We start from the raw sequence: 56,377 nt of genomic DNA, 5'->3' as shown, positions 1-56,377 counted from the left end.
GCCATGAACGTCGCATAGATGCCATGTTTCAGGGCCGCCTCGCGGATGGTGCGCTTGAACATGAACACCTGGTCGGCGAGTTCGATCGGATCGCCATGGCGCAGGTTGATCTCGAGCTGAGCCGGGCCTTCCTCGTGGATCAGCGTATCGATCTCGAGGCCCTGCTTTTCGGAAAAATGGTAGATGTCGTCGATCAGCTCGTCGAATTCGTTGATGCCGGCGATCGAATAGCCCTGGCCGCCGAGGATGGACCGGCCGGACCGGCCTTTCGGCGGGTGCAGCGGATAGTCCGGGTCATCGTTCTTGGCGACGAGGTAGAATTCGATCTCCGGCGCCACGACCGGTTTCCAGCCGCGCTCCTCATAGAGCTTGAGGATATTCTTCAGCACGTTGCGCGGCGTATAGGGAACCGCCTTGCCTTCGGTATCGACGATGTCGCAGATCACCTGCGCCGTCGGGTCTGTCTCCCAGGGCACCACCGCCAGGGTCGAAAGATCCGGCACCAACTTCAGGTCGCTGTCGCGGGGTTCGTAGCGGAAGGTGCCGGTTTCTTCGGGGTATTCGCCGGAAATGGTGTGGCGGTAGAGGGCGGACGGCAGCGCCAGCGACGTATTCGAGGTGAACTTCGACGAAGGCATCATCTTGCCGCGCGGCACGCCGGCGAGATCGGGCGTGATGCACTCGATATCCTCTATCCCTCGAGCCCGAAGCCACGCGGCGGCCTCCCGCCAGTCCGCGACGCCTCTGAGTGAAGTGAGCGTCGGCTGGGCAGTCGCGGCTTTCGCCACGGTGCCGGTTGCGAGAGCAGGAGCGGTTTTTTTGCGCGGCATGACACATCTGGGTGAGGTTGATCGGATGTTCCATCATAACCACGGATTGGCGAATGGCGAGGGGCAGACGCCATTGACTTTGAGTTACCGATCGAAAAGAGCAGATATTGAAACAAGGAGCATGCGGTGACGCGGAAATTCGATGTCGTGGTTTTGGGCGCCGGCGGCGCAGGCATGATGTGCGCCATCCGTGCGGGCGGCCGCGGCCGTTCGGTGCTTGTCCTCGATCACGCCAAGGCTCCGGGCGAGAAGATCCGCATTTCCGGCGGCGGTCGCTGCAATTTCACCAATATCCACGCAGCTGCGAAAAACTATCTCTCCGCCAATCCGCATTTCGCCAAGTCGGCGCTCGCGCGTTACACGCCACGCGATTTCCTGGACATGGTGGAGCGCCACGGCATTCCTTGGCACGAAAAGACGCTCGGCCAGCTCTTCTGCGACGACAGCGCCAAGGACATCATCCGCATGCTGCTGTCGGAGATGAAGGCGGCGAACGTCTTGCTCGAACTGCAGAAACAGGTCACGTCGATCGAAAAGACACCCGGCGGCTTCCGCATCGGCACCTCCGACGGGTTGGTGGAGGCCGGGTCCCTGGTGGTTGCGACTGGCGGCAAATCGATCCCCAAGATGGGAGCCACCGGCTTCGCCTACGACATTGCCAAACAATTCGGCCTGCAGATCGTCGAGACGCGCCCGGCGCTCGTGCCGCTGACGCTCGATCCGAACCTGCTCGAAAAGCTGTCGCCGCTTTCCGGCATTGCGGTGCCGGCCGAAGTCCGTCACGGCAGGACCGTCTTCCGCGAGGCGTTGCTCTTTACGCATCGTGGTTTGAGCGGCCCGTCGATCCTGCAGATCTCCTCCTATTGGCGGGAAGGCGATGACGTGACGCTGGTCATCGAGCCAGACCTCGATATCGCAGCGGTTCTCAAGGCGGCCCGCAAGGCAAATGGGAGGCAGGCGGCGCAGACGGTATTGGCGGAGGTGCTGCCGAAACGGCTGGCGCAGTTCTTCGTCGAAAACCGCGGCCTCACCGGGCATCTCGCCGATCTTCCCGACAAGGCGATCGAGGGGCTGGCCGCCTCCATCCAGACCTGGGCCATCCGGCCCGCCGGCTCGGAAGGTTACCGGACGGCCGAGGTAACGCTCGGCGGCATCGATACTTCGGAACTGGACTCGAAGACGATGCAGGCAAAGGCGGTGCCCGGCCTTTATTTCATCGGCGAATGCGTGGATGTGACCGGCTGGCTCGGCGGTTACAATTTCCAATGGGCCTGGGCGTCGGGCCATGTTTGTGGGGAGGCATTGTAGTACAGGTTGATTCAGCACTTGTTAATGTGAGCAGGCGATCCTGCCTTAATGCCAGCCAAATCCTGTGATTTAAGGCGGGCATGCGCTTCCTGCCGGTGGCGGCTGGAGCGCCCGAGCAACTTGCCTTGGAGTGCCGTTTCCATGCAGAGACCCAGCCGTGCCCGCGCAATCGCAATCGCCAAGGTTCAGGACAACCCGAAGCTCATTCGCCTCCGCTTTCTCGCGATCGCCATCGGTGCAACGGCCGCGCTCCTCGCGCTTCCGACGCTCTTCTTCTAAGGGCTTCCGCTCTCCGATTTCACCGCGCGCCTGAACGGCGGCGGTCTTCAGCCACGCTCGCGGAGCGCTGGCCTGTTTATTTTCGAGCATTTCCAAACCCAGGTTTGCGTCAGTTCCCCGCCTCTAGGGCGTCTTTACCCGACTACATTCAAATTTAGTAAATTTTCACTTCCGCCGGCGATACTGGTTCAGTTCATAGTTTTGCGGGGAAGCTGGCCTAAATGATCAAAATCCTGCCGTCGTCCGTGGTATCTCGGATCGTTCTTCTTTGCCTCTTCATGATCTTCGTTGCGGTGATAGCGGTGGGGGGCCTCACCTATACCTACCTGCGCGGCGATATCATGGATACGGCGAAGGACGATGCCCGCAAGGCGATACGCACCATGAGCCTGCTTTACGACCTGGAGCTGGATGGCGCCAAGACCGAGATCCGTGACGGCGCGGTCATCCGTGTCAGTCAGGCCGAGGGGGCGGTGAAAGATCATGATATGGTCGATCGCACGGCGTCCGCCATCGGCGGTGTCGCGACCCTGTTCGAAAAGAAGGGCACCGACTATGTCCGGGTATCGACCAATGTGAAGACGGAAAAGGGTGAGCGGGCAGTCGGCACCAAGCTTGCAGCGGAGCACCCGGCACAGCCGTTCCTGGCGCGTGGGGAAGCTTATTTCGGGCCGGCTGTCTTGTTTGGCAAGGATTTCATGACGGGGTACTTCCCCATCACCAATGCCTCGAACGGCGTCACCGGTCTGCTTTTCATCGGCATTCCGATGGAAGTCTATTTCGCCCATATCGCCACCGCGGGTTATATCGTCATAGGCACGTCGTTTGGCGCCCTTCTCGCCGTCGGCATCGCAAGCCTGTTCGCGCTTCGTATGCTGCTCCGGCCGCTCGGCGTGCTGACCGGCGTCGTGCATGCGCTTGCCCAAGGCAATGACGCAACCGAAATCCCCTATGTCGAACGCCGCAACGAATTCGGCAATATCGCTCGCGCCCTGGAAGTCTTCCGGGAAGCGGCGCACGAGAAACAACGGCTCGAGAGCCGCAGCGCCGAAGATCGGGCCGAAACGGAGGCCGAACGCCGTCGCAACGACGCCGAAAAGCAACGCGTCGACCGCGAGATTGATACCGCCGTCAGTGAACTGGGTGCGGCTTTGGCCCGCTTGGCTCAAGGCGACCTGTCGAGCACGATCGAGACACGGTATTCCGGCCGGTTGGAACAGCTCCGCACCGACTTCAACGGCTCCATCGTCCGGCTGCGGGACACGCTTTCCCATATCCGCGAAAGCACGCTCTCCATCCAGAAAAGCAGTGCCGACCTCAGCCATTCCTCGACCGAACTTTCGCGCCGTACCGAAACCCAGGCAGCTTCTCTCGAGGAGACGGCCGCCGCGGTCGACGAGATTACCGCGACGGTCCGTTCTTCGGCCGAGCGCGCCCGCGAGGCGGACCTGGCGGTCGCCGTCACCAAGAAGAGTGCCGACAGCTCCGGTACCGTGGTGAGCAACGCGGTCGCTGCCATGGGACGTATCGAAGAGGCTTCCGGCAAGATCGAGCTGATCATCGAGGTCATCGACGATATCGCTTTCCAGACCAACCTTCTGGCGCTCAACGCAGGCATCGAGGCTGCCCGTGCCGGTGAGGCCGGCAAGGGTTTTGCGGTCGTAGCGCAGGAAGTTCGCGAACTGGCGCAGCGTTCCGCCGGTGCCGCCAAGGAGATCAAGGATCTGATCACCCAGTCGAGCCAGGAAGTCAGCTCCGGTGCCGGCCTGGTGCAGCAGGCGGGCGAAGTGCTGGCGGCGATCAGCCAACAGATCACCGGCGTCAGCCAGCATGTGGAAATGATCGCGACGGCCAGCCGCGATCAATCGGCCGCGTTGCAGGACATCAACAACTCCGTCAACCGCATGGACCAGATGACACAGCAGAACGGCGCGATGGTCGGCGAGACGACGGAGGCAAGCCGACGTCTCGCAAGCGAGGCGGATGCCCTGCTTGAACTGGTAGAGCAGTTCCGCATCGACACGAACAGTCGCCGCTCGGGTTATTCCCGCGCCGCATAATATCTGCCGATCTCAAAGCGACGGCGAGCCGGGCGGCGCGGAAAATCGGCTGCCGCACCGCTCCGGCATTGCCCAGTAAATTTGCCTGGCGCGGCAGCGGTCGGAGTTCTGGTCTTCGCCTGCGCCACCGGATAGACTGGAACCGATCTCCGGGGCGGCAGCGATGCCGCCCTTTGACATTTTATGCCTATCCGTGACCCGCCGAAGGCTGACGAACCAGCGCGGGTAGGGGTGGGCGTAACGTTCGTAGAAATCGTTCTCCGCAGCGATATCGCGGCGGATGGGATGTGTTCGGGAGAGGTGCGAAAAGGCGGCTGCGACGATATTCTCATACATCGGAATTCCTCCGTTTGTGGAAATCGTCTCCTTTATTAAACCTCAAAAACTGCTTCTTGTACCGCCAGATTCCCGCTATGTCTTTCACCCATGAAAAACATCAACTGGGATGCCTACGAGCTTTTCATGCAGGTCGCCCGGCTTGGCGGGCTGTCAGGTGCCGCTGGCATGACCGGATTGAGCCCCGCCACGATCGGCCGGCGGATGCTCGATCTGGAAGAAGCCGTCGGGCGTCCGTTGTTTTTACGCAGCCGTACCGGCTATCAGCTGACCGCCGACGGGTCTGCCTTGTTTGCCCAGATCCTGGAAATGGAAGGCGCTGCCCGCCGCATCGAGAGCTGGAAACGGGAGGGCGCCGGTTCGACGCTGGTGCGCGTTGCCTGTGGTACCTGGCTTGCCTGGATGTTCACCCGCAATCTCTCACTGATCCGCACCGAGCGCGATGACTTCCGCCTCGATTTCCATGTCGCCGAACGGCGGGCGAGCCTGACGCACCGGGAAAGCGATATCGGCATTCGTGCCTTCGAGCCGGAAGAGCCGAACCTTGCCGCAACCCGGCTCGGCGAGGTCGCCTATGCGGCCTATCGTGCCCGCAACGCCCACCCCTCGGTTGCCGAGCGCTGGCTTGCGGTCTCGGAGGAGGACGCGATCTCCGCCTATCTGCGCTGGCCGCATCAGGAACGGGCAGCGCAAGTGGCGGTTACCGTCAACCGTCCGCGCTCCCTGCGCGACTTGGCGCTGGGCGGTGCCGGCACGGCGGTCCTTCCCTGTTTCGTCGGCGACCAGGACATGCGGCTGGAGCGGGTCGGCGGCGAGATCGAGAGCCTTCGGCACAGCCAGTGGATCGTCATGAACAACGACGATCGCCACCGCCGGGATATCCGCACGGTGGTCGATCGGATGGTGAAGTTCGTCCGGGCTCACGGCCCGCTATTTGCGGGCCGCCAGCCTTAGAGCCGTCTTCCGGTCACTGCACCCGGTTGGTGACGATGACCGGGATCATCAGGTCGCCCCAGTGGCCGTCGCCGCCGTGGTGCCGGGCGGAACGGACGAGCTCCACCGAAACCCCGGCCTCGACCGCCTTCATGATCGCATGGTTGAGGCGATGCAGGTCGTTGGCAAGCGTGCGGATCGCCGCCTGCTGGTCAGGCGTCATGGCGCTTGACTGCTCTTCTGCGCGTTCCTTGACGTGGGTCTGGATGTTCATGTCGGTTCTCCTCTTGGTGATGAGCTCTTGGGGCTATTCCGCAGCCGGCCTGAACTGGTCGTGCTCGGTGGATTCCTTCATTGCGGTGGTGGACGAAAGTCCGCCGGTGATGGCGACGGAGACGGCGTCGAAATAGCCGGTGCCGACCTCGCGCTGATGTTTGGTGGCCGTATAGCCGTTGATCTCGGCGGCGAATTCCGCTTCCTGCAGCTCCGAATAGGCAGCCATCTGGCGGTCCTTGTAGCCACGGGCGAGCTCGAACATGCCGAAATTCAGCTGGTGGAAGCCGGCGAGCGTGATGAACTGGAACTTGTAGCCCATTGCACCCAGCTCCCGCTGGAACTTGGCGATCGTCGCGTCGTCGAGGTTCTTTTTCCAGTTGAACGACGGCGAGCAGTTATAGGCGAGCATCTTGCCCGGATGCATCTTGTGGACCCCTTCGGCGAACCGGCGGGCCTGTTCGAGATCCGGTTTGGACGTCTCGCACCAGATGAGGTCGCAATAGGGTGCATAGGCGACGGCGCGGGCGATGCAGGGTTCGAGCCCGTTCTTCACCTGATAGAAACCCTCGACCGTGCGCCCCGCGTCGTAGTCGACGAAGGGCCGGTCGCGCTCGTCGATATCCGAGGTGAGCAGCTTTGCCGCTTCCGCATCGGTGCGGGCGATGACCAGCGTCGGCGTTCCCATGACGTCGGCGGCAAGGCGCGCGGCTGTCAGGTTGCGGATATGTGCGGCGGTCGGGATCAGGACCTTGCCGCCGAGATGGCCGCACTTCTTTTCCGATGCCAGCTGGTCCTCGTAGTGGACGCCGGCTGCACCCGCCTCGATGAAGGCCTTCATGATCTCGAAGGCGTTGAGCGGCCCGCCGAACCCGGCTTCCGCATCCGCAACGATCGGCGCAAACCAGGTCTCGACCGAAAGGCCCTTGCCTTCCGCGGTTTCGATCTGGTCCGCACGCTGCAGGGTGCGGTTGATGCGCCGCGCCAGTTCCGGCGCCGCATTGGCCGGATAGAGCGACTGGTCGGGATACATGGCGGACGCGGTATTGGCATCGGCCGCGACCTGCCAGCCGGAAAGGTAGATTGCCTTCAGCCCGGCCCGGACCTGCTGCATGGCCTGATTACCGGTCATCGCGCCGAGCGCGTTGACGAAGTCCTCGCTGTGCAGCAGCGACCACAGCCGGTTGGCACCCATTTCGGCGAGCGAATAACGGATCTCGGCCGAGCCGCGCAGCCGCTTGACGTCGTCTGCGGAATAGGGGCGTTCGATCCCCTCGAAACGACCTTTTTGAGCGCCTGGAACCAGCGTGTAAAAATCTGTCATCGTCATCCTCCTATGTAAATGTGTCAGCCGCTCGATGCGGGTTTGATGTGACTATATTTACAGAACAGAATGCTGCACTGCCAGAAAAGATGCGGAATTGCTGCTGGCAAAGGGGTTAGGATGTCTTGTCTTTCACAAGCGCTTCTGTGAAGATGTCAAAATAGTAAAAGAGACTGAGCGGCAACTTTGTAAAAACGGTGACAAATGGCAGAGCGAAAGATTTTTGCCGGCCCGCGGGTGCGGCGGGTGCGATTGGGGCTTGGGCTCACCCAGACGGCCATGGCCGAGGCGCTTGGCATTTCGCCTTCCTATCTCAATCTCATCGAGCGCAACCAGCGGCCTCTGACCGTCCAGCTCCTCTTGAAGCTCGCCTCCGTCTACAAAGTCGATCTCGACGCGCTGCAGGGCGAGGGCGGTGGTCTTGCGGGGCGGCTACGCGAGGTGTTCGCCGATCCGCTGCTGGCGGGTGAAATCCCCGGGGACCAGGAAATCATCGAGGTGGCGGAGGCGGCTCCCAATGCGGCGCTCGGGCTGATGAAGCTTTATCGCGCCTATCGAGAGCAGGCAGCAAGGCTTTCCGATCTCGCCGAGCTTCTCGCTCGCGAAGGTCACGAAACCTCGATTGCCGGCACGCGCCTGCCGATCGACGAGGTGCGCGAGAAGCTGGAGCGTCGCCCCAACTTCTTCGCGCGCATCGAGGATGCCGCGGAAACTTTTGCGGCCAGGCTCGGGACCGGCGACGAACTGCCGGGCGCCTTGAAGGCCTGGGCGAAGAACGAGCACGGCATCGTGGTGCGCACCCTTCCGGTCCACGCGATGCCGAACCTGCGCCGGCGCTATGACCGCCATTCCATGCGGCTCTTCCTGTCGGAACGGCTGTCGCCCTTCGACCGGACCCGTGAGCTTGCCATGGAAGTGGCGCTGCTGGCGCTGGGCCAGGAGATCGCCACCGAACTCGAAGACCTCAACCTCTCCACCAACGAGGCGCGGCGCATCGGCCGCTTCGAACTCGCCCGCTATGCGGCCCATGCACTGATGATGCCGTATGGGGCCTTTCTCGCGGCGGCCCAGCGCGCCCGATATGATCTCGACGTGTTGCGCTCGCGCTTCGATGTGTCGTTCGAGCAGGCCGCCAATCGCCTGACGTCGCTCGCGCGGCCCGGTGCGCCGGGCATTCCGTTTTTTCTGATGGAACTCGACCACGCCGGCAACACGATCCGCCGCGCCGGTGCTCAAGGGTTCCCGCAGGCCCGTTTCGGTGGGCTCTGTCCGAAGCTTGGGCTCCATTCCGCTTTCCTCCAGCCGGGCCAGGTCCTTGTCGATCGGGTAGAAATGCCGGATGGGGGCATGTTCCTGACATTGTCGAGGACGCTCGAAGGCCCCCAGGCGGGGTTCGGAGAGCGGATCCGGCGCACCGCGATCCTTCTCGGCTGCGATCTCTCGAGCGTGGGAGACGCCGTCTACGGCGAGGCCCTGCCGGGGAGTGCGGCCACGGTGCTTGTCGGCACCGCCTGCCGGCTTTGCGAAAGGCAGGGTTGCCTCTCCCGTGCCGAACCGCCGGTGACTAGACCGCTCGGCCTAGATGAAATGGTGACCGGCCTCAGCGCCTTCGATTTCCAGTGAGTTTTGCGGCGGCGCACATTCCCCCTTGTGGGGTGGAAAATTACTTTTTACTCTCGCGAAAAATATAAGGGAATTAGGCGTGATTTGACGATTGCGCTGAAAAAACTGGAACAGGAGAGATCATGAAAAGTCATTTGCTCAGTCTTGCTGCCGCAGTTGCCGCCACGGCCTTCGCCGCGACGGCTGCCTTGGCCCAGGAGCGCGAAGTTCGCGTCTACAACTGGTCGGACTATATCGATGAGACGATCCTGACGGATTTCACCAAGGAGACCGGCATCAAGGTCATCTACGATGTGTTCGACAGCAACGAGATGCTGGAGACCAAGCTTCTCGCCGGCGGCTCCGGTTATGATGTCGTCGTGCCGACCGGCCCGTTCCTCGCCCGCCAGATCCAGGCCAAGGTTTTCCAGAAGCTCGACAAGTCGAAGCTGCGGAACCTCTCCAACGTGTGGCCGGTGGTTTCCGAGCGCCTGGCGAAATACGACCCCGGCAATCAATATGCCGTCAACTACATGTGGGGCACGACCGGCATCGGTTATAACGTCGACAAGGTGAAGGCGGCCCTCGGCGATGTTCCGATCGACAGCTGGAATGTTCTCTTCAAGCCGGAGAACGCGGCCAAGCTGAAGTCCTGCGGCATCAACATCCTCGATGCGTCCGACGAGACCTTCGCAATCGCGCTGAACTATCTTGGCAAGAATCCTGACAGCAAGGACACCAAGGACCTCGAAGCCGGCGGCGCCGTCTACTCGAAAATTCGCAAGTCGGTGAAGACCTTCAATTCGTCCGCCTATATCGATGACCTTGCCAATGGCGACAGCTGCATCACGATCGGCTGGTCGGGCGACGTGCTGCAGGCCAAGACCCGCGCCGAGGAAGCCAAGAACGGCGTCAACATCGAGTTCATCATCCCCAAGGAAGGCACATATATGTGGTTCGACAACCTCGCGATCCCCGCGGACGCGAAGCATGTCGACGAGGCGCATGCCTTCATCAACTACCTGATGAAACCGGAAGTCATCGCCAAGGCTTCGAACTTCGTTCAATACGCCAACGGCAACCTGGCTTCGCAGAAGTTCATCGACAAGGAAGTCCTGGAAAACCCTTCCGTCTATCCGCCGGAAGACGTGGTCAAGAAACTCTTCACCATTTCGCCATACGGACCGCGCGAGCAGCGGGTCCTGAACCGGGTCTGGACGCAGATCAAGACCGGTAGCTGATCAAGGGCGGGGCAGGCGGAAACGTCTGCCCCGATTACTTTTGGGGCAGCAGCAATCGGGCGAAATGGGGTAAGGGCATGGCGAAATCTCTCGGGCCGGTTAAGCGTAAATTTTCTCCCTGGACCGACCCGTCGGCGGTTCCGTTCATTCGTTTCGAAAACATCACCAAACGGTTCGGCGATTTCACCGCCGTCGATAACCTGACGCTCGATATCTACGAGCGGGAGTTCTTTTCGCTGCTCGGGCCCTCCGGTTGCGGCAAGACGACGCTGATGCGCATGCTCGCCGGTTTCGAGGAGCCGACCGAAGGCCGCATCCTGCTGCAGGGCAAGGATATTTCCGGCGTGCCGCCCTACCGCCGGCCGACCAACATGATGTTCCAGTCCTACGCGCTCTTCCCCCATATGACGGTCGAAAAGAACATCGCCTTCGGGTTGGAGCAGGACAATCTGCCGAAGGGCGAGATCGCCACCCGCGTCGAGGAAATGCTGAAGCTCGTCAAGCTGGAGCAGTTCGCCAAACGCAAGCCGAACCAGCTGTCCGGCGGCCAGCGCCAGCGCGTGGCGCTCGCCCGTTCCCTCGCCAAGCGCCCCAAGGTGCTGCTGCTCGACGAACCGCTCGGGGCGCTCGACAAGAAGCTGCGCGAAGAGACGCAGTTCGAACTGATGGACCTCCAGACCAAGCTCGGCCTGACATTCCTGATCGTCACCCACGACCAGGAAGAGGCGATGACCGTGTCCGACCGCATCGCGGTCATGGACAAGGGCCTGATCATGCAGGTGGCGACGCCGGCCGAGATCTACGAAGCGCCGAACAGCCGCTACGTCGCGGATTTCATCGGCGACATCAATATTCTCGAAGGCACAGTCGCTTCGACCGACAGCGCGCTCGGCGCGCCGGGCACGGTCAGGATCGATTGCGACGGCATCGCGGTATCGGTGGAGCAGGAATGCCAGGCGGTCGTGGGCGACAAGGTCGCCTTCGCGGTGCGGCCGGAAAAGGTCCGCATCTCGCCCGACCAGCCGGCGGATACCTCGGTCAATGCGGTCTACGGCGAAGTCTGGGACATCGGTTATCTGGGCGACTTTTCGGTTTTCCTGGTGAAGCTCGCGGATGGCCGGGTGGTGCGTGCGGCGCAAGCCAACGTTTCCCGCCTTGTCGATCGGCCGATCACGTTCGGTGATATGGTCTGGCTCACCTGGCCGCTCGATGCCGGCCTCGTGTTGACGCGTTGAGCGGGGGAGTGGAGATGGCAAGCGTTTCCGAAACCCATCTCGCGAACAAACCCAGCCCCGCCCGCTGGCTGGTGGTCGCGGTGCCCTATCTGTGGCTGCTGCTGTTCTTTGTCGCCCCTTTCCTGATCATCTTCAAGATCTCGCTCTCCGAGACGGCGATTGCCATGCCGCCCTATACGCCGCTCTTTGACGGGTTCGGCGCGATCGGTGATTTCGTCTCGGAACTCGACTTCGACAATTACCTCTTCCTGACCGACGACCCGCTCTACATCGAAGCCTACCTGTCTTCGCTGCGCATCGCCGTGATCTCGACCTTCCTTCTGCTGCTGATCGGTTATCCGATGGCGCTCGCCATGGCCCGCGCACCGACGATGCTGCGGCCGACGCTGGTCATGCTGGTCATCCTGCCGTTCTGGACCTCGTTCCTGATCCGCGTCTATGCCTGGATCGGCATCCTGAAGCCCGACGGTCTGCTGACGCTGCTGTTCCAGTCGGTTGGCCTTTTCGGGGCCGAGGATCAGGTGCAGATCTTCCGCACCGACACCGCGGTCTTCATCGGCATCGTCTATTCCTACCTGCCCTTCATGGTCCTGCCCCTCTATTCCGCGCTGGAAAAGATGGACAATACGCTGCTGGAGGCCGCGAGCGATCTTGGCTGCCCGCCCTGGAAGGCGTTCTGGAAGATCACCTTCCCTCTGTCGTTGCCGGGCGTCATCGCCGGTTCGATGATCTGCTTCATTCCGATCACCGGAGAGTTCGTCATTCCTGACCTGCTCGGCGGGGCCGACACGCTGATGATCGGGAAGACGCTGTGGACGGAATTTTTCGGCAACCGCGACTGGCCGCTGGCCTCCGCCGTGGCGGTCATCCTGCTGATCATGCTGGTCGTGCCGATCATGATTTTCCAGAACCAGCAGAAGAAGGTGGCGTGAGATGAAATCGTCCCGCTTCGACGCCACCGTCCTGACCCTCGGCTTCGCCTTCCTTTACATCCCGATCATCATCCTGGTGATCTATTCGTTCAATGCCTCCAAGCTGGTCACGGTCTGGGGCGGTTTTTCGCTGCAATGGTACCGCACCATGTGGTCGAACCAGGGTCTTATGGACGCCGCCTGGATAACGGCACGCGTCGGCGTGATCAGCGCCACCATCGGTACGGTACTCGGCACGCTCGCGGCCCTTTCCCTCGTGCGCTTCACGCGCTTTCCCGGCCGGATGCTGTTTTCCGGCATGATCTATGCGCCGCTGGTCATGCCGGAAGTGATCACCGGCCTGTCGATGTTGCTGTTGTTCGTCGCGGTCGGCATCGATCGCGGTTTCTGGACGGTCATCATCGCGCATACGACCTTCACGATGTGCTACGTGGCGATCGTCGTGCAGTCGCGGCTGCTGACCTTCGACCGCAGCCTGGAGGAGGCGGCCCTCGACCTCGGCTGCCCCCCGGTCAAGACCTTCTTCAAGATCACCCTGCCGCTGATCTTTCCGGCGGTCATCGCCGGCTGGATGCTGGCCTTCACCCTGTCGCTGGACGATCTGGTGATTGCGAGCTTCACCACGGGGCCTGGCGCCACCACACTGCCGATCAAGATCTACAGCCAGGTTCGCCTGGGCGTCACGCCGGAAATCAACGCGATCTGCACCATCCTGATCGGGCTGGTCACGATCGGCGTCATCATCACCTCGATCACCACCAAGCAGGCCGAGATGCGGCGTATCCGCGACGAACACGTCGCAGCCCGTGGTACGACCTGACGCTCACGCGCCTCCACGCGGCGGCAATAAGATGTAGATGAGCAGCCAGGCCGGCAACACGATGACGGCGCCGAGCACGATGCGCGGCACCGACCAGACATAGGCGTTCTCGATCCCGACACGGATATCCTCCGGCGTCAGGTGCAGGAGCGCCAGCAGCGACGGCATGGTGATGCCGAAGAAGCTCAAGACGGCGCCCATGATGAGACAGGCGAGCAGCGCCTTGCATAGATTGATCAGGAATGGCGCCACCAGATTACCCCCATCCGGTTGATTCGGCTTATTGTAGGGGTTTCGCCGGAGTTTGCGAAACAGGCCAGATGACCGGGTTGGGCCAGGACCCGCCGATGAAGACCATCAGCGGCTCGGTATTCGTACCCTGCGGGATCGGTTCGACGACCACCGAAAGCGCGAGGCTGTTGTTGATATAGGGAATGACGCCCGAAAGCGTCAGCGTTTCCGCGGCCCCGGTTATCTTCCCCTCACGGATATCGGCCGAACCGTCCGCAAGACTGGCGGATATGTCGATATGGTCGAATTCCAGGCTGCCGGTGCCGGCATCGCTCAGGGGGAAATAGGGCTTTTGTGCCGCGAGCTGCCGGATGCCGGCAATATTGACGCCTGAAAACGAACCGCGGTCCGCACGGAAGCGTAAGCTACCCTTGGCGTTGCGCCAGGCTTCCGGCTCCAGCGGCCGATCGACGTCGAGCGCCAGGTCCAACGATCCGCGCGCCGCCGGAAGTGGCCCGGCGAGGCCGAGTTCCCTGACGATATTCCCGAAATCGGCGTCCTGGACAGCAAGGCGCAAGGCGACAGCTCCGGCCACGCCGCCTTTCACCGTAGCGACCCTGCCGGTCAGCCGGCCCGTCTCGAAATCGCTGTCGGCAATGTCGATACGGGACTGCTCGCCGGTGTTCATCACGCTCACGGCCGCCTCCGAAAGCTGGAATGGTCCGAGTGTCGCCTGTTGGGCGGAAAGCCTCAGGTCGAGTTCGAGATCGGCGAACCGGCCATCGCCCCGGCTGGCGTCTCCCATGGTGCGGGGCGCAATGGCGGCAAGTGCCGCGGAAAAATCCATTCGGTCGAAGGCGAGCGTGCCGGTAAGTCTCGGCGGTTTGTCTGCGGGCAGCAGCAGATCGAGTATGCCGGCCGCCTTGGCCTCGTTCAGGTTGAGGGAAAGGTTGTCGAAGCGCAGGACGTTGTCGTTGGTGACGAGGTGGGTAGTCAAAGAGAAGCTTTTCACGCGTTCCGCGCCGGAAAAGTTCAGGCCGGCCCAGCCCATCGCCGCCGCGAGGTCGGGGACAGCCAGTTCGGCATCGCCGGAAAGAAACGCTTGCGCAGCTAGGTTGGCAACGCCTCGGAACTGGCCCCGGAAGAGGGTGGACGCCATCGTGCCAGAGATATCGCCACTCTTGCCCGAGAGGAGCAGCAGGGGTTGGGTCGAACTTATGTCCAGCGTCAGCGCCTGGCCATTGAGCTCGGCATCCGCCTTCAGCTCCAGGCTGCGAGAAAGCCAGGGCCAGTCGAGCGTACCGTCGATCGACTGGAACCGTGTGACGCGGCCGCTGGCGACATCGGAGATTTCGAGTGTTCCGTTGGTGATGCCGACATCGCCCATTCGCGCGTCGTCATCCGCCGTCAGCGTCTGGCCGCTGCCGTCCGGCCGTACCTCGCGCGCTGCGCGGCTGAGCAACCCGTCATTCGCCCAGTCGAGCCTGCCGTCGGCCTCCCTGAGGACGTAGATTTCCGGATCCGTAAGCCGAAAGTCCTTGAACTCGGGCTGGCCGACCAGGGCCTGCGTGAGATCGAACGAGGCCGAAAGCCGCGAGACCCGGCCGAGCACGCGCTCGCCGTTTTCCGCCCGCTTGCGGATGGTGATGTCCCTCAGCGTGACCCGCGGTTCGGGCCAGAAGCGGATATCGGGTGTTCCCCCGATCTCCACGTCATGGCCGGTCCATTCTGCAACCGCCCGCTCCATGCTTTCGCGCACGACGGCCGACGAAATGAGGAACGGTGCGACGACCTGGAAAAGCGCGAACAGGCAGAGGGCGACGATAGCGCCGATCAGAACGCCGCGCGACCGCCGGCCCAGCGGGCGCCCCAGGTTCTTCCGCAGATTTCCGATCGGATTGGTGAGCATGATCACCACGCGCATATAGGAAATACCGGCCCCGCGCAAATCCGTGACGCGTCCCGGCTGTCCTCTTTATCATGCGGTGCAACATGCTATACAGGCCGATACGTCCGGCCTTGAGGCCCGGGCGCGGATGGAGATAGGACGGGACCCTGGTTTCCGATATCGGGGCAGGGTTTTCCCGGGGGGTGGAGGAATGGGAATGGGCAACGAACAGCCGCTGTGGAGTCCTTCGAAGGAAGCGCAGCAGAAAACCCCGCTTTATCATTTCATCGGCTGGTGCGCGGAGCGCCATGGCAAAAGCTTTCCCGACTACGATGCATTCTACGCATGGTCGATCGTCGAGCGCGCCGAATTCTGGTCGGCGGTCTGGGATTTCTGCGGCGTCAAGGGCGAGCGCGGCGAACGCGCGCTGATCAACGGCGAAGACATGCTCGCCGCCCGCTTTTTCCCCGATGCGACACTGAATTTTGCGGAAAACCTCCTCGCGGAAACGGGCGCCGGTGACGCGCTGATCTTCCGCGGCGAGGACAAGGTGAGCTATCGCTGGTCCTGGGACAAGCTCCGCTCCGAGGTTTCACGCCTGCAGCAGGCCTTCCGAGCGCTCGGTATCCAAAAGGGCGACCGCGTCGCCGCGATGATGCCGAACATGCCGGAGACAGTTGCCTGCATGCTGGCCGCCGCCTCGATCGGCGCCATCTGGTCCTCCTGCTCCCCCGATTTCGGCGAGCAGGGTGTGCTCGATCGTTTCGGCCAGATCGGCCCGAAACTGTTCATCACCTGCGACGGTTACTGGTATAACGGCAAGCTTCAGGATGTCTCCGCCAAGGTGAAGACAGTCTCGGAGGTCCTGAAGACGCCGGTTTTGGTGGTGCCCTATGCGGGGGACGCTCCCGCGCTCACCGCATCGCTTGCCGATGGCCGCACCCTTGCCGATTTCATGGCGCCCTACGAAGCGAAGACCGTCGAGTTCGAGCCTTTGCCGTTCGCGCATCCGCTCTACATTCTCTTCTCGTCCGGCACGACCGGCGTGCCGAAATGCATCGTCCATTCGGCCGGCGGCACGTTGCTGCAGCACCTCAAGGAACATCGTTTCCATTGCAGCCTCGAACCCGGCGAAAAGCTGTTCTATTTCACCACCTGCGGCTGGATGATGTGGAACTGGCTGATCTCGGGCCTCGCGGTCGGCGCCACGCTCTGCCTGTTCGACGGGTCGCCCTTCGCGCCGGACGGCAATGTCCTGTTCGATTATGCGCAAGCCGAGCAGTTCGCGGTCTTCGGCACCTCGGCGAAATATATCGACGCAGTCCGAAAGGGCGGCATCGTCCCGAAGGAAAGCCACGATCTCTCGGCGCTGCGGCTGATGACATCGACAGGGTCGCCGCTGTCGCCGGAGGGCTTCTCCTTCGTCTATGAAGGCATCAAGAGCGACGTGCATCTTGCTTCGATCTCCGGCGGTACGGACATCGTCTCCTGTTTCGTGCTCGGCAACCCGCTCAAGGCGGTCTGGCGCGGCGAGATCCAGGGCCCCGGCCTGGGTTTGGCCGTCGATGTCTGGAACGACGACGGCAAGCCGGTACGCGGCGAAAAGGGCGAGCTTGTCTGCTCGAAGGCGTTTCCGTCGATGCCGATCATGTTCTGGAACGATCCCGAAGGGCAGAAATACCGCGCCGCCTATTTCGAGCGTTTCGACAATGTCTGGTGTCACGGTGATTTCGCCGAATGGACCGAACATGACGGCATCGTCATCCATGGCCGTTCCGACGCCACGCTCAATCCCGGCGGCGTGCGGATCGGCACCGCGGAGATCTACAATCAGGTGGAGCAGATGGAGGAGGTCGCGGAAGCCATATGCATCGGCCAGGACTGGGACGACGACGTCCGCGTCATCCTCTTCGTGCGCCTCGCGGGCGGCCTGACACTGACCGAAGATCTTACCAAGGCGATCAAGGCCCGCATCCGCACCGGCGCTTCGCCGCGCCATGTGCCGGCAAAGGTCATCCAGGTCGCGGATATCCCGCGCACCAAGTCCGGCAAGATCGTCGAACTGGCGGTCCGCGACGTCGTGCATGGCCGGGCCGTCAAGAACAAGGAAGCGCTTGCCAATCCGGAAGCGCTGGATCTGTTCGACGGTCTTGTCGAGTTGAAAAGCTGAATCGCGGCTATCCCTAATGCGGGAGATGTATCGATACGGCACATCTCCCGCATAAATTCCGGAAATGGGACGCTGTTAACGCGCCATTAAGCCGCTTTGATCAAAAGTGGAGCAACATGGTTTCGTCTCGTGTATGAAATACGCCTAGCCGCGAGCTTTCATAGACATGACGTCTCCACCGACCCTCGTTGGACAGCATTAAACTTCAAAGGCAGCTTCGGCTGCCTTTCTTTTTTTGGTCTGGGATAACCCCCAAGGGCTTTCCAAGCGCTGCCGCATGCGGATGCGAAGACAAGGCGCAATTTTCAGGATCAGTTCGCCAGTACCCGCGGCGAGGGGAAGGTGATTTCCACCAGCGTGCCTTCGTTCGGGGCAGACGTGATCGCGAAGGCCGCGCGGTTTGCATCGACCATCGCCTTGGTCAACGGCAGGCCGAGGCCAGTGCCGTCGCCGCGCTTGCGGGAGGCGCTCGCAACCTGCCGGAACGGCTTCATGGCAAGCTCCAGTTCCGAGCGGGTCATGCCGATGCCGGTATCGCGGATGCGAAGTACCACGTTTCCATTGGTCTCGTAGGCGGTGGACACCACGATCTGACCGCCGGAGGGCGTGAAGCGGATGGCGTTCGACAGGATGTTCAGCACGATCTGCTTGATCGAGCGCGGATCGGCGACCACCTGCGGCACGGCATGCGAGAGGGCCGTGCGGATGATCACCCGCTGGCCGTTTGCCTGCGGCTGCACCAGCGAGACGGCTTCCGACACCGCCTCGTTCAGGCCGACGGCGACGAAATCGAGCTCCATCTCGCCCGCCTCGATCTTGGAAATGTCGAGGAGGTCGTTGACGATATCGAGCACATGCCGGCCGGAGCGGCTGATGTCATTGGCATATTCCACGTAACGCGCATGGCCGATCTGGCCGAAACGTTCGCTCGCCATCATGTCGGCAAAGCCGATGATCGCGTTGAGCGGTGTGCGGATTTCGTGGCTCACATGGGCGAGGAACTCGCTCTTGTGGGCATTTGCCGTTTCGGCAGCACGCTTGGCGGTGCGCAGTTCGTCCTCGGTGCGCTTCCACTGGGTGATGTCGCGGATGACCGCGCAATAGCCGTTCGAGGAGGTCAGTTTGCCGATCGTCATGAACAGCGGCAGAAAGCCGCCGGAAGCTTCGCGGCCGATGACTTCGCGGCCGTCGTTGAGAACGCTCGCCACGCCATGGCCCGCAAGCCCGGCGAGATAGTCGAGGATCGCCCGCTGGCTCTCGTGGGCGAACAGGGTGACGAAAGGTTTGCCATTGATCTCTTCATTGTCGTAGTTGAAGAGCGCGCTCGCCGCCCTGTTCAGGGAGCGGATGTCGCCATCCGCGCCGATGATCACCACGCCGTCGGTGGCCGTTTCGAGGATCGCGCGCAGTTCGGTTACCTCGACCTGCAGCTTGGCGAGCTGGTCGGCGGCGCGGGGCGCGCGCAGCGGGATGACTGCCGCCGCTCCGCCATCCTCGGTGGGACCCTGGGTCTCGGCCACGACCGGCATCAGCGCCAGCATGAGAACAGTCGAATTGTCCCAGCGAACGGATTGCAGGCGCGCCGTCACCGGCACCAGCACATCGTCGGCACGCACCACGACCATGCCGCCGGCTTCCGTTGTCTTACCTTCGAGATCCTGTCGCTGCAGCAGCGCATCGAGACCGCCGACTTCCGCCAGTTCGTCGATCGAGGCATAGCCGGTCAGTCGCAGGAATTCGGGATTGCCATAGATCAAGACGTCGCCGCTGTGGACGAGAAGCGCCACCGGCATCTGGTCGACGATCTCCGCGGAAAGGCCGATACGTTCGCGAACCGGTATCATCTTGCTCAAAAGCTCGCGGTCTGAAAGTTCCGGATGCGGGTCGTCCAGAGCATTCACAGCGGCTTCGGTCTCTTCCGTGGGCTCGATCGGCCGGTCGGCAAAAGCCTCGTTCGCGTCTTCGGCGAAGGCGATCGCCTCTTCCTCGGAAATCTCTTCCGAAGCGGGGGCGACTGGTTCCTCGTGCATTGCCTGATGCTCGAGCTCAGCCGGCTCTATCGCGCTGGACTCCTTGTATTCGGCAGCAGGTACCTCCGCCTCGGTCGGGGTCTCCGGCGTCTTTTCCTCGTTGCGGCGGCCGACGAAGTTGTCGAGCTGGCGGGCGATTTCGCGGAAAGCAGCCTGTTCGACCGGGGTCAGCCCGTCGCGGCGGTTGGAACGGCGCTCCTCCAGCTGGATGACCTTGTCGGAATGGCGGCGGCCGGCATTGTCGACGATCCGCAGTGCCGGGCGTTCGCCGGCCGGCCAGTCGAGCAGCGAAGGGATCTGCCGCCCCGACTTGGACGGCTGCGGCGCGTCCTCGGGAGCCGGCTCCGGCAGCAGGTCTTCGGATGGCGCCGCATCGGCGGATATGTCTTCGGCGACGGCCGGCTGTTCGGCATCCTCCGCGACTTCAGGCTCTTCGGCCTCTGAAACCTCGGCGGCCGGTTCGTCATACGTGGAGCTTACGGCGATGGCATCCTCGGTGGACGCGATCTCAGCTTCGGGTTCTTCCGCCTCGACGATTTCGGCGGGCGCGCCCTCTGCTTCGTCCTGCGAAACGGGCTGGCTGTCTTCCGCCACCAGTTCGGGTGCATCGAGCGGCTTTTCGCCGGTTTCGAAACCATTCTCAGCTTCCGGTTCGACTACATCCTCGGGCACTGCCCGGGTCAGGGTCAGGCCGACGGCATTCGGATCCTCGGCGGCATCGCCGATGCGCACGATGCCGAAGCCGCGAAAACCATCAAACTCGCGGGTGCGGGTATAGGTCGGCAGCGCGGCGAGATCGACTGGCACCATCAGCGACGTGCCCTCGATCGGCCACCAGATCGTCTTGCCGGACCAGGTGTCGCGCTTTTGGAGCAGCTCGGTGATCTTGCCCTCGGGATCGAGATGGAAGAGGGCGGCGAGATCCGTAAACGCCATGCCGTTGATATCGGCGGCATGTGGGCCGACGGCGTCGGCAAATTCGCTCGAAACTTCCCTGAATCGGCCTTCCGCATCGATCTTCCAGACGAAGCGGGTGGCGCGCCCGTCGCCGCGGAAGACGAAGCCGGCCGGTTCCGGCGCGGCAGCTTCGGCGGCTGCGGGCTCGACTGCAGGGGCAGCCACGGCTGTCTCCTGCTGTGCAGCCGGTGTTTCCTCGATCGCGGTTGGCGAAACCATTTCCTCGACCGTCTCGATCGCGTCCTCAGAGGAACGGGCATCGACGTCCGCGGCCGACACGGCATTTTCAGGTGTAACTTCTTCAGTCGGCTCCTCGAAGGCAGCCGATTGAACCGGCGCGATATCTCCGACGGCTTCAAGCGAAATTTCTTCTTCCGGCTCTTCCGTATCCTCGATTTCGGACACGGCGGCGATCACCTCGGCAAAACCGTCGACCGGCTGGGCCTCGTCCGTGAGGTCCTCGATCTGGTCGGTCGCAGCGGATTCCACGGTTTCCTCGCCGCTCTCGGCGAGAGCCGGTGCCGCGTCGCGGGGTTCGTAGCTGTTGGCGACGGCGGCGCGGCCCTGTTCCGTCTCGACCGTGAACAGGAGATGCAGGGCCGGTTCGTTGGAAAGCTTGCCGATTGCAGCTGGCAGGTAGCCCTTGGAGGTCGGGATCGGTCGCTTGACGAGGCGGCTCGGATCGGCGCCGGCCATGGTCGCCATCATCTTGGCCGTCTGCGCGGAAACGCCAAGCCCCGCGAACTCGGCCGAGGCGGCAAGCACCTCGCCGTTTTCGTCGATCACCGCCATATGCGTATCGGGGTCGTCGAAGCCTTCGATCATCCTCGCCGCGGAGGCCGAAGGCGCAAGCCTGCCCCGTTCCACCGGCGCGCTGAACAGCACGGCCGTTTCGCCCTGGACCTGGACAAGCTCGCAGATCGCCTGCACGGGAATGCGCTGGAAACCGGAAGGGACACGGATCGTCAGGTTGCGGATGTCGCCGACTTCGCCGAGCTGGCGCGCAGCCGCTTCGATCTGGCGGAAGGCGATATCGACGCGGTTGGGACCCTGGTCGAGGAAATCGTAGATGGAGCCGAAACCGAAGAGATCGGCGCCGCGTCCGTTCGCCCAGAGGGGGCTTTGCATGTCCGGGGAAAACAGCACGATCGCTTCGCCCGCCGCAAAACGATCGCGGACGCGCTCGTGCACGGCAATGTCGATGAACGGGTATTGAACTGCGGACATAGGCAAAACCTACAGGGCGTTTGTGACCGGATTTCTACGTAGTTTAACGGATTGTTAATAACCTTCCCCTGCCTTCGGGTCGAGAGCGGCGCCGTCCAAACCTCCGATAGGGTTAATTCCGGGACTCATTTTATTGTGCAGCGCACAATGATGTTGCAATGCACAACGGGATGGTCTATATAAGAGGCATGACATCTTCGGTTCTGCCGAAGAAATCGCCAACGAGGACCTGAAAACGATGGCTTACAAGAACGACGATATCTTTTCCTTCTCCGCTTTCGATCCGTCCAAGATGACCGAAGGCTTCCGCGACTTCGCCGAAAAGGGTGCCACCCAGTCTCGCGAAGCCTATGCTAAGATGAAATCCGCTGCCGAGGAAGCCACCAAGACGGTGGAATCCACAATGCAGACCGCTCAGTCCGGTTCTGTCGAGCTCGGCCTCAAGGCGATCGACGCTCTGCGCACCAATGCCGAGATCTCGCTGGCCCATATGGAAAAGCTGCTCGGCGTGAAGTCCTTTGCCGAACTGATCGAGCTGCAGACCGGTTTCATCCGCAAGCAGGCTGAAATCACGGTTGAGCAGGCCAAGTCCATGCAGGACACCGCCCGCAAGATCGTCGAAGACGTGACGAAGCCGGGCAAGGAAGCCGCTGAAAAGGTCATGACGACCTTCAAGGCTGCTTAATTCCTGGAGCTTGATTTTGAGGAGAAGGCCGGAGCATGCTCCGGCCTCTTCTATTTGCGGGAAAGGACTTGCAAAAAAAGTCCGATCGCCGTATGTGACCCCCCAACGGCGCCCAAGGGCGCTTGTGCGGTTGTAGCTCAGTTGGTTAGAGCGCAGGTTTGTGGCACCTGAGGTCGGAGGTTCGAGACCCCCCAACCGTACCATTTTTCCCAAATCAAGAGTTTGTCGGGACGGATGGCACTCCGAGTGTCTAGGCACCCGTGCATCGTGGAATCGACCAGGTCTGCCGCTGAATTACGCACCCTGAATTTTCGCGAACGGATCGGCTGCCCGATAAATTATCGAGCCGGGGCTTCTTTCCGCCAGCTCACCAGCGCAGCAGCCGGGGTCCCAGAAGCGAGCCGAGAATTCCTGTCAGCAGGATGCCGAGCGAATACCAGACGAGCACGAAAGGCATGCCGTTCTCGGTGCAGAACCAGGAATAGACCCAGGCGCCGGCAGCGCCGGCGGCGATGCCGGCGATGAAGCCCGTGAGCCTCAGGTCTGTCGGCGCGCCGCGGCGCAGCACCCACATGTTCCCTGCAAACACCGGAAGCGCGAAGAGGAAGATCAGCAGAGGGCAATGCGGCGCCGACGATCCGATGATCAAGGTGCGGTAGGTCTCGGCCGGCGACATCATCAGCTGGCTGACGGCAACCACGGTCATGATCGCGACGATCGCCGCGGCGAACGGGAAGAACCGCCCCCTGGAACCGTCGGGCCGCGCCAGTTGATAGGCGGCGAGGAAGGCGGCGGTCGCCAGCAGCGCGTTATAGGCGGACTTGATCCAGAACACCGGCAACATCAGGGCTTCCGCCATGTCTATGCGCAAGCCGAGGATCGCCAGCATCAGCACCAGCGACACGGCGAGCGCCGGCAGGGCGCCGGCCGCGAAGCGCCGAGCCAGCGCATGGCGTGGCACCGGCTTCAAATCCCCCACCAGGGCGTCGACGATGTCGTCCGTCTTTCTCACTTTCCGCCTCGCAATTTCTCCGCCAGTGCCTTGAGCCCTCTATGAATGCCGACCTTGACGGCCGATTCCGATTGGCCGGTCCGGCTCGCCGTGTCCGCCACGGATTGCCCTTCGAGCTTCACCTGTCGGATCAATTCCCGCTGTTTCGCCGGCAGGCCGTCCAGGAGCCGTTCGACATCCATCCGCGCCGTCAGGCTTTCCTCGTTGTAGTCGCTCTCGAAATCGTCGCCGAGTTCCGTTTCCGCCATCATCCGGCCGCCGCGGCCGCGATGGTGGTCGATCAGCTTGTAGCGGGCGATCGAGAAGAACCATGCAGTAAACGGCCGCTCGCGATCGTAGGTTTCGCGGCGCGAATGCAGCGCCAGCAACGTCTCCTGAACGAGGTCTTCCATGTCCGCTTTCGTCGCAGCAGCCATTCGGCGGCTGTAATATCCGACAAGCAGGACGCGCACCGCGTTGAGCAAACGCCGATAGGCGGCCTCGTCCCCATCAAGAGACAGAAGCATCAGGGCCTTCAGGGCTTCTTCCGAATGGGTGCTCGTCATGCTGTTCAATGATTATTCGGAAAAGCACGTAAACGGTTACATCCGGAACGGAAAATATCCCGGATGCAACCGGCCTATCACATAACCGTGAGGCTGTAACGACTTTCTGGCCGGGTCGAATTGATGGTTGTGAGCCCTCGGCAGGCAGCCGGCGGACACATCGATTGATCCCAGGAGGGCATCCCATGACCAAGCTTCTTTCCAGCCTCGCAGCCTGCACCCTTGTTGTCGGACTTTCGCTTGCCGGCGCGGCGAACGCCCAGAGCAGCATGAACTCCGACGCGATGAAGAAGGACTCCATGAAGACCGACGCCATGAAGCAGGATTCCATGAAGAAGGACCAGATGGCGACCGGCAGCACCAAGACCGACTGCATGCACAAGGCCGGCATGGAAAAGGACGCGATGAAAAAGTCCGACATGATGAAGACCTGCGACGCGATGAAGTAACGCCATGAAATGACCCTGCCGCGGCCGCTGAAACTTTCTGTATGGCGGCCGCGTCTATCTGCCGGAGCCCGCTTCCCGCATTCGGAGGAAACACCATGGCCACGATCGACGCCGGCGCTGCGACCGGCCGGACGGTCATCTACCGCCACAGCCTGCTGGTGCGCTTGTCGCACTGGGTGAATGTGCTCTGCATGACCGTGCTGCTGTTCAGCGGCCTGCAGATATTCAATGCGCATCCGGCGCTCTATTGGGGCCAATATGGCGCGGACAACGATCCCTCGTTCATTTCCACGGAGGCGGTCGAGGATGGCGGCAAGGCGAAGGGCCTCACGCATGTCGGGTCGCTCACCTTCGACACGACCGGATTCCTCGGCGTATCCGACGTGGACGGCGAGGCGACCGCGCGAGGGTTCCCCGAATGGCTGACGATCCCGAGCTATCAGGACCTCGCAAGCGGCCGGCGATGGCATTTCTTCTTTGCCTGGCTGTTCGTCATCAACGGCTTCATCTATCTCGCCTATGGGGTGTTGAGCCGCCATTTCCGCCGCGATCTTCTGCCGGCCCGGGATGAACTGACGCCCGCCCATATCGGCCACGAAATCGTCAATCACGCCCGGCTGCGGTTTGCGAAAGGGCCTGAAGCGCGGCATTACAACACGCTGCAGAAACTCAGCTATGTCGCGGTGATCGTCCTGCTCCTGCCGCTGATGATCCTCACGGGGCTCACCATGTCGCCCGGCTTCAATGCCGTGGCACCCTGGCTGCTCGATGTTTTCGGCGGCCGCCAATCGGCCCGCACGATCCATTTCCTGACCGCGTTTTCGCTGGTCGCCTTCGTGGTGGTCCACGTCGCGATGGTGATCCTCTCGGGCGTCTTCAACAATCTGCGTTCGATGATCACCGGCTATTACGCGATCGAACAGGAGGACAAAAAATGAGCCGCATCCTCACCCGCCGCCGTTTCCTGATCGGCGCGACCATGACGGCCTCGGCGCTCGGCTTGAGCGGCTGCGACGCGCTTGTCGAAAGCGACCGGACGAAATCGGTGCTCAGGATCGCCGAGGGGCTTTCGATGAAAACCCAGCGTTTCCTGCTCGGCGACAACGCTCTGGCGCGCGAGTTCACGGAGGCGGATCTGTCGCCGGTCTTCCGCGCCAACGGTACCAGCATGCCGGACAATCCCCAATATCTCGACTGGATGAACCGGCAGTTCTCGACGTGGAAACTGGAAATCGGCGGCCTGGTCGAAAAGCCGATGCAGCTGACGCTTGCCGACCTGAAGGCGCTGCCGGCCCGCACCCAGATCACCCGGCACGACTGCGTCGAAGGCTGGAGCGCCATCGGCAAATGGACCGGCGTGCCGCTGGGCGCTCTGCTCAAGACGGTCGGCCTGAAGCCGGAAGCCCGCTATATCGTCTTCCATTGCGCCGACGAATACGAGAAGTCGCTCGACGGCAGCGGCTGGTACTACGAGAGCGTCGATCTGGTCGATGCCTTCCATCCGCAGACCATTCTCGCCCACACGATGAACGGCCGGGATCTCGAAGTCGCGCATGGCGCGCCGCTGCGGCTGCGTGTCGAGCGCCAGCTCGGCTACAAGCAGGCGAAATATCTGACCCGCATCGAGGCGGTGGCCGATCTCGGTCGCCTTTATGGCGGCAACGGCGGTTTCTGGGAGGATCGCGGCTACGAATGGTATGCCGGCATCTGAAGAGACTTAGGTTCTCGCCTGTAGCGGAGCAACTCTCGGAAGCCGGATGATGAATCGGGTGCCGCTGGCCTCGCCGGCGGGCGGGCTCTCGACGGCGATCGATCCGCCGAGAACTTCGGTGACGATCTGGTGGACGATATGCAGCCCGAGGCCCGTGCCGCCGCTGTGACGGGCCGTGGAAAAGAAGGGTTCGAATATCTTCTGGATGTCCGTCTCGTTGATCCCGCGGCCATCGTCGGTGAACTCGATAAGGACCTGATCTGCCAATGTCCGGACATCGATCGTGATCATGCCGGGTTTGCCCGCATCGAAGGCATGCAGCAGCGAATTGTTGAGGAGGTTCGACAAGACCTGGGCAAACGGCCCCGGATAGGTCGTGATCGCCAGATCATTGGGCACGTTCAGCGTCAGGCCGATGCCGGTACTGGTGTCCCATCTGCGCAGCCGCGGATCGGCATCGGGCATGAAGGCGGCGAGATCGATGTCCCGCCGCTCCAATGTGGCGCGGTCGACTGCAACCTGTTTGAAACGCTGAACCAGCGCAGTGCAGCGGTGGATGGCATCGCGCACCAGATCGAGGCTGGTATCGCTGTCTGCGATATAGAGGTCGAGGTCCGAGCGGCGCAGCCCCGCTGCGATCCTTTCCTTGAAAAGCCTGAGATCCCTGGCAACCTTGCTGAGCACGAGTGCCGCACTTCCAAGCGGCGTGTTCATCTCGTGGGCGACGCCGGCAACCATCAGGCCCAGCGACGACAGCCGTTCGGCTCGTGCAAGTTCCCGTTGGGTCACGTTCAGTTTTTCATTGGTCTCGCGCAGCGTCTTGTTCGTGTCCTCCATTTGCCGTGCCCATTCCGCCTCGGCCTCCATGCCGTTGGCCAGGCGGCCGGTTACCGCAAGCGCCACCACGGCAAGGATTGTCGCCACCATGCCGAGAATGAGTTTCCCCGTTGTTTCCTGGTCGTTGATCACGCTCGCCGAGTCGCGGGCGAGCAGATAGAGGTCGGCATCCGCGGCACGCCGTTCCACGACCTCCCCGGTTGTCAGCAGGCCCGTGCCGGGCTGGAAGCGGCGGTAGTTCCAATCTCCGTCCCCGCTGCCGAAAAGCCCTCTGTCCCCCTTGTTGATCGCCCGCAGCATCTCCGCCTCAGCGGCGCCGGGCGCTCGGGCCCCGAGCTGCCAGCCCCAGTTCGCAGCCGCATCTGGCCCTTGGACCCAGTATCCGGCCTGGTTCATCAGATGGAGTTCGACGCTCCTGTCGAGCCGTTTCAGGCGTTCGAGCAATCGCGTGGCGCGGTAGTTGATGACGATGATGCCCTGTCTGACGCCGTTGCTGAAAACGGGGCTTGCAACGCGCAATGTCGGCAGATGGGGGACCTCGACCACGCCGTTTTCGACATTGAGGTCGAGGGCGGAAAAATACAGGCCGTTCAGCGGCAGCTGAATTGCATCGCGAAAATAGGGCCTGTCCGCCTTGTTCTGCAACTGCTCCCTGCTCACGACCACCGGTTCTGCGCCGCCGCGACGGTTGACGCGCAGCCGTTCATGACCGTCCGTATCCAGCCAGCGTACCTGATCGTAATCCGGTGAGCTGGCGGCGAAGCTCTGGAAGATCTCAACGCTTACCGGAGCAGGCCGAGTTGTCGGCTCGCCGAAGCGCGATTGCAGATCGGCCAGAAACAGGGCGTCGCGGCCCAGTCGGTCCAAGGCCCGGCTGAGGATGTCATAACCTTGCGACAGGGTCTCCTCCCTGTTGCGGATCTGAGGTTCCCGCGCGTTCGCGCCGATCTGATACCAGAGCAATGGAACGCCGATGCCAAGCCCGACGGCCCAGGGTACCACGAAGATGGCAAGCCGCTTGCGGTGGCGATAAATGGCCCGGACGGAGGAAAGCATGCGGTGTGCAGACGCGCGGACCATCGGGCGCTACACCATCTTGACCGGCGAGCCTTGCAACCTCGCCAGGAATTGCTCGAAGGGCTCCGGGCGAGCGTAAAGATAACCCTGCGCCAGGATGCATTTTCTCGACCGGAGCCATTCCGCCTGCTGCTCGGTCTCGACGCCCTCGGCGAGGATGCGCATGTTCATGCGCTCGCCAAGCTGAATGATCATCTCAACGATCATGTCACTCTGACTGGACTCTCCCAGGCCGGCGATGAACGAGGGGTCGATCTTGAGCGTGGCGGCCTCGAACGACCGGAGTTTAGCCAGCGAAGAATAGCCCGTGCCGAAATCGTCGATGGCGATCGCAAAACCCTCGCGCCTGAGAAGGGAGAGCATGTCGGTGGCGTGCTGATGCTCCTCCATCGCCACCGTCTCCGTAATTTCCAGTTCCAGCCGATCCGGCGACAGGCCATATCGGCGTGTGGTGGCGATCAGTTCGTCTATGAATTCCTTTCGCCCAAGCTGTATCGGCGAGACGTTGACGGCGATGGTAACGTTTGCGAAACCCGTTTCGCCCATGGAGCGGAGCGCGCTGCATGCCTGCTCCAGGATCTGCTGACCCAGGGGCACGATCAGCCCGTTCGCCTCCGCAAGCGGAATGAAATCTGCCGGAAATATGACCGAACCGTCCGGACGCGTCCAGCGCGCCAGGATTTCGGCGCCGACGATCCGATTGTCGGTCAGGTCGATCTGTGGCTGGAATACGACGCTGATTTCCCGGTTGAGCAGGGCCTTGTAAAGCTGCTGCGAAAGAGCGAACCGGCGGCGCGTCTCGTGCTCGACATTGGGGTCGTACTCGATGAGTTGCCCGCTCGTCCCTTTCAGTCCGGCCTTTTTCAGCAGCAGAAGTCCCGCCGCAATGACGCTTTGAGCCGACGTGAAATGATTGAGATCGAGGGAGGCCGCCTCTGCTCCGAAGAACAGGGCTTCGGGCGAGTGGGCGCCCGCTTCGAGACGGTTTACATATTCGATCCGCACGAGATATTCCGGTCCGAGCACGGCAAACACGTCTTCATGCAAACGCGCGATCATGCAGGGCGGTGGAAAGGCCGCCGCCAGTCGCTTCACGAAAGCGCGCAGCAGGTGATCGCCCTGTTCGACGCCGAGAGAGACGCAGCTTCTCGCATACTGGTTCAGTTCGATGAACAGGACCTTCCGTCTGCGGGGTGGGGGAAGCTCGATCACCGCTTGAATGCCGCGCTTCAGCGCGTTGCCGTTCGCGATTTCGAGCAGACCGTCTTCGTAGGCGATGCGGTCGAGCTGGCTGGTCAGTGCCACGTTGATCAGGCCGGTGCCGATATTGGTCGCGAAGACCCGCAGCAATTCCCGCTCCGTGTCGTCGATTCGCCTGTTTGTCGCGATGTAGGCGGCCGCAGGAGGTGCGACCGCCTGGCCCGGGAAAAACAGAACCTGCGCTGTCGCTGTTTCGATACTCGCCTGCTCGTCCAAAGAGCGCTGGATCAGGTCGCGGATGGATTCGTCATCGATGGTATCGAGGGTCTGGTTGAGGACCGAAGCGAACCGCCCGGCAGAGCCGATGATCTTCGGCGGCTGTTCGCGGTCACGCCCGCGGACGCAGACGATGCCATCTTCGCGGACACCGAGAAGCGCCGCCAGTTCGTGGATCATCCGGCGGGAGAAGTCCTCGAATCCCGATGACCTCGCCAAGCTATTGCTCGCCTCCACAATGCTCTGGAGGCCCCGGCGCGCGCGGTTCAGCACATCGATCTGCTCGAAGGTCCTGAGATTTGCAGTGAGAATGCTGTGAAGCCGCTCATTGGTCAGGTCGGTCTTCAGCCAATAATCGGCGATATCATAGGTCTCGAGCGACGATTGCATCGGCGCGATGCCCGGTTGCCCCGTGAGCAGCACGATACGCAGCTGCGAGTTGCCGAGAACTTCGCGGATCGTGCGAACCAGCCGGAGCCCCGCATCGTCCGTCTCCATCACGACATCGAGCAGCACGACCGCGATCGAAGGCGTTTCGAGCAGAAGCTTGGCCGCCTCGTTGGCAGAAGAGGCCATCAGTATCCGCGGCGCCACATTGCGGTAGGTGAAGCCCGAAAGCGAGAGCCTGAGGGAGTTCTGGAACATCTCGTCGTCATCGACGCTCATGATGGTGAAATCCATCATCTCCGCCTGGAATTGGTCGGGTGCCCCCCCCGTCCGGGCGGCGGGCTCCGGATGAAATTCGAAGAGATCCTGAGATTTCTTTTCTTGTTCGATATCGCCCACGGACACATCCCCCGATTGTCACGCAAGGGTTTCCCCTGCATTTCCGCGAATCCATTAATTCATTCAAAACCAAGCATGTCTCGCAAAAAGATGCAGCGAAAGCGAGATTTTGGCCTTGACGGAGGATCGAGGCCTGTTGCGGCCTGGGATTGGCCGCCGTAAAGGGCGGAACCTCTCAAGCCGCGCTTGGCCCGCGGCCGCGCGAAAGGCCGGGCACCGAAAACTTTTCTCCCTTCGGGCCTGCGGCTGCTTGAGGAAGCCCATCGCTTCGGCGAAAAGGTATCGCCGCGTTTCGATGTCTCACGCGAGATGTCGGCAGCGCGTCATTCACCTGGTAGACGCTCTCGGTCGTGATCTTTCCACGGTCGAGACCGCCTGCTTCTCCGGCAAAGGTAAGAACCCGTGGCAGCCAGCCCATCCGACTTTCCAGAGCAGACGGCAGTCCGGGGCGATAGCCTTGCGGCTCGGGTGCTGAAGGGCGTCGAGAGCGTGCTCGGCACCCTTGCAGCGCTCATCCTCGCCGTTCTGCTGACGGTCGTGCTGGTCAGCGTCTGCCTGCGCTATTTCTTCAATACCGGTTTCATCGGCGCCGAAGACCTCGGCATCTGGCTGCATGTGGCGCTGATCTCGATCGGCGCCCCGCTCAGCCTCAACAGTGCGCTGGCCATGCGGCTCGATGTTTTCGTACGTCTGCTTCCCGCCCGTCTGCTGCCGGCGGCTGCGGTTCTGGCGGACGTGTTCACCGTGCTGGCCGCCATGATCCTGCTCTTCGGCGGTTCGGAAATCATGTCCATGCTCGGCGGCGTTTCTCCGGCGCTCGGAGTTCCGGAATGGATCCGCTTCGGGTTCCTCGGCGCCGGGGGCGTGCTGATCCTCGTTGTGCTCCTTCTGCAAAGGCTTACCGAGGGCAGGGCGCCGCTGGTGCTGATATCGCTCGTCCTCGGAGCCGCTCTGTATTTCGGCGTTCCCGAAATCTTTATCGACAGCGAACTGCCGCCGAGCCTGTTCCTGGCGCTGGTGGCTGCGCTCGGCCTCGTCCTGGCCGCCCCGCTGGCGCATGCTTTCTTGGCGGCAGCCTATGTGGCGATCGCTTTCGGGAGCAGCCTGCCTGAGCCGGCGATCGTCTCGTCGACGGTGAGCGGCATGTCGAAATTCCTGCTGCTCGCCATTCCGTTCTTCCTGCTCGCCGGCGGGCTGCTGACCTCTTCCGGCGTCGCCAACCAGCTCGTCCGTTTCGCGGCATCCATGGTCGGCCACCGCCGGGCGGGGCTGGCGCAGACGACGCTGCTGACCAGCGTGTTGTTCTCGGGCGCGTCTGGTTCGTCGGTCGCCAACGCCGCGTTTGGGGCCTCCACCTTCCAGCCGGAACTGGTGAAGCACGGTTACCCGCCGGCACAGGCCGGCGCGATCATCGCCGCCACCTCGGTGCTCGACAACGTCATTCCGCCGTCGATCGCTTTCCTGATCCTGGCGACGGCCACCAATCTGTCGGTCGGTTCGCTGCTGGTCGGCGGTTTCTTCGCCGGCGGCCTGATGGCGATTTGTCTCGCCGTAGCCATCCATCTGTCGGTCCGCGAACAGGTGGCCTTGCCGCGCGCCTCGGCACGCGAGCGCTGGCAGGCGGCGATCTCCGCCATTCCCGCCTTCGGCCTCGGCATCATTGTCGTGGTCGGCATCCGCATCGGCATCGTCACCACGACCGAGGCGGCGGCACTGGCTGCGCTCTATACGATTATCCTCGCCGTCTGGGGCAAGGTCGGAGCGGGCTCGCTGCTTGCCTCGTTCCGACAGGCCGCCACCGAATCCGCTGCGATCGGCCTGTTGATCGGCACGGCCGGACCTTTCGCCTTCCTGCTCGCCGTCGACGACGTTTCCGGCCTTGTCTCGGAGTTCGTGACCATTCTCGGCGGCAGCGCGCTGGCGGTCCTCATCCTCTCCAACGTCATCCTTCTGGTCGTCGGACTGGTGCTCGACATCGGCGCGGCGATCCTGCTGTTCGGCCCGATCCTGCTGCCCGCCGCCGTCGCCGCCGGCATCGATCCGATCCATTTCGGCGTCATCATCGTCGTCAACCTGATGATCCACGGCCTGACCCCGCCGCTCGGCATGCTGATCTTCGTGGTCAGCGGCGTCACCCGCATTCCCGCGACCGCGCTGTTCAAGGCGGTCGTCCCCTATCTGCTTGCACTTCTGGTTTCCCTGGCGATCCTTTGCGCCTGGGCGATCATCTTCTGATTCTTCCATAATTTCCGGGGACCTTGAGACATGGACAACATCAACCGCCGAACCCTTCTGAAGATTGCCGCAGCAACCGGCGCGGCGCTCGCCGCTCCGGTTTTCGTGCGCAACGCGGCCGCGCGCACGACGACGATCACCACCGCCTCGCTGCTTGGCGATGACAAGCCGGAATCGAAGATCTGGGTGAAGATCGGCGAGCTGGTGGAAGCCAAGCTGCCGGGCCAGTTCAAGTTCAATGTCGTCAAGAACGGTGCGCTCGGCGGCGAGAAGGAAGTGGCCGAAGGCGCCCGCCTGGGCTCTGTTCAGGCGAGCCTTTCGACCGTTTCGTCGCTGTCCGGCTGGGTGCCGGAGCTGCAGGTCCTCGATCTGCCCTTCCTCTTCCGCGACGCGGCACATGTCCGCAAGACGGTCGGTGGCGATGTCGGCGCAGACTTGAAGCAGAAACTCGCCGCCCAGAATTTCGTTATCGGCGATTTCATCAACTATGGCGCCCGCCATCTTCTGACCAAGGAACCGGTCACCCGCCCTGAACAGCTCAAAGGCAAGAAGATCCGCACCATCCAGAGCCCGCTGCACACAAAGCTGTGGAGCGCCTTTGGCACCGCCCCGGTCGGCATTCCGATCACCGAGACCTATAATGCGCTGGCGACCGGCGTTGCCGATGCCATGGACCTCACCAAGTCCGCCTATGCCGGCTTCAAGCTCTATGAGGTCGTGCCCTGCATGACCGAGACCGGCCACATCTGGGCTTCGGGCGTCATCTATTATTCCGCAAGCTTCTGGAACCAGTTGAACCCCGAGCAGAAGGCGGTCTTCCAGGAGGCCTCGAAGGAGGGAGCCGCCTATTTCAACCAGCTCATCGTCGACGACGAGGCGGCCTCGGTTGCCGTGTCGCTCAAGAACGGCGGCAGGCTCTTGAAGCCGGAGGCCTTCGAGGAATGGCAGAAGGGCGCGCAGGGAGTGTGGCAGGATTTCGCCACAATCTTCGGTGGCATGGACAGGATCAAGGCAATCCAGTCAGCCTGATAGAGTTGCGAGAATATTAAGAAAATTTAATGTGGCACCGCGAAAGCGGTGCCATTTTCGTCTTTTCAGCTCAATTTTAGCCAGAATCGCCCTGATTCCAGCCCTCTTTGACGGGGCGCGTGGATCGACGCCGCCTTCTTTCGACCCGAAAGTAAACACATTCTTGTGCACTGCACTAATCGCCCTTGTCTCGGTCGTTAGCATGCCTATGTTTGCGGCAGCCGGTGCCTAATTTTTTAGACTCCTGCGTCTCGGGCGTTCGTCCCCCTTCACCTGACCGGTTTTCGGCAGGCCATTCTAGAAGGAGCATACAATGACAATTTCCATCAATAATTTCGCATCCGCCAACGGAGCGAAGCTTTCTCCGCAGCACATTGCCTCAGCCGTCGCCGAAACGCGCCGTTCTGTCGGCTACAGCATCGAAGAGCTTGCCATCACGACCGGCCTCGTCAACGACGAGATCGTTCGCATTGAAAACGGCACCGATGCCGACCCGGCCAAGCTGAAGCGCATCGCCGCGGCACTCAAGGTTCCGGTTACGACCTTCCTGCCTTCTTGATACAAGGGTTTCCGGCCGCTTCGGCGGCCGGACCCTGTTTTAGACCCTCTTCTTTTTCCTTTTGAAGGCAGTCCTATCCGTCACACAAAGATGTGGCTTTCCCCGTCGACCAGTTCCTTCAGGAACTCCACCACCGTCCGCAGCCGCATCAGGTCGCGCGTCGTTTCATGATAGGTGGTCCAGTAGGATCGACGGATGATGGTCTCGGGCAGCACACGCACCAGTTCCGGATATTGCCGCGCCACATAGTCGTGCAGGATGCCGATACCGGCACCGGACCGCACCGCCTCGGTTTGGCCGATGGCGCTTGAAATCTCAAAACTCGCATCCCAGTCCCGCATCACCTCGCCGGTGAAATTCAGTGACGGCGAAAAGATCAGGTCCTCCACGTAGCCGATGCGCGGATGGCTTTTCAGTGCCTCGATTGTTCGCGGCGTTCCGGCCTGATCGAGATAGGTCTGCGAGGCATAGAGGCCGAGCGTATAGTCGGTCAGTTTCGACGAGACGAGCCGGCCCTGTTCCGGGCGTTCGATGGTGATGGCGATATCCGCCTCCCGCTGGGAGAGCGAGAAGGATCGCGGCACCGGCACCAGTTGCAGCTTGAGTTCCGGATGGCGGCGCGTCAGCCGCCCGAGCCGCGAGGCAAGAAAGGAAACGCCGAAACCGTCAGGCGCACCGATCCTGACCGTGCCGGCAATCGCCGCGTCGATCCGCCCGGTGCTCGCCTGCGCCGCCAGCATCTCCGTTTCCATCCGCTCGGCCGCCCGGAAGAACACCTCGCCTTCGGCAGTCAGTTCGCAGCCATTGGTTCGGCGGATGAGGAGGCGCGTGCGCAGATCCTCTTCCAGCGCCGTCACCCGCCGCCCGAGCGTCGCATGGTTGACGCCGAGCCGCCTTGAGGCCGAAAGGATCTGGCCGGTGCGGGCAACGGCCAGGAACATGCGCACATCGTCCCAGTTCATTTCAGGCTCCAATGTCGAAATTTGCACAACGGATGCGTAAACTACGGCGTTGCCTTGTGCAAATCTGAGAGTATCCTCGGCCATCCAAAAAGATCGCCACAAAAGGCAGGAGGAGTTACCCATGCGTGAGATCGGGCATTTCATCGGCGGCAAGCATGTCGCCGGCACCAGCGGCCGGGCGGCTGACGTCTTCAATCCGGCGACCGGCGAAGTCCAGGCGAAGGTTTCGCTTGCCAGCGTTTCGGAAATCCGCGCTGCCGTCGAAAACGCCAAGCAGGCCCAGCCGAAATGGGCTGCCACCAACCCGCAGCGCCGCGCCCGCGTGTTCATGAAGTTCGTCGACCTGCTCAACCAGAACATGGACGAACTCGCCGAAATGCTGTCGAAGGAACATGGCAAGACGGTCGAGGATTCCAAGGGTGACGTCATCCGCGGCCTGGAAGTCTGCGAATTCGTGATCGGCATTCCGCACCTGTCGAAGGGCGAGTTTACCGAAGGCGCCGGTCCGCAGATCGACATGTATTCGATGCGCCAGCCGGTCGGCATCGGCGCCGGCATCACCCCGTTCAACTTCCCCGGCATGATCCCGATGTGGATGTTTGCGCCGGCGATCGCCTGCGGCAACGCCTTCATCCTGAAGCCGTCCGAGCGCGACCCGTCCCTGCCGATGCGCCTCGCCGAACTGATGATCGAGGCTGGCCTGCCTGCCGGCATCCTCAACGTCGTCAATGGCGACAAGGCGGCCGTCGATGCGATCCTCACCGATCCGGATATCGGCGCCATCTCCTTCGTCGGCTCGACCCCGATCGCGCGTTACGTCTATGGAACGGCGGCAATGAACGGCAAGCGGGCGCAATGCTTCGGCGGTGCCAAGAACCACATGATCATCATGCCGGATGCCGACCTCGATCAGGCCGTCAACGCGCTGATGGGCGCCGGATACGGCTCGGCCGGCGAACGCTGCATGGCGGTTTCGGTTGCCGTTCCGGTCGGCGAGGAAACCGCCAACCGCCTCGTCGAAAAGCTGATCCCGAAGATCGAGTCCCTGCGTATCGGTCCCTATACGGACGACAAGGCCGACATGGGCCCGGTCGTCACCAAGGAAGCCCATGCCCGTATCAACGGCCTGATCGACCGCGGTGTCGAGGAAGGCGCCAAGCTCATGGTCGACGGCCGCGGCTTCAAGCTGCAGGGTTACGAGAACGGCTATTTCGTCGGCGGCACGCTGTTCGACCACGTCACACCCGAGATGGATATCTACAAGCAGGAAATCTTCGGCCCGGTCCTCTCGGTCGTTCGCGCCCATAACTATGAGGAAGCGCTGTCGCTGCCGATGAAGCACGAATACGGCAACGGCGTTGCAATCTTCACCCGCGACGGCGATGCCGCCCGTGACTTCGCCAGCCGCATCAATATCGGCATGATCGGCATCAACGTGCCTATCCCGGTTCCGCTCGCCTATCACTCGTTCGGCGGCTGGAAGGCTTCGAGCTTCGGCGATCTCAACCAGCACGGCACGGATTCGATCAAGTTCTGGACCAAGACCAAGACGATCACCGCCCGCTGGCCGTCCGGCATCAAGGACGGTGCCGAATTCGTCATGCCGACGATGAAGTAAATCCGCAATCAGCACAGAGCATCCGGCGGGCCTCTTCGGAGGCCCGTTTTGTTTTCGGCGACCGAAAACCTGATTACGTGTCGCGCGAACAATTGAAATGACATATCCAGGCCTTACAATCATGTGGGGAATCGGGCAGGCAGCCGTCTCGGCGGCGGCAAGGGGATATGACATCATGGCAATGGCAGAGACGGCGCCTCGGGCGGCGGAAGCACAGTCTTTTGAACGGGCATCCTTCACCGGCAGCGCCAGCGAATATTTCGGCATCTGGATCGTCAACGTTCTGCTGACGATCGTCACCCTCGGCATCTATTCGGCCTGGGCGAAGGTGCGGCGCATGCGATATTTCTACGGCAACACGGTCATTCTCGATCGCGCCTTCGAGTATCACGCGACTGGAAAGCAGATCTTCATCGGCCGGCTGATCGTCATCGCGTTCCTGATAGTGCTCAACATCGGCACGGCGATCTTTCCGCCGATCGGCATCGTAACCCCGATCGTGATCCTGATCGCCCTTCCGTGGCTCACCAAGCGCAGCCTGCGCTTCAACGCCCGGGTGACGAGCTATCGCAACGTGCGTTTCGATTTCGTCGGCACGGCAGGCGGCGCCTTCGTCGCTATCATGCTCGGCAGCTTGGTAGCCTTCATTTCCTTCGGCATCCTGGCGCCGCTTGCGAGCCGCTGGACCTGGCGATACCTCTTCAACAACCTGCGTTATGGCGACCGGCCGTTTTCCAGCGACCCGCAGCTCGGCCGGCTTTATGGCGTCTGGGTCCTGCCGGCATTGATCGTATTCCTGGGCAGCATCGTCTTCGGTGTCATTGCCTTCGTCGTGATCATCGGTGCTGCGGCCGTCATGCGCGAGAGCGCCGAACTGACGAGCGCGCAGGTGACCATGCTGAGCATCGCCGGGCTCTATGCCGGGATCTTCATCTATTTCATCCTCTACGGTATCGCTGGTCTCTTCTATCGGGCGGGTGTGCGCAATGTCGCCTGGTCGGCGGCGGAGCTTGACGGTCGCCATCAGCTGTTCAGCGACATTTCCCGGCTGCGTTATGCCTGGATCGCAATCAGCAATGTGATAGTCACCATGCTGACGCTCGGACTGATGCGCCCCTGGGCAGCAGTCCGGATGGCGCGGTATGTAAACGAACACACGGGCATCCGCATCAACGGCGACCCCGGGGAAATCCTCTCCTCGATCGAGGCGAGCGGTGCTGCGATCAGCGCCGAATACATGGATATGGAAGGGTTCGACTTTGGCTTCTGACGGAGCGGTCATCGCGAAAGGCGAATGGCATCCGGCCAATTCCAGCCGCGCAATCGTGGCCGTCCTGCGCGAGGACGGCACTCTCCTCGTCGCAGCGGAAGAGGGGCGGGTCCTCGCATCGGCCGTGCCGGAGCGGACCGAGATCAGCCCGCGGGTCGGCTCGATCCCGCGGCGGGTGAGCTTTCCGGACGGATCCGTGTTCGAGACTCGTGACAACGATGGGATCGACACCTATCTCCATGGCAAGCGCGGTGCCGGCAGCGGCCTGATCCACCGGCTGGAGCAATTCCATCCGCGGCTGATCCTCATGACGCTCGCCGTCATCCTGCTGGCCACCACCATCTACCGCTTTGCGGTCCCCGTTCTGGTGGAGGTCGCGGTTATGGTCACGCCACCCTTCGTGCCGGAACTGATCGGCTCCGGCACGCTCGCCTCGTTGGATCGAACCATCCTGAAACCCACCGAATTGCCGGAAGGCGAGCGGCAGGCGATCTCCGAGGGTTTTTCGAAACTCGCCGGACATTCGAAGGGCGGGCAGAAGGCCTATCAGCTCTACTTCCGGGATGGCGGCGTAATTGGCCCGAATGCCTTCGCGCTGCCGGACGGCAGCCTGATCCTTACCGACGATCTGGTGAAGCTCTCCAATGGCGACAGGGAAATGATCCTTGGCGTGCTCGGTCACGAGATCGCCCACGTCGAGGGCGAGCACAGCCTGCGGCAACTCTACCGCGCCGCGGGCGTCGCCGCGCTGGTCATGCTGATTGCGGGCGATGTCGGCTCGGGCGTCGAGGACATTCTCACCCAGGGCGGCGCACTGGTGGCGCTGTCCTATTCCCGGGCCGCGGAAGCGGAGGCGGACCGCCGGTCTGTCGAGCTGATGCGGGCTGCCGGTTACGATCCGGCCGCCTTGGCCCGCTTCTTCGCGGTCCTCGAAGACAAGCTTGGGGATCATGACGAAGCAAGCATTTTATCGAGCCATCCCGGCACGCCGCAGCGCCAGCAGGACATCCGCAACTACGCCGCCGAGCTCGAAGGTCGGCTTCAGGCAAGGTAGCCGTGATCGATAGCCACCATTGACGTATCCGCAGACTATTCTAATTTAGCTTGCGGAGTAGGAGTGGGGATAAATGTCCATGGTGTACGAGTGGGATGTGAAGCGTGCCCGCCGCGCGTATCTGGCGAAGATCGGCCTTAGCCTGCTGGCTGCAATGGTAATGGTTGCTGTCCCTGCCTGGGTGGCGATCGCGATGACCAGTTGATGCGGCCCTGAGCTTTTTCGGCGAACCGCCGCGGATCCGGAATGGCGATCTGAGGCTGCGGGAAATCGACGCATAATTCGGCGGTCCGTCGTTTCGGCTGGCTGCAAAATCCGGGTCTTCCCCGGGGCGAACCCGCCCGGGTTTTTGCCTATGCCCCTGATCAAGCTTGAAACTCGGTCTTCCATTCGTTTGTGTGGACGAACAATTCGCGGCTTGAATTCCGCGCCGATGCAGGCAAGCTGGCGTAGCGCGAAACTTGATGACAATTTTCTTATTTTGGAATTGTTCAAAACTAGCGGAGCCTCTATATAGGGTGGGTACCAGTCTCGGGAGACCAGCATGCGCTTGACCAAACAGACGAATTACGCAGTACGGATGCTGATGTATTGTGCCGCCAACGAAGGCCACCTCAGCCGCATTCCCGAGATTGCAAGAGCATACGGCGTTTCCGAACTCTTCCTCTTCAAGATCCTCCAGCCGCTCAACAAGGCCGGTCTGGTAGAGACCGTGCGTGGCCGCAACGGTGGCGTAAGGCTTGGCCGCGCTGCCGACCGCATCACGCTTTTCGATGTCATCAAGGTGACTGAAGACAGCTTCGCCATGGCGGAGTGCTTCGAAGAGGGCGTCGCGGAATGCCCGCTGGTTGACAGCTGCGGCCTGAACGCCGCGCTTCGCAAGGCGCTCAACGCGTTCTTCGACGTGCTCGCCGAATACACGATCGACGACCTCGTCAAGGCACGTCCTCAGATCAATTTCCTGCTGGGCATCGATATGCTGCATCTGCCGAAGGCCCTCCCGAAGGTCATCGCCCCGGCCGCCTGATCCTGCCCGTTCATGCTTGTTGAAGGCGCCGCCGTGGAGGCCGGCGCCTTTTTTGCTGTCCTCCTATGCGGCATAAGAGGTTGACCTCCCGCCCATTTGCAATAGAAGGGGACCAGGCGTTTTTCTGGCTTTTGTCAGTTTTCCATCCTGTGGCGCCTTCAGGATTAAGCCATGCCCCTTTCGGAATTGCGCACCTTCGCGCTGACTGCGCTGATCGGCACTGCCGGTGCGCTGATCGCAATTCTCATTGCTTTTCCAGCTCCTTACCTCATCGGTCCGGCAATCGCGATCACCATTGCGGGGCTTGCCGGATTGAACCTGGCGGTGCCGGCGCAGGTCCGCAACGCATGTTTCATTATTGTCGGCGTGTCCATGGGGGCGACTGTGACGCCGGAGGTGATCGTGGCGGCGCGCACCTGGCCGCTGAGTTTCGTCATGGTGCTCGTGGCGGTCGTGATCCTGCTTTATGTGAGTTCCTGGGTGCTGCAGCGGTTCTTTCATTATGACCGGATCACCGCGCTGCTCGCCTCATCTCCCGGCCACCTGAGCTATGTGCTCAGCCTCGCTGCCGAAACCCGCTGCGACCTGCGCGCCGTCAGTGTCGGCCAGAGCGTGCGCGTACTGGCACTGACCATTACCGTCCCACTGATCGTCGAAATCTTCGATCTCGTCAGCACAGACCCCGTGCAGGTGCCGCTGGCGATGAACACGCCCGTTCTGGTCGCCATGCTCGTGGTCTCGGCGCTGTTCGGCCTGCTGTTCATGCGCTGGAATTTTCCGGCAGCGCTGCTGCTTGGCGGCGTCGTGGTGTCGATCGCCACGCACGTGACCGGGTTCATCAGCGGCGGCGTTCCGAACTGGCTTCTGGTTCCGACCTATGTGATCCTCGGCTCGGTCATCGGCACGCGCTTCTGTGGCGTATCGATCAGCGAATTGCGCACCGCCTTCGTGGCCGGCGGCGTGGTGACGGTGGTCGTCATCGTGCTTGCGGCAGCGATTGCCGGCGGCGTTTCCTATCTGACCGGGGGGCCGCTCGATGCGGCGCTGATCGCCTTTGCGCCGGGTGGGCTGGAAACAATGTCGGCGATGGCCGTCATGCTGCATGCCGACCCCGCCTATGTCGGCGCCCACCACGTGTTGCGGCTGATGTTCCTGTCGGTGCTGATGCCAATCGTGCTCGGCAAGGACGCCCGGCAGCGCTGAGCGTCAGTTGACGAGGCGTACCGATGAAATCTCGGAGCCGGTTCCACCGGCAGCTCCCGTATAGGGTTCGATCTGCCAGTTGGATGAGTTCATGATCATCGTATTGACCACCAGCGTGATGAGATTCGTCTGGTTCGTCGTCGAGTTGTAGGTGACGTCGCGGTTCGGAAGATGGATCACTCCCTTGAGCGTTTCGCCATTCGAACCGTTGAAGATGTATTGCTGCTTGCGGGCATTGTTGGCGGCATCGCTGGTCTTTTCGAACATCAGGATGCCCTTGTAGGTGCCGCTGGTCGGCGCCGACGCCGTGAGGCTCAAGCTGCCATTGGCGCGGAGTTCGCTGTCGGTGTCGGGAAAATAGAAGGTCACACCCTCTGCCACGACCGTTGAGCCGGAATTGACGATCATCCGGCCCTTGATGATATGGAGGCCGGGTTTGAACGTAATCTTCGGCGATCCGTTGAAGGTGGTGCCGCAATGGACGCCTGGAGCCATTTCGTGCACGGCTCCGTCCTTTGTGCCGCTGGTCGTGCAGGTGGAGGAGACGGTCGGTTCCGCAATGCTGCCGGCATAGGGGTCTCCGGAAACCTTGCAGCCGGGCTTCAGGTTGCTGAGCGTCCCGCCGTTCTTGATATACTGGGTGCCGGCAACGCAGAAGCTGGCCGTATCGATCGTCGCCCCGCCATTCATGATGAAGGCCGGGTTCTGGGTCGAACTGACCTCCACGCCGCATTTCTCCGAATGCACATTGGCGCCTGAATTGATCAGAACCGCCTGTGACGCGTTGCCGAGCACGTAGATGCATGCCCCTGAAGACTTCGGATTCCTGTTCGCGATGGCGGTGGACCGGACCTTGACGTCGATGGTGTGGATACCGAGCAGGCCAAGGAAATTGGTGGGAACACCTTGGGCATAGGTACCCGTCAGGCTGCCGTCGGCATTCGCGGCGACGACAAGCGCGGTATCGAGGTCGGTCTCTTCCGGAACCGTATCGGTCAGAAAGCGTAGCGCTTCCCGGCGCTGACTGGTGATATCGGGTTTTGCGACGGCACTGAGAACGGCCGCATCGAGCACGCCCTGCAGCCGGTTGCGTTCGAACGATGCCTGGGCGAAATCGATCGCACCACCGGCGGTCGTAACGAGGACCGGCAGTGCGAGAGCCGTTGCTATCGCAAAATTGCCGCCTGCATCGCGCAGGATGTGATAGACGCGAGGGGCAATAATACTGATGAGTCGCCGCATGATCGTGTATCCCGAGTTGGATTTGGAAGGCGGAATTCGGTTAAAGGTAAGTCCTTTTATCGTAGTCCCTCTAAGGTTCCGGTAAGAGAATTGGAAAACCCGAGGTTAACTCGGTTTTTAAAGATGCGGCCTTGCCGGCTGCTGAACGCGTTATCAAAATGGAAGCTAGTTATGCCCGCAATCGAACTCCCGCCCCCTCTCGCAGTCGTCGTCATGGGTGTCAGCGGATCGGGGAAGACATCGGTGGGCGAACATCTCGCCGCGCGTCTCGGCTGTGCGTTCGTCGAGGGTGATCGTCTGCATCCGGAGACGAACGTCGCCAAGATGGCGAAGGGGATTCCGCTGACCGACGATGACCGCTGGCCGTGGCTCGATCTGATCGGCAACGAACTGGCCGGGGCGAGGGGGCGGGGCGAAAGCGTGGTCGTTTCGTGCTCGGCCTTGAAACGAACCTATCGGGACCGGCTGCGGCGGGAGAGCGGCGGCACGCTCTATTTTGTCTTCCTGACCGGTGATCCCAAGGTGCTTGAGCAGCGGATGGGCGCGCGTACCGGCCATTTCATGCCTGCGTCACTGCTTCAGAGCCAGCTCGCAACCCTGGAAAGCCCGGAGCATGAGGCCGGCGTGGTAACTGTCGACATCGACGCAAGTGTCGACACAATTGTCGGCAAGGCTTTCGATGGTATTACGGCGCTTGCCGGAGCATAGATAATAGGATCTAAGCTCCCGTTTTCTCCGATGTTCTATCTTGTGCATCGACCTGGAAAGTATTCTAAAAATTACCTGCCTTCGTGATCCGATGCTCTTCGGGCGTCGTATAAACAAACAGTTTGTGTTCAAGCAATTCTGCCCTCGGTTACCGGACCTCACCGGCAACGAAGGCAGCGGTTGGCAGGTGTTTGAGGAGACGGTTTGCGGATGCCAGAATCGACGCAAGGACCGGGGCGGGGTTCCCTTCGCCGGGTGCCGAAACAGGAGCGGAGCCGCGAGCGCATCGATGAAATCCTGAAAGTATCCATGGAACTGATCGGCCAGAAGGGCATCGACGCGGTGACCATGAAGGAGATAGCTGCTCTCTCCGGCGGACCTATCGCATCGGTCTATCAGTATTTCCCGAACAAATCCGCCATCATCGCCACCCTCTACGACAATTACGCCGAAGAGGTGCGCGCCCTGGTGACGGAGCAGATCGAAAAGATCGCCACGGCAGAAGACGCTTTGCAGGCGCCGGCCGAGCTTTTCGATTTCTACTACTACAATATGCGGGAAAGGCCCGCGACGCAGGATCTCCTGAACGCCATCCAGGCCGACAAGGCGCTTGCGGACCTCGATATCGCCGAGACCCGCTTCCAGGCCGACGTATTTTACAAGGCGACGGAACCGTTCGTTGACCAGGCTTTGCGAGAAAGTTATGCGCAGACGCTCCTGGTCATGTTTCACATGGCCGGCGCTACCTTGCGGCTGGCTCTCATGGTTCCGGAAGACGAAGCCGCCGGAATCGTGGCGCAGTTCAAGTCCATCGTTCGGGCGCAGGCGACCTACTACCTCACCGGCAGTTTCCCGGCGTCGCTCTGATCCTCGGGGTCAGACGCCCAACCGGTCGCGCAATCCATACCACCAGGCGCCGAGCACGGTGAGCGGTACCCGGAAGGTGCGGCCGCCCGGAAAGGGCAGGTTGGGGAGCGACGACCAGATGTCGAAGCGTTCCGTGTGGCCGGCGACCGCCTCGCCGAGGATCTTGCCGAGCAGATGGGTGGTGGTCACCCCGTGGCCGCTGTCGCCGTGCGAGAAATAGACCTTGTTCGACAGTTTTCCCACATGCGGGATACGTGTCAGGGTCAGCGCGAAGTTGCCGCTCCAGGCATAATCGATCTTCACCTCCTTCAATTGCGGAAATGTCTTGAGCATATTGGGCCGGATAACGCCCGTGAGGTCGCTCGGGTCGTGGCCACCATATCCGATGCCACCGCCGTAGAGCAGCCGGTTGTCCGCAGTGCGCCTGTAGTAGTCGAGGATGTAATTGGCGTCCTCGACGCAATAGTTGGCCGGCAGCAGGCTTTCGATCAGCGCGGCGTCGAGCGGTTCCGTCACCATCACCTGGCTGGAAACCGGCATCATCCGGCCGCTGATCTCCGGAAACTGCGGAGAGAGATAGGCATTGCCGCAGACGAGCACATACGAGGCCTTTACCGAACCCCTTTCGGTTCGCACCACCGGCTTTTCGCCCGTGTCGAGGCCGGTCACGCGCGAAGCTTCGAAGACGCGCCCGCCAAGGCTTTCGAACGCCGCGGCTTCCCCGAGCACCAGATTGAGCGGGTGGATGTGGCCGCCGAGCCTGTCGATCATGCCACCGGCATAACGGTCTGTCTTCACATACCGTCCGACCTCGGCCTTGGAGACCATTTCCAGCCCGCCATGGCCGTATCGTTCCCAATCGGCCTTGTGGTGCTCCATTTCGCGGATCTGCTTGGCGGTGAAGGCCGCGAAGAAGCCGCCATGCACCAGGTCGCAGTCGATCCCGTATTTCGCCACCCGGCTGCGGATGATCCCGCCGCCTTCGAGCGACATGGCGCCGAGCTTCACCGCCTTGTCGCGGCCATAACGGCCGGCGATGGTTTCGAGATCACGGCTGTAGCCGTTGACGATCTGCCCGCCATTCCTGCCCGAAGCGCCGAAGCCGATGCGCTCCGCTTCCAGCACCACGACGGAATATCCGCGTTCGGCGAGTTCGAGCGCCGCGGAAATGCCGGTGAAACCGGCGCCGATAACGCAGACATCCGCCTCTATCTCCCCGTCGAGGGCAGGGCGGACACGCTTGTCCTTGGCCGAGGCCGCGTACCAGGAATTGGTGTGACGGGGATTGTCTGCGGATCTAAATGCCATGTCACACCGTCCGGATATAGGCGTCGTATTCGACGCCGGTCACGCGCAGGACAAACTCCGACTGTCCCGTGCTTGCTGGCCAGCCCGAGCTAGGCGTTGAAGCGCTCCGGGCGATAGGCCGAGATATCGATCAGCGGCTTCTGCCCCGTGATCGCTTCGGCAATCACCTGGCCGGTCACCGGGCCTAGCGTCAGGCCGTGATGCGCATGGCCGAAAGCGAACCACAGGCCGTCGTGGCGCGGGGCCTTGCCGATCACCGGCATCATGTCCGGCGTGCAGGGGCGCGCACCCATCCACGGCTCCATGTCGAGCCGCTCTGCGAGCGGGAAGATGCTGCGCGCCACCGCTTCGGCGCGTTCCAGCTGAACAGGCGTCTTCGGTGCGTCGCGGCGGGCGAATTCCGCGCCCGTCGTCAGGCGAATGCCCTGGTTCATCGGCGCTAGGAAATAGCCGCGCTCCGCATCCATGGTCCAGCCGTTGAGCTTGGCATTGCCCTTGGCCGCATAATGCATGTGGTAACCGCGCTTGACGCCGACCAGGAAATTGTAGCCGAGCGGCTTCGTGACGGTGTCGGACCAGGGCCCGAGTGCCACCACGACATCCTTGGCTTCGACCGTGCCGTCGCCGGCGACGATCCGCCAGCCGGTCTTGGTCTGCGACAGGCTCTTGGCATCGCCCTTCAGCACGCGGCCGCCGAGCTTTTCGAACAGCGCCACATAGGCGCGCGTCAGCGCCAGGGGGTCCTTGACCGACCAGGGGTCTTCCCAGCGCAGGCCGCCGACGAAATCGGTCGAGAGGTTGGGCTCCTGTTCGGCGATATCGGCAGGCGAAAGTTCCTTGAAGGCGACGCCATATTCCTGGCGCAGCCGCTCGGCCTCGCCGATCTCGCCATCATGCTTGGCGCGGGTGCGGAACACCTCCGTCCAGCCGTTCTTGGCGATCAGATCCTGGGCTCCGGCTTCCTCGATCAGCTCGTTATGGGTCGCGATCGAGTGTTCGATCAGCGGCGCGTAGGCGCGGGCGATCAGCTGGTGGCGGGTCAGGTTCGAATGCCACCAGTATTTCGCCAGGAACGAGGTGACCGATGGGATCGCCCGCCAGTGGAAATGCGCGTCGATGCGGTTGTTCATGGCATAACGCAGGATCAGGCCGAACTGCTGCGGGAAGCCATAGGGTACGACGCCCTCGCGCTGGATCAGGCCGGCATTGCCGTAGGATGTCTCCATCCCGGGTTCCTTCCGGTCGACGAGCACCACCGATTTGCCGCGCCGGGCAAGCTGCAACGCCGTCGAAACGCCGACAATGCCGGCTCCCAGCACGATCGCATCTGCTGTCATGATCTGAATTCCATTCCCATTCTTTTATAGTTCGAGGATTTCGAACATGCCGCCCGGAATGCTGCGGCGCAAATGAAAAATCACAGATGCATATATGGAATCCCTATTTCTTCGCATGCCCCCTCCAATCGAAAGCCTACGGGGCCGTCGCTACCTTCTGGATCGTGCATCGGTTTCGATGCCGGCTCCGCGCGAACAATGCCGCGAGCCAATCCCAACAAGGAGTGACTGAAATGTTTGGTCGTTTGGGGAACGTCTATGTCCTGCATCTGGCTGAAGCCAAAGCCCAGCAGCGCCGGCTGTCGCAGCCAGGTCGCCCGGTTGATGCGAATCTCGGGGTCTTCCTGAGGCTTCTCGGTGTCATCGGTCTCGGCCTCTGCGCCGCCGGTCTTGTTTCCATGATGGTGGCCTGAGGAGAAACGCGATGAACAAGGCAATGTTGAAAAGCGAACCTCCCTCGCGTGGCGTGCGTTTCATGGTCGGCCGCGATGCCGGCGGCCGCTGGATCGTCTCCGACCGCGACGGTCTCGTCGGCGGACTGTTCACCGACCGGGCGTCGGCGGTGCATTTCGCCATGTTCGAAAGCGATCATGTGCCCGGTGCCGTCTGCTGCGTGCCGGAAGAAGTGACCTTGAGCCTCGGGCCGATTTTCGAGACCCCCGCCAAGGCCCCCAAGGCGATCAATTCCAGCCTGAAGATCGTCGGGCGGGAGTGAGGAGAATGCCGATGTCCAGGGCCGTTTACCACATGCGCGGACATGTCTATCCGCGCTCCCGCAATTTCGGAAATCCTAACCATCTGCATGCGTCGAGCATCATCCTCGGGATGCTCGCGGTCATGCTGGTGGTGCTCGTCACAGCTTATGCCATAACCTTTGCGGCCGCGTCCTGAGGATAGCCGTCGCCGGAAAGAACGAAATTCCTATAGGATTTTTATTTCTTTCCTCTGCGCTCCGTCTCGAACCTCTATGCGGTCGCGCCGCATATTAGGGTCAGAGAGATCGCAAAGATCATCTCCAGGCCGGAAAGCATCAAGGTGCCGTCCCATCAGGATGGCACCCTTTGCCTTGTCCGGCCTCGCCTTAACAACAGGAGTCCAGATCCATGATGGACGTCATTCTACTCGGCACCGCAGTCGTCTTCTTCGGTCTCTGCCTTGCCTATACCCGCGCCTGCGACAGGCTTTGAAGGGAGAAGCTCCGATGATCCTCGATTATGTCCTGAGCGGCGGCGTGACCGTGTTCCTCACCGTCTACCTCACCTACGCTCTCATTCGTCCAGAACGCTTTTGAAGAGAACTGGCGCTTCTAGTCAAGCTGCCGGGTATTGAAAGTTAACCCCAAATGACCCTCAACGGATGGCTTCAGATCCTGCTTTATTGCGGGATCATCATCGCGCTCGTCAAACCGCTCGGCGGTTATATGACGCGTGTCTTTTCAGGCGAGCGCACTCTTCTGTCACCTGTCCTCGTTCCGATCGAACGGGGACTTTATGCCGTGGCCGGCACCAGCGAACGCGAAGACCAGCATTGGACCGCCTATGCCTTTTCGCTGCTGATGTTCAACCTGTTCGGCGTCATCGTGCTCTATGCAATGATGCGCCTGCAGGCCGGCCTGCCTTACAATCCGGCGGGCATGGGCGCCGTTCCGCCTGAGCTTTCCTTCAACACCGCCGTCAGTTTCGTCAGCAATACCAACTGGCAGAACTATGGCGGCGAAAGCACCATGTCGTATCTGACCCAGATGATGGGCCTCAATGTGCAGAACTTCGTATCTGCCGCGACCGGCATGGCGATCGCCGTCGGCCTGATCCGCGCCTTTTCGCGCGCCTCCGGCAAGGCGATCGGCAATTTCTGGGTCGATATGACCCGCGCCACGCTCTATATCCTGCTGCCGATCTGCATCGTGCTGACGCTGGTCTACGTCTATCTTGGCGTACCGCAGACGCTCGGGCCTTATGTCGAGGCGACGACGCTGGAAGGCGCCAAGCAGACTATCGCTCTCGGCCCGGTCGCCTCGCAGCTTGCCATCAAGATGCTCGGCACCAATGGCGGCGGTTTCTTCAACGCCAACTCGGCGCATCCGTTCGAGAACCCCGACAACATCTCCAACATGATCCAGATGCTGTCGATCTTCGCGATCGGCGCGGGCTTCACCAACGTCTTCGGCCGCATGGTCGGCAACCAGCGCCAGGGCTGGGCGATCCTCGCCTCGATGGGTATCCTGTTCATCGTCGGCGTCGGCATCACCTACTGGGCGGAAGCGGCCGGCAATCCTCTCATGCACCAGCTCGGTCTTGCCGGCGGCAACATGGAAGGCAAGGAAGCCCGCTTCGGCGTCGCCATGTCCTCGCTGTTTGCGGTCATCACCACGGCGGCCTCCTGCGGCGCGGTCAATGCCATGCATGGTTCGTTCACCGCGCTCGGCGGCCTGATCCCGCTCATCAACATGCAGCTCGGCGAAGTCATTGTCGGCGGCGTCGGTGCGGGTTTCTACGGCATCATCCTCTTCATCATCGTCGCAGTCTTCGTGGCAGGCCTCATGGTCGGTCGTACGCCGGAATATCTCGGCAAGAAGATCGAGGCGAAGGAGATGAAGATGGCCGTGCTCGCCATCCTCTGCCTGCCGCTCGCCATGCTCGTCTTCACCGCGATCGCCACGGTCCTGCCGTCCGCCGTCGCCTCGATCGGCACGGCCGGCCCGCACGGTTTCTCCGAAATCCTCTACGCCTATACGTCGGCTGCGGCCAACAACGGCTCGGCTTTCGGCGGACTGACGGGCAACACGCCCTGGTACAACGTGACGCTCGGCATCGGCATGCTGATGGGCCGCTTCCTGGTCATCATCCCAGCACTTGCGATTGCAGGTTCGCTGGTCGCCAAGAAGACGGTTCCGGCCTCGGCAGGTACCTTCCCGACCGACGGCCCGCTCTTCGTCGGCCTGCTGGTCGGCACGATCCTGATCGTTGGCGGCCTCACCTTCATGCCCGCTCTGGCGCTCGGCCCGGTCGTCGAACACCTGGTCATGCTCGCCGGCCAGACCTTCTGAGGTCCTGAGGGAGCAGTGCCATGAGCATCCGCAAAGCCCTCCGCAGACAGTCCACCCTTGCCTCGCAAAAGCGAGGCAAGGGTGAGCAGAGCCCCTACGGATCCTATGCAATTTTTATCATGACGGCGGTCATTCTTGCCGTTGTCCTCGTGATCGAAGTCTTGCGCGGCTGATCGACCCTTCGTCGCCTCGTTTGACAAGGCAACTCATTTCAAAGCTGGAGTCTCTTATGAGCCAGGCAAAATCCGCGAGCATCATGGATACTCGCATCCTCATTCCGGCCGTGGGCGATGCTTTCAAGAAGCTCAACCCGCGGACCCTTGCCCGGAACCCGGTCATGTTCGTCGTGGCCACGGTCTCGGTCCTGACGACCGTCCTCTTCCTCCGCGACCTCGCGGCCGGCAACGGCAATCTCGGCTTCTCCTTCCAGATCAACCTCTGGCTCTGGTTCACCGTGCTGTTCGCCAACTTCGCCGAAGCGGTCGCTGAAGGCCGCGGCAAGGCGCAGGCGGATTCGCTGCGCAAGGCCCGCACCGAAACCCAGGCCAAGCTTCTGTCGGGTAGCGACCGCACCCAGTACAAGATGGTCGCCGGCACCAGCCTGAAAGTGGGCGACGTCGTGCTCGTCGAACCCGGCGACATCATTCCCTCCGATGGCGAAGTCATCGAGGGCGTCGCCTCGGTCAACGAAGCCGCGATCACGGGCGAATCCGCCCCGGTCATCCGCGAATCCGGCGGCGACCGCTCGGCCGTCACTGGCGGCACGCAGGTGCTTTCAGACTGGATCCGGGTCCGCATCACGGCGGCCGCCGGCTCGACCTTCCTCGACCGGATGATCTCGCTCGTCGAAGGCGCCGAGCGCCAGAAGACGCCGAACGAGATCGCCCTCAACATCCTGCTCGCCGGCATGACGCTGATCTTCGTGCTCGCCACCGCAACGATCCCGAGCTTTGCGATCTATGCCGGCGGCTCGATCCCGATCATCATTCTCGTCGCGCTGTTCGTGACGCTGATCCCGACCACGATCGGCGCACTGCTTTCGGCGATCGGCATCGCCGGCATGGACCGTCTCGTCCGCTTCAACGTGCTCGCCATGTCCGGCCGCGCGGTGGAGGCCGCCGGCGACGTCGATACGCTGCTCCTCGACAAGACCGGCACGATCACGCTCGGCAACCGCCAGGCTACCTCGTTCCGCCCGGTCCGCGGCGTCTCCGAACAGGATCTCGCCGATGCGGCCCAACTCGCCTCGCTGGCCGACGAAACGCCGGAAGGCCGTTCCATCGTCGTGCTCGCCAAGGAGAAATACGCGATCCGCGGCCGCGACATGGCAAGCCTCAAGGCAACCTTCGTCCCCTTCACCGCCCAGACCCGCATGAGCGGTGTCGATCTCGAAGGCTCGCAGATCCGCAAGGGTGCTGTCGACGCAGTGCTCGCCTATGTCGGCTCGGGCACCATGCCGGTCTCCGGCAATGCGGCAATCGCCGCCAGCCCGCAATCCGATATCGTGCGCGAGTTGCAGGCAATCGCCGACGAAATCGCCAAGGCCGGCGGCACGCCGCTCGCCGTTGCCCGTGACGGCAAGCTGCTCGGCGTCGTCCAGTTGAAGGACATCGTCAAGGGCGGTATCCGCGAGCGGTTTGCGGAACTGCGCCGCATGGGCATCCGCACCGTAATGATCACCGGCGACAACCCGATGACCGCGGCCGCAATCGCCGCCGAAGCAGGGGTCGACGACTTCCTCGCCCAGGCGACGCCTGAGAACAAGCTGACGCTGATCCGCGAGGAGCAGGCCAAGGGCAAGCTGGTCGCCATGTGCGGCGACGGCACCAACGACGCGCCGGCGCTTGCCCAGGCGGATGTCGGCGTCGCCATGAACACCGGCACGGTCGCTGCCCGCGAGGCCGGCAACATGGTCGATCTCGACAGCGATCCGACCAAGCTCATCGAGATCGTCGAGATCGGCAAGCAGCTCCTCATGACCCGTGGTGCGCTGACTACCTTCTCGATCGCCAACGACATCGCCAAGTATTTCGCCATCATTCCGGCGATGTTCCTGACCTTCTATCCGCAGCTCGGCGTGCTGAACATCATGGGTCTTGCCACGCCGCAAAGCGCCATCCTGTCGGCGATCATCTTCAACGCACTGATCATCATCGCGTTGATCCCGCTGTCGCTGAAGGGCGTCAAATACCGTGCCATCGGCGCCGGCGCGCTGCTTTCCCGCAATCTGCTCGTCTACGGTCTCGGCGGCATCCTCGTTCCCTTCATCGGCATCAAGGCGATCGACATGATCATCACCGCGATCGGTCTCGCTTAAATTTCACGCGTTTTCTTCACGCGAACCGGCATCCACCTCGCTTGAAACGCTTTTCGGAGAAATGACAATGTTCAAGCAACTTCGTCCCGCGATCGTCATGATCGTCGCCACCACGGCCATTACCGGCCTCATCTACCCCTTCGCCATGACGGGCATCGCGCAAGCGATATTCCCCACCCAGGCGAACGGCAGCCTGATCGAGAAGGACGGAACCGTTGTCGGCTCGACCCTGATCGGCCAGGCATTCACCGGCGACCAGTATTTCCACGGTCGCCTGTCGGCCGCCGGCGACGGCTACAACGCCGCCTCGTCTTCCGGCTCCAACCTCGGGCCCACCAGCGCCAAGCTGATCGACCGGGTGAAGACGGACTATGAGGCCGCCAAGGCGACAAACCCCAACGCCGAGGTGCCGATCGACCTCGTTACCGCATCCGGCAGCGGCCTCGACCCGCATGTCTCGCCGGAAGCCGCGCTCTTCCAGGTGCCGCGCGTCGCCAAGGCTCGGCAAATGGACGAGGCCGCGGTCCGCGCTCTCGTCGAGGCCCATGTCGAAGGCCCGGAACTCGGTTTCCTCGGCGAACCTGTGGTCAATGTGCTGGCGTTGAATATGGCGCTTGATGCTCCTATGACTCGGTAATGCATGGCAGGGCGCGCTCCAATCTCCCCCTCATCCCTGTGACAAGCGCAGGAATGAGGGTTGAGAGGCGTGGGCGGCTCTTCATCACAGGCATTAGAAAGACCAGACAGCATGCCCGACGACAGTCGCGAGAGTGAAAACAGGCCTTCGCCGGATGCACTTCTGGAGCATGCGGAGCGTGAGGCGCGCGGGCGGCTGAAGATTTTCCTGGGCGCCGCCCCAGGGGTCGGCAAGACCTACGAGATGCTGATGTCCGGCCGCGCCCGCAAGGCCGACGGGCTCGACGTGGTGATCGGCGTCGTCGAGACCCATGGCCGCAAGGAGACGGAGGCGCTGGTCGAAGGTTTCGAAGTCGTGCCGCGCAAGGCGATCGATTATCGCGGCCAGCTACTGGATGAAATGGACCTCGACGCCATTCTCGCGCGCCGTCCGGCCCTGGTCCTGGTCGACGAACTGGCCCATACCAACGCCGCCGGCAGCCGCCATCCGAAGCGTTACATGGATGTGCAGGAAATCCTCAGCCAAGGTATCGACGTCTATTCGACGCTCAACATCCAGCATGTCGAGAGCCTGAACGACGTGGTGGCACAGATCACCCGCGTCCGGGTGCGCGAGACGGTGCCGGACAGCATCATCGACCGGGCCGACGACGTCGAGATCATCGACATCACCCCCGACGATCTCATCAAGCGGCTGAACGACGGCAAGGTCTATGTGCCGCAGACGGCACGGCGGGCTATCGAGAATTACTTTTCTCCCGGCAACCTGACGGCACTGCGTGAACTGGCGCTTCGCCGCACCGCCCAGCGGGTTGACGAGCAGCTTTTGAACCACATGCAGGCGCACGCCATTTCCGGCCCCTGGGCGGCTGGCGATCGGGTACTGGTCTGCCTCGACCACGGCAGGAACGGCGCGAGCCTGGTGCGGTACGCGCGCCGCCAGGCCGATCGCCTGCGAGCGCCATGGGCGGCGCTGCATCTCGAAACGCCGCAATCGGTCAATCTGCCCGAACAGGACAAGGACCGGCTGGCGGCCAACATGCGGCTAGCCGAACAGCTCGGCGCCGAGACCGTGACGCTGCCGGCGCTGCAGCCGTCACGCGAGATCATCGCCTATGCCAACGCCAACAACTTCACCCATATCGTCGTCGGACGCCCGGCCAGACCGCGCTGGCGGCAGATCTTGCAGGGGTCGGTCACCTATGACCTGATCCGTTACGCGGGCGATATCAGCGTCCATGTCATCTCCGGCGACTCCAAGGAGGGCGAACCGAAACGCGGCCTGAAGGCGGCGCAGCTGCCCAAGACCTTCCGCTTCAAGCCCTATGTCAAAAGTACGATCTTTGTGGCGCTCGCAATCATCGCCGGTGCTGCGCTCGACCAGACGCTGGATGTCCGCAACCTTGCTCTCGTTTTCCTGATGGCGGTGCTGGCGGCAGCGGTGCGCGGCGGGCTGGGGCCGGGCCTGTTCGCCTCCGTGGCTGGCGCGCTCTCCTTCAACTTCTTTTTTCTCGAGCCGCGATACACGTTTACGGTCCGGGATCCGGAAAGCCTGGTGGCGCTTTTCTTTTATCTTGGCGTGGCGGTCGTCGCTTCCAACCTCACGGCGGCCGTCCAGCGTCAGGCCGCTGCCGCACGTCGGAGAGCCCGCACCACCGAAGACCTTTACCTTTTCTCCAAAAAGCTCGCCGGCACCGGCACGCTGGACGACGTCCTCTGGGCGACCGCCTTCCAGATCGCCTCGATGCTGAAGGTCCGGGTCGTCATTCTGCTGCCGGAAAACGGCTCCATCGCCGTCAAGGCCGGTTATCCGCCCGACGATACGCTGGTGGATGCCGATATTGCCGCCGCCAAATGGGCCTGGGAGCACAATCGCCCGGCCGGCCGCGCCGCCGATACGCTGCCGGGCGCCAAACGCCTCTATCTGCCGATGCGCACCGGCCGCGAAGCGGTCGGCGTCATCGGCCTCGACAACGACAAGCAGGGACCGTTGCTGACACCCGAACAGCAGCGGCTGTTCGATGCGCTGGCCGATCAGGCGGCGCTGGCGATCGAGCGCATCCAGCTCGTATCGGATGTCGACAAGGCCAAGCTCGCCGCCGAGACCGACCGCCTGCGCACGGCGCTGCTCACATCCATCTCGCATGACCTGAAGACGCCGCTCGCGGCGATCATGGGGTCGGCCGGCACGCTCAAGGATTTCGGCGCTGATATCCCGGAAGAAGCCCGTGCCGAACTGCTGACCAGCGTCGTCGACGAGTCGGAGCGGCTGAACCGCTTCATTTCCAATCTGCTCGACATGACCCGTATCGGCTCCGGCGCCATGGAGCCGAACTACGCCTTCCATTTCGCCGGCGACATCGTCGGCACGGCCTTGAGCCGGGCGGCGAAGATCGCCTCCGGGCACAAGCTTCGCGTCAACATTCCGGCGGACATGCCGATGCTCAAGGTCGATCCGGTCCTGTTCGAGCAGGTCCTGTTCAACCTCATCGACAATGCCGCCAAATATGCGCCCGACGAGACGGTGATCGACATTCGCGGCTGGCAGGATGGCGATTCAATTCTTATCTCGGTCATGGATGAAGGACCGGGCATCCCGCGCGACGATCTGGAGCGCATCTTCGACAGTTTCTACCGCGTTCGGAAAGGTGACCATGTGCGGGCCGGCACCGGGCTTGGCCTTTCCATATGCCGCGGCTTCATCGAGGCCATGGGCGGCACGATCAGGGCTGCGAACCGCTCCGATCGTGCCGGTGCGATCTTTACGATCCGCATGCCGGTGCCGGCCGAAATGCCCATTCTGGGAGAGCAGGAATGACCAATACCGCAGTGCGCGTCCTGATCGTCGATGACGAGCCGCCGATCCGCAAGCTCTTGCGCGTGGGCCTCTCTACCCAGGATTATGCCGTCAGCGAGGCCATGAACGCCAAGGTCGCGATCGATCTCGTCAAGACCGACAAGCCGGACCTGATCATTCTCGATCTCGGCCTGCCGGACATGGCCGGCCACGATCTGCTCGCCAGATGGCGAGGCGAGGGGCTGGATCTGCCGATCGTCATCCTCTCGAGCCGCACCGATGAGGCGGGCATCGTCAAGGCGCTCGAACTCGGCGCCGACGACTATGTGACGAAACCCTTCGGCATGAACGAACTCGTCGCCCGCATCCGCGTGGCGCTTCGCCACCGGCTGCAGACCCAGGGCGAAAAGCCGATCTTCCAGACCGGCGAGCTTTCGGTCGACCTCGTCAAGCGCATCGTCAAGGTGGCGGACAAGGAGGTCAAGCTGTCGCCCAAGGAATACGATATCCTGCGTATCCTGGTGCAGCATGCGGGCAAGGTACTGACCCATCGCTTCCTTCTCGAACACGTCTGGGACGGTCTGACAGACGTGCAGTACTTGCGCGTCTATGTGCGCCAGCTTCGCCAGAAGATCGAAAAGGCGCCCGATCAGCCGCAATACATCCTGACCGAGACCGGCGTCGGTTATCGGCTGCAGGAAGGCCAATAGGCGCTGCGATCCCAATCCATGGACATGACATATGAAACTCGGTGATTACCTTCCGCCGGAGAATATCGTGCTCGATCTCGCGCCGCCGTCGAAGGCGATCCTGATCAAGCAGCTTTCCATTCTCGCCGCCGAAAGACTGGCGCTGGATGCGGGCGAAATCGTCCGTGTGCTGACCAACCGCGAAACCCTGGGTTCGAC

General features: G+C 62.1%; 51 protein-coding genes and 1 tRNA gene (2 of these 52 cut by a window edge). 37 read left to right on the top strand and 15 right to left on the bottom strand.

The annotated features are described in order from the left end of the window. A protein-coding gene (locus tag ACZ9EJ_RS15395; protein ID WP_046640930.1) for a glutamine synthetase family protein crosses the window boundary here: on the bottom strand, window positions 1–830 show its 5' portion. The gene continues 610 nt to the left of window position 1, outside the view; 830 of the gene's 1,440 nt are visible here — the first part of the coding sequence; its start codon is at window positions 828–830; its stop codon lies beyond the left edge, outside the window. A 126-nt stretch (window positions 831–956) separates the two neighbouring features. On the opposite strand from ACZ9EJ_RS15395, the gene ACZ9EJ_RS15390 reads away from it, so the two are divergent. From ACZ9EJ_RS15390 to ACZ9EJ_RS15380, 3 genes are all read left to right on the top strand, one after another. After that, a complete protein-coding gene (locus ACZ9EJ_RS15390) occupies window positions 957–2,138 on the top strand; it encodes a BaiN/RdsA family NAD(P)/FAD-dependent oxidoreductase (RefSeq protein WP_046640931.1) in 1,182 nt (393 codons plus the stop codon). Window positions 2,139–2,279: 141 nt separating this feature from the next. Next, window positions 2,280–2,417, top strand: coding sequence for a hypothetical protein (locus tag ACZ9EJ_RS15385; protein WP_255735971.1), 138 nt, complete (start codon window positions 2,280–2,282; stop codon window positions 2,415–2,417). 221 nt (window positions 2,418–2,638) lie between these two features. After that, on the top strand, window positions 2,639–4,477 hold the full coding sequence (locus ACZ9EJ_RS15380; RefSeq protein WP_046628284.1) for a methyl-accepting chemotaxis protein: 1,839 nt from the start codon (window positions 2,639–2,641) through the stop codon (window positions 4,475–4,477). Window positions 4,478–4,489: 12 nt separating this feature from the next. On the opposite strand, the gene ACZ9EJ_RS15375 is transcribed toward ACZ9EJ_RS15380, so the two are convergent. Then, window positions 4,490–4,813 carry a hypothetical protein gene (locus tag ACZ9EJ_RS15375; RefSeq protein ID WP_046628286.1) on the bottom strand — a complete coding sequence of 108 codons (324 nt, stop codon included), beginning with the start codon at window positions 4,811–4,813 and terminating at the stop codon, window positions 4,490–4,492. Between the two features lie 90 nt (window positions 4,814–4,903). On the opposite strand from ACZ9EJ_RS15375, the gene ACZ9EJ_RS15370 reads away from it, so the two are divergent. Continuing rightward, window positions 4,904–5,767, top strand: coding sequence for a LysR family transcriptional regulator (locus ACZ9EJ_RS15370; RefSeq protein WP_046628288.1), 864 nt, complete (start codon window positions 4,904–4,906; stop codon window positions 5,765–5,767). A gap of 13 nt (window positions 5,768–5,780) precedes the next feature. Here the strand turns inward: ACZ9EJ_RS15370 and ACZ9EJ_RS15365 are convergent, their stop codons facing one another. Together ACZ9EJ_RS15365 and aceA are read right to left on the bottom strand one after the other, a co-directional pair. Further along, the gene (locus tag ACZ9EJ_RS15365; protein ID WP_046603281.1) at window positions 5,781–6,020 is read right to left on the bottom strand and encodes an SMc00767 family acetate metabolism repressor; all 240 of its coding nucleotides are present in this window, start codon (window positions 6,018–6,020) and stop codon (window positions 5,781–5,783) included. A 33-nt stretch (window positions 6,021–6,053) separates the two neighbouring features. Further along, complete coding sequence (gene aceA / locus ACZ9EJ_RS15360; protein ID WP_046628290.1) at window positions 6,054–7,343, bottom strand: isocitrate lyase; 1,290 nt, start codon at window positions 7,341–7,343, stop codon at window positions 6,054–6,056. A gap of 204 nt (window positions 7,344–7,547) precedes the next feature. On the opposite strand from aceA, the gene ACZ9EJ_RS15355 reads away from it, so the two are divergent. The 5 genes from ACZ9EJ_RS15355 to ACZ9EJ_RS15335 all read left to right on the top strand — a co-directional run bounded on the left by ACZ9EJ_RS15355 (window position 7,548) and on the right by ACZ9EJ_RS15335 (window position 13,173). After that, on the top strand, window positions 7,548–8,966 hold the full coding sequence (locus ACZ9EJ_RS15355) for a helix-turn-helix domain-containing protein (protein ID WP_046628292.1): 1,419 nt from the start codon (window positions 7,548–7,550) through the stop codon (window positions 8,964–8,966). Between the two features lie 122 nt (window positions 8,967–9,088). Beyond that, complete coding sequence (locus ACZ9EJ_RS15350; protein ID WP_046640932.1) at window positions 9,089–10,186, top strand: polyamine ABC transporter substrate-binding protein; 1,098 nt, start codon at window positions 9,089–9,091, stop codon at window positions 10,184–10,186. Between the two features lie 77 nt (window positions 10,187–10,263). Beyond that, window positions 10,264–11,421 (top strand): ABC transporter ATP-binding protein, encoded by a 1,158-nt coding sequence (locus tag ACZ9EJ_RS15345; protein ID WP_046640934.1) that lies wholly within the window; start codon window positions 10,264–10,266, stop codon window positions 11,419–11,421. 14 nt (window positions 11,422–11,435) lie between these two features. Then, on the top strand, window positions 11,436–12,353 hold the full coding sequence (locus ACZ9EJ_RS15340) for an ABC transporter permease subunit (RefSeq protein ID WP_046640935.1): 918 nt from the start codon (window positions 11,436–11,438) through the stop codon (window positions 12,351–12,353). A gap of 1 nt (window position 12,354) precedes the next feature. Then, complete coding sequence (locus ACZ9EJ_RS15335) at window positions 12,355–13,173, top strand: ABC transporter permease (protein ID WP_046640936.1); 819 nt, start codon at window positions 12,355–12,357, stop codon at window positions 13,171–13,173. A 3-nt stretch (window positions 13,174–13,176) separates the two neighbouring features. Here ACZ9EJ_RS15335 and ACZ9EJ_RS15330 read toward each other — a convergent pair whose 3' ends face one another. Both ACZ9EJ_RS15330 and ACZ9EJ_RS15325 read right to left on the bottom strand, forming a co-directional pair. After that, window positions 13,177–13,425 carry a hypothetical protein gene (locus tag ACZ9EJ_RS15330; protein ID WP_052764626.1) on the bottom strand — a complete coding sequence of 83 codons (249 nt, stop codon included), beginning with the start codon at window positions 13,423–13,425 and terminating at the stop codon, window positions 13,177–13,179. A gap of 28 nt (window positions 13,426–13,453) precedes the next feature. Beyond that, on the bottom strand, window positions 13,454–15,352 hold the full coding sequence (locus ACZ9EJ_RS15325) for an AsmA family protein (protein WP_046640937.1): 1,899 nt from the start codon (window positions 15,350–15,352) through the stop codon (window positions 13,454–13,456). 157 nt (window positions 15,353–15,509) lie between these two features. Between ACZ9EJ_RS15325 and ACZ9EJ_RS15320 the strand changes: the two genes are divergently transcribed. Beyond that, complete coding sequence (locus ACZ9EJ_RS15320; RefSeq protein ID WP_046640938.1) at window positions 15,510–17,462, top strand: acetoacetate--CoA ligase; 1,953 nt, start codon at window positions 15,510–15,512, stop codon at window positions 17,460–17,462. Window positions 17,463–17,773: 311 nt separating this feature from the next. Here ACZ9EJ_RS15320 and ACZ9EJ_RS15315 read toward each other — a convergent pair whose 3' ends face one another. Beyond that, window positions 17,774–21,676, bottom strand: coding sequence for an ATP-binding protein (locus ACZ9EJ_RS15315; protein WP_046640939.1), 3,903 nt, complete (start codon window positions 21,674–21,676; stop codon window positions 17,774–17,776). A gap of 238 nt (window positions 21,677–21,914) precedes the next feature. On the opposite strand from ACZ9EJ_RS15315, the gene ACZ9EJ_RS15310 reads away from it, so the two are divergent. Continuing rightward, the gene (locus ACZ9EJ_RS15310; protein ID WP_046628305.1) at window positions 21,915–22,361 is read left to right on the top strand and encodes a phasin; all 447 of its coding nucleotides are present in this window, start codon (window positions 21,915–21,917) and stop codon (window positions 22,359–22,361) included. A gap of 126 nt (window positions 22,362–22,487) precedes the next feature. Then, window positions 22,488–22,564: transfer RNA gene (locus tag ACZ9EJ_RS15305), tRNA-His, on the top strand. Window positions 22,565–22,728: 164 nt separating this feature from the next. Here the strand turns inward: ACZ9EJ_RS15305 and ACZ9EJ_RS15300 are convergent. Then, window positions 22,729–23,373: an NrsF family protein gene (locus tag ACZ9EJ_RS15300; RefSeq protein ID WP_046640940.1), complete on the bottom strand. Its 645-nt coding sequence runs from the start codon at window positions 23,371–23,373 to the stop codon at window positions 22,729–22,731. Then, on the bottom strand, window positions 23,370–23,918 hold the full coding sequence (locus tag ACZ9EJ_RS15295; RefSeq protein WP_046628309.1) for a sigma-70 family RNA polymerase sigma factor: 549 nt from the start codon (window positions 23,916–23,918) through the stop codon (window positions 23,370–23,372). The genes ACZ9EJ_RS15300 and ACZ9EJ_RS15295 overlap by 4 nt, the downstream gene beginning before the upstream one ends. Window positions 23,919–24,103: 185 nt before the next feature. Between ACZ9EJ_RS15295 and ACZ9EJ_RS15290 the strand changes: the two genes are divergently transcribed. The 3 genes from ACZ9EJ_RS15290 to ACZ9EJ_RS15280 all read left to right on the top strand — a co-directional run bounded on the left by ACZ9EJ_RS15290 (window position 24,104) and on the right by ACZ9EJ_RS15280 (window position 26,078). Then, entirely contained in the window at window positions 24,104–24,367 is a 264-nt protein-coding gene (locus tag ACZ9EJ_RS15290) for a pentapeptide MXKDX repeat protein (RefSeq protein ID WP_046640941.1), read from the top strand. A 95-nt stretch (window positions 24,368–24,462) separates the two neighbouring features. Beyond that, window positions 24,463–25,305, top strand: a complete 843-nt coding sequence (locus tag ACZ9EJ_RS15285; protein WP_046640942.1) for a cytochrome b/b6 domain-containing protein — start codon at window positions 24,463–24,465, stop codon at window positions 25,303–25,305. Continuing rightward, window positions 25,302–26,078, top strand: a complete 777-nt coding sequence (locus tag ACZ9EJ_RS15280; protein WP_046640943.1) for a molybdopterin-binding protein — start codon at window positions 25,302–25,304, stop codon at window positions 26,076–26,078. The genes ACZ9EJ_RS15285 and ACZ9EJ_RS15280 overlap by 4 nt, the downstream gene beginning before the upstream one ends. 6 nt (window positions 26,079–26,084) lie before the next feature. Here ACZ9EJ_RS15280 and ACZ9EJ_RS15275 read toward each other — a convergent pair whose 3' ends face one another. Then, the gene (locus ACZ9EJ_RS15275) at window positions 26,085–27,971 is read right to left on the bottom strand and encodes a sensor histidine kinase (RefSeq protein ID WP_255742861.1); all 1,887 of its coding nucleotides are present in this window, start codon (window positions 27,969–27,971) and stop codon (window positions 26,085–26,087) included. A 30-nt stretch (window positions 27,972–28,001) separates the two neighbouring features. After that, window positions 28,002–30,254 (bottom strand): putative bifunctional diguanylate cyclase/phosphodiesterase, encoded by a 2,253-nt coding sequence (locus ACZ9EJ_RS15270; protein WP_052764628.1) that lies wholly within the window; start codon window positions 30,252–30,254, stop codon window positions 28,002–28,004. A 402-nt stretch (window positions 30,255–30,656) separates the two neighbouring features. Here ACZ9EJ_RS15270 and ACZ9EJ_RS15265 point away from each other — a divergent pair, with 402 nt between their 5' ends. The 3 genes from ACZ9EJ_RS15265 to ACZ9EJ_RS15255 all read left to right on the top strand — a co-directional run bounded on the left by ACZ9EJ_RS15265 (window position 30,657) and on the right by ACZ9EJ_RS15255 (window position 34,077). Next, window positions 30,657–32,489, top strand: a complete 1,833-nt coding sequence (locus ACZ9EJ_RS15265) for a TRAP transporter large permease (protein WP_046640944.1) — start codon at window positions 30,657–30,659, stop codon at window positions 32,487–32,489. Between the two features lie 30 nt (window positions 32,490–32,519). Next, complete coding sequence (locus ACZ9EJ_RS15260; protein WP_046628319.1) at window positions 32,520–33,518, top strand: TRAP transporter substrate-binding protein; 999 nt, start codon at window positions 32,520–32,522, stop codon at window positions 33,516–33,518. Window positions 33,519–33,831: 313 nt separating this feature from the next. Continuing rightward, window positions 33,832–34,077, top strand: coding sequence for a helix-turn-helix domain-containing protein (locus tag ACZ9EJ_RS15255; protein ID WP_038539927.1), 246 nt, complete (start codon window positions 33,832–33,834; stop codon window positions 34,075–34,077). An 80-nt stretch (window positions 34,078–34,157) separates the two neighbouring features. Here the strand turns inward: ACZ9EJ_RS15255 and ACZ9EJ_RS15250 are convergent, their stop codons facing one another. Continuing rightward, window positions 34,158–35,039, bottom strand: coding sequence for a LysR family transcriptional regulator (locus ACZ9EJ_RS15250; RefSeq protein WP_046628322.1), 882 nt, complete (start codon window positions 35,037–35,039; stop codon window positions 34,158–34,160). Window positions 35,040–35,160: 121 nt separating this feature from the next. Here ACZ9EJ_RS15250 and ACZ9EJ_RS15245 point away from each other — a divergent pair, with 121 nt between their 5' ends. The 6 genes from ACZ9EJ_RS15245 to ACZ9EJ_RS15220 all read left to right on the top strand — a co-directional run bounded on the left by ACZ9EJ_RS15245 (window position 35,161) and on the right by ACZ9EJ_RS15220 (window position 41,211). Further along, window positions 35,161–36,657, top strand: a complete 1,497-nt coding sequence (locus ACZ9EJ_RS15245) for a CoA-acylating methylmalonate-semialdehyde dehydrogenase (RefSeq protein WP_046628324.1) — start codon at window positions 35,161–35,163, stop codon at window positions 36,655–36,657. A 175-nt stretch (window positions 36,658–36,832) separates the two neighbouring features. Then, on the top strand, window positions 36,833–37,927 hold the full coding sequence (locus tag ACZ9EJ_RS15240; RefSeq protein ID WP_370649804.1) for a YjgN family protein: 1,095 nt from the start codon (window positions 36,833–36,835) through the stop codon (window positions 37,925–37,927). Further along, window positions 37,917–38,981, top strand: coding sequence for a M48 family metallopeptidase (locus ACZ9EJ_RS15235; protein WP_046640945.1), 1,065 nt, complete (start codon window positions 37,917–37,919; stop codon window positions 38,979–38,981). Before ACZ9EJ_RS15240 ends, ACZ9EJ_RS15235 begins: the two co-directional genes overlap by 11 nt. A gap of 73 nt (window positions 38,982–39,054) precedes the next feature. Then, a complete protein-coding gene (locus tag ACZ9EJ_RS15230) occupies window positions 39,055–39,186 on the top strand; it encodes a hypothetical protein (RefSeq protein WP_255735973.1) in 132 nt (43 codons plus the stop codon). A 339-nt stretch (window positions 39,187–39,525) separates the two neighbouring features. After that, window positions 39,526–40,008 (top strand): iron-responsive transcriptional regulator RirA, encoded by a 483-nt coding sequence (rirA, locus tag ACZ9EJ_RS15225; protein ID WP_046628328.1) that lies wholly within the window; start codon window positions 39,526–39,528, stop codon window positions 40,006–40,008. 171 nt (window positions 40,009–40,179) lie between these two features. After that, entirely contained in the window at window positions 40,180–41,211 is a 1,032-nt protein-coding gene (locus ACZ9EJ_RS15220; protein ID WP_046640946.1) for an AbrB family transcriptional regulator, read from the top strand. Between the two features lie 3 nt (window positions 41,212–41,214). Here ACZ9EJ_RS15220 and ACZ9EJ_RS15215 read toward each other — a convergent pair whose 3' ends face one another. Further along, complete coding sequence (locus ACZ9EJ_RS15215; RefSeq protein WP_046628332.1) at window positions 41,215–42,453, bottom strand: TadE/TadG family type IV pilus assembly protein; 1,239 nt, start codon at window positions 42,451–42,453, stop codon at window positions 41,215–41,217. A 171-nt stretch (window positions 42,454–42,624) separates the two neighbouring features. Between ACZ9EJ_RS15215 and ACZ9EJ_RS15210 the strand changes: the two genes are divergently transcribed. Together ACZ9EJ_RS15210 and ACZ9EJ_RS15205 are read left to right on the top strand one after the other, a co-directional pair. After that, window positions 42,625–43,161, top strand: coding sequence for a gluconokinase (locus ACZ9EJ_RS15210; protein WP_046628334.1), 537 nt, complete (start codon window positions 42,625–42,627; stop codon window positions 43,159–43,161). A gap of 210 nt (window positions 43,162–43,371) precedes the next feature. Beyond that, window positions 43,372–44,028, top strand: coding sequence for a TetR/AcrR family transcriptional regulator (locus ACZ9EJ_RS15205; RefSeq protein WP_046628336.1), 657 nt, complete (start codon window positions 43,372–43,374; stop codon window positions 44,026–44,028). A 9-nt stretch (window positions 44,029–44,037) separates the two neighbouring features. Here the strand turns inward: ACZ9EJ_RS15205 and ACZ9EJ_RS15200 are convergent, their stop codons facing one another. Continuing rightward, window positions 44,038–45,336, bottom strand: a complete 1,299-nt coding sequence (locus ACZ9EJ_RS15200; RefSeq protein ID WP_046628338.1) for an NAD(P)/FAD-dependent oxidoreductase — start codon at window positions 45,334–45,336, stop codon at window positions 44,038–44,040. Window positions 45,337–45,425: 89 nt separating this feature from the next. After that, a complete protein-coding gene (locus ACZ9EJ_RS15195; protein ID WP_046628340.1) occupies window positions 45,426–46,673 on the bottom strand; it encodes an NAD(P)/FAD-dependent oxidoreductase in 1,248 nt (415 codons plus the stop codon). 233 nt (window positions 46,674–46,906) lie between these two features. On the opposite strand from ACZ9EJ_RS15195, the gene ACZ9EJ_RS15190 reads away from it, so the two are divergent. From ACZ9EJ_RS15190 to ACZ9EJ_RS15140, 11 genes are all read left to right on the top strand, one after another. Continuing rightward, window positions 46,907–47,086, top strand: a complete 180-nt coding sequence (locus ACZ9EJ_RS15190; protein WP_007760784.1) for a hypothetical protein — start codon at window positions 46,907–46,909, stop codon at window positions 47,084–47,086. An 11-nt stretch (window positions 47,087–47,097) separates the two neighbouring features. Further along, entirely contained in the window at window positions 47,098–47,388 is a 291-nt protein-coding gene (locus ACZ9EJ_RS15185; protein WP_046628344.1) for a hypothetical protein, read from the top strand. A gap of 11 nt (window positions 47,389–47,399) precedes the next feature. Further along, entirely contained in the window at window positions 47,400–47,564 is a 165-nt protein-coding gene (locus ACZ9EJ_RS15180; protein WP_251089447.1) for a hypothetical protein, read from the top strand. A gap of 310 nt (window positions 47,565–47,874) precedes the next feature. Further along, entirely contained in the window at window positions 47,875–47,964 is a 90-nt protein-coding gene (gene kdpF, locus ACZ9EJ_RS15175) for a K(+)-transporting ATPase subunit F (protein ID WP_038539975.1), read from the top strand. Between the two features lie 51 nt (window positions 47,965–48,015). Further along, window positions 48,016–49,719 (top strand): potassium-transporting ATPase subunit KdpA, encoded by a 1,704-nt coding sequence (gene kdpA / locus ACZ9EJ_RS15170; protein WP_046640947.1) that lies wholly within the window; start codon window positions 48,016–48,018, stop codon window positions 49,717–49,719. 20 nt (window positions 49,720–49,739) lie between these two features. Further along, window positions 49,740–49,892: a hypothetical protein gene (locus ACZ9EJ_RS15165; RefSeq protein ID WP_155414613.1), complete on the top strand. Its 153-nt coding sequence runs from the start codon at window positions 49,740–49,742 to the stop codon at window positions 49,890–49,892. A gap of 56 nt (window positions 49,893–49,948) precedes the next feature. Beyond that, window positions 49,949–52,036: a potassium-transporting ATPase subunit KdpB gene (kdpB, locus tag ACZ9EJ_RS15160; protein WP_046628349.1), complete on the top strand. Its 2,088-nt coding sequence runs from the start codon at window positions 49,949–49,951 to the stop codon at window positions 52,034–52,036. A 67-nt stretch (window positions 52,037–52,103) separates the two neighbouring features. Further along, window positions 52,104–52,673, top strand: coding sequence for a potassium-transporting ATPase subunit KdpC (kdpC, locus tag ACZ9EJ_RS15155; protein ID WP_046640948.1), 570 nt, complete (start codon window positions 52,104–52,106; stop codon window positions 52,671–52,673). A gap of 111 nt (window positions 52,674–52,784) precedes the next feature. Beyond that, window positions 52,785–55,490 carry a sensor histidine kinase gene (locus tag ACZ9EJ_RS15150; protein WP_046640949.1) on the top strand — a complete coding sequence of 902 codons (2,706 nt, stop codon included), beginning with the start codon at window positions 52,785–52,787 and terminating at the stop codon, window positions 55,488–55,490. Continuing rightward, complete coding sequence (locus ACZ9EJ_RS15145; protein ID WP_046640950.1) at window positions 55,487–56,179, top strand: response regulator transcription factor; 693 nt, start codon at window positions 55,487–55,489, stop codon at window positions 56,177–56,179. Before ACZ9EJ_RS15150 ends, ACZ9EJ_RS15145 begins: the two co-directional genes overlap by 4 nt. Window positions 56,180–56,210: 31 nt before the next feature. Next, window positions 56,211–56,377: the 5' end (the start) of a PTS sugar transporter subunit IIA gene (locus ACZ9EJ_RS15140; RefSeq protein WP_046640951.1), read on the top strand. 283 nt of this gene lie beyond the right edge of the window; the window shows 167 of its 450 coding nt (coding positions 1–167); its start codon is at window positions 56,211–56,213; the stop codon falls past the right edge of the window.

It is taken from the genome of Neorhizobium sp. USDA 3394 (genome assembly GCF_056280385.1).
The sequence above is the reverse complement of the archived record's forward strand: the minus strand, read 5'-3'. Positions and strand labels throughout refer to the sequence as shown.

Coding starts and splice junctions, on each gene's coding strand:
- ACZ9EJ_RS15320 (WP_046640938.1), top strand. CDS start 15,510: ATGGGCAACGAACAGCCGCTGTGGAGTCCTTCGAAGGAAGCGCAGCAG.
- kdpB (WP_046628349.1), top strand. CDS start 49,949: ATGAGCCAGGCAAAATCCGCGAGCATCATGGATACTCGCATCCTCATT.
- kdpA (WP_046640947.1), top strand. CDS start 48,016: ATGACCCTCAACGGATGGCTTCAGATCCTGCTTTATTGCGGGATCATC.
- ACZ9EJ_RS15195 (WP_046628340.1), bottom strand. CDS start 46,673: ATGACAGCAGATGCGATCGTGCTGGGAGCCGGCATTGTCGGCGTTTCG.
- ACZ9EJ_RS15385 (WP_255735971.1), top strand. CDS start 2,280: ATGCAGAGACCCAGCCGTGCCCGCGCAATCGCAATCGCCAAGGTTCAG.
- ACZ9EJ_RS15380 (WP_046628284.1), top strand. CDS start 2,639: ATGATCAAAATCCTGCCGTCGTCCGTGGTATCTCGGATCGTTCTTCTT.
- ACZ9EJ_RS15180 (WP_251089447.1), top strand. CDS start 47,400: ATGTCCAGGGCCGTTTACCACATGCGCGGACATGTCTATCCGCGCTCC.
- rirA (WP_046628328.1), top strand. CDS start 39,526: ATGCGCTTGACCAAACAGACGAATTACGCAGTACGGATGCTGATGTAT.
- ACZ9EJ_RS15215 (WP_046628332.1), bottom strand. CDS start 42,453: ATGCGGCGACTCATCAGTATTATTGCCCCTCGCGTCTATCACATCCTG.
- ACZ9EJ_RS15335 (WP_046640936.1), top strand. CDS start 12,355: ATGAAATCGTCCCGCTTCGACGCCACCGTCCTGACCCTCGGCTTCGCC.
- ACZ9EJ_RS15200 (WP_046628338.1), bottom strand. CDS start 45,336: ATGGCATTTAGATCCGCAGACAATCCCCGTCACACCAATTCCTGGTAC.
- ACZ9EJ_RS15145 (WP_046640950.1), top strand. CDS start 55,487: ATGACCAATACCGCAGTGCGCGTCCTGATCGTCGATGACGAGCCGCCG.
- ACZ9EJ_RS15355 (WP_046628292.1), top strand. CDS start 7,548: ATGGCAGAGCGAAAGATTTTTGCCGGCCCGCGGGTGCGGCGGGTGCGA.
- ACZ9EJ_RS15185 (WP_046628344.1), top strand. CDS start 47,098: ATGAACAAGGCAATGTTGAAAAGCGAACCTCCCTCGCGTGGCGTGCGT.
- aceA (WP_046628290.1), bottom strand. CDS start 7,343: ATGACAGATTTTTACACGCTGGTTCCAGGCGCTCAAAAAGGTCGTTTC.
- ACZ9EJ_RS15345 (WP_046640934.1), top strand. CDS start 10,264: ATGGCGAAATCTCTCGGGCCGGTTAAGCGTAAATTTTCTCCCTGGACC.
- ACZ9EJ_RS15340 (WP_046640935.1), top strand. CDS start 11,436: ATGGCAAGCGTTTCCGAAACCCATCTCGCGAACAAACCCAGCCCCGCC.
- ACZ9EJ_RS15190 (WP_007760784.1), top strand. CDS start 46,907: ATGTTTGGTCGTTTGGGGAACGTCTATGTCCTGCATCTGGCTGAAGCC.
- ACZ9EJ_RS15260 (WP_046628319.1), top strand. CDS start 32,520: ATGGACAACATCAACCGCCGAACCCTTCTGAAGATTGCCGCAGCAACC.
- ACZ9EJ_RS15310 (WP_046628305.1), top strand. CDS start 21,915: ATGGCTTACAAGAACGACGATATCTTTTCCTTCTCCGCTTTCGATCCG.
- ACZ9EJ_RS15230 (WP_255735973.1), top strand. CDS start 39,055: ATGTCCATGGTGTACGAGTGGGATGTGAAGCGTGCCCGCCGCGCGTAT.
- ACZ9EJ_RS15240 (WP_370649804.1), top strand. CDS start 36,833: ATGGCAATGGCAGAGACGGCGCCTCGGGCGGCGGAAGCACAGTCTTTT.
- ACZ9EJ_RS15350 (WP_046640932.1), top strand. CDS start 9,089: ATGAAAAGTCATTTGCTCAGTCTTGCTGCCGCAGTTGCCGCCACGGCC.
- ACZ9EJ_RS15275 (WP_255742861.1), bottom strand. CDS start 27,971: ATGCTTTCCTCCGTCCGGGCCATTTATCGCCACCGCAAGCGGCTTGCC.
- ACZ9EJ_RS15315 (WP_046640939.1), bottom strand. CDS start 21,676: ATGTCCGCAGTTCAATACCCGTTCATCGACATTGCCGTGCACGAGCGC.
- ACZ9EJ_RS15290 (WP_046640941.1), top strand. CDS start 24,104: ATGACCAAGCTTCTTTCCAGCCTCGCAGCCTGCACCCTTGTTGTCGGA.
- ACZ9EJ_RS15165 (WP_155414613.1), top strand. CDS start 49,740: ATGAGCATCCGCAAAGCCCTCCGCAGACAGTCCACCCTTGCCTCGCAA.
- ACZ9EJ_RS15370 (WP_046628288.1), top strand. CDS start 4,904: ATGAAAAACATCAACTGGGATGCCTACGAGCTTTTCATGCAGGTCGCC.
- ACZ9EJ_RS15150 (WP_046640949.1), top strand. CDS start 52,785: ATGCCCGACGACAGTCGCGAGAGTGAAAACAGGCCTTCGCCGGATGCA.
- ACZ9EJ_RS15205 (WP_046628336.1), top strand. CDS start 43,372: ATGCCAGAATCGACGCAAGGACCGGGGCGGGGTTCCCTTCGCCGGGTG.
- kdpC (WP_046640948.1), top strand. CDS start 52,104: ATGTTCAAGCAACTTCGTCCCGCGATCGTCATGATCGTCGCCACCACG.
- ACZ9EJ_RS15255 (WP_038539927.1), top strand. CDS start 33,832: ATGACAATTTCCATCAATAATTTCGCATCCGCCAACGGAGCGAAGCTT.
- ACZ9EJ_RS15250 (WP_046628322.1), bottom strand. CDS start 35,039: ATGAACTGGGACGATGTGCGCATGTTCCTGGCCGTTGCCCGCACCGGC.
- ACZ9EJ_RS15280 (WP_046640943.1), top strand. CDS start 25,302: ATGAGCCGCATCCTCACCCGCCGCCGTTTCCTGATCGGCGCGACCATG.
- ACZ9EJ_RS15210 (WP_046628334.1), top strand. CDS start 42,625: ATGCCCGCAATCGAACTCCCGCCCCCTCTCGCAGTCGTCGTCATGGGT.
- kdpF (WP_038539975.1), top strand. CDS start 47,875: ATGATCCTCGATTATGTCCTGAGCGGCGGCGTGACCGTGTTCCTCACC.
- ACZ9EJ_RS15220 (WP_046640946.1), top strand. CDS start 40,180: ATGCCCCTTTCGGAATTGCGCACCTTCGCGCTGACTGCGCTGATCGGC.
- ACZ9EJ_RS15285 (WP_046640942.1), top strand. CDS start 24,463: ATGGCCACGATCGACGCCGGCGCTGCGACCGGCCGGACGGTCATCTAC.
- ACZ9EJ_RS15375 (WP_046628286.1), bottom strand. CDS start 4,813: ATGTATGAGAATATCGTCGCAGCCGCCTTTTCGCACCTCTCCCGAACA.
- ACZ9EJ_RS15365 (WP_046603281.1), bottom strand. CDS start 6,020: ATGAACATCCAGACCCACGTCAAGGAACGCGCAGAAGAGCAGTCAAGC.
- ACZ9EJ_RS15245 (WP_046628324.1), top strand. CDS start 35,161: ATGCGTGAGATCGGGCATTTCATCGGCGGCAAGCATGTCGCCGGCACC.
- ACZ9EJ_RS15295 (WP_046628309.1), bottom strand. CDS start 23,918: ATGACGAGCACCCATTCGGAAGAAGCCCTGAAGGCCCTGATGCTTCTG.